At 42.5% G+C, this 57,671-nt stretch carries 54 protein-coding genes, 1 tRNA gene and 1 pseudogene (1 of these 56 running past the window's edge); 21 read left to right on the top strand and 35 right to left on the bottom strand.

Translation table 11 applies throughout. The annotated features are described in order from the left end of the window. The 10 genes from prpB to ACT3QQ_RS06435 form a co-directional block, all read left to right on the top strand. On the top strand, positions 1 to 501 hold the 3' portion of the coding sequence (prpB, locus tag ACT3QQ_RS06480; protein WP_444522532.1) for a methylisocitrate lyase. The gene continues 393 nt to the left of window position 1, outside the view; only the last 501 of its 894 coding nucleotides appear in the window; the start codon falls outside the window, past its left edge; the stop codon is at positions 499 to 501. A 98-nt stretch (positions 502 to 599) separates the two neighbouring features. Next, on the top strand, positions 600 to 1,247 hold the full coding sequence (locus ACT3QQ_RS06475) for a DUF2059 domain-containing protein (protein ID WP_444522531.1): 648 nt from the start codon (positions 600 to 602) through the stop codon (positions 1,245 to 1,247). 123 nt (positions 1,248 to 1,370) lie between these two features. Further along, positions 1,371 to 2,498, top strand: a complete 1,128-nt coding sequence (gene prpC / locus ACT3QQ_RS06470) for a bifunctional 2-methylcitrate synthase/citrate synthase (RefSeq protein ID WP_444522530.1) — start codon at positions 1,371 to 1,373, stop codon at positions 2,496 to 2,498. 273 nt (positions 2,499 to 2,771) lie between these two features. Then, complete coding sequence (gene acnD, locus ACT3QQ_RS06465; RefSeq protein ID WP_444527376.1) at positions 2,772 to 5,405, top strand: Fe/S-dependent 2-methylisocitrate dehydratase AcnD; 2,634 nt, start codon at positions 2,772 to 2,774, stop codon at positions 5,403 to 5,405. Positions 5,406 to 5,612: 207 nt separating this feature from the next. Further along, positions 5,613 to 5,918: a type II toxin-antitoxin system Phd/YefM family antitoxin gene (locus ACT3QQ_RS06460; protein WP_444527365.1), complete on the top strand. Its 306-nt coding sequence runs from the start codon at positions 5,613 to 5,615 to the stop codon at positions 5,916 to 5,918. Positions 5,919 to 5,953: 35 nt separating this feature from the next. Beyond that, positions 5,954 to 6,214: a Txe/YoeB family addiction module toxin gene (locus tag ACT3QQ_RS06455; RefSeq protein ID WP_037025847.1), complete on the top strand. Its 261-nt coding sequence runs from the start codon at positions 5,954 to 5,956 to the stop codon at positions 6,212 to 6,214. A 79-nt stretch (positions 6,215 to 6,293) separates the two neighbouring features. Then, positions 6,294 to 7,559, top strand: coding sequence for a 2-methylaconitate cis-trans isomerase PrpF (gene prpF / locus ACT3QQ_RS06450; protein WP_444527364.1), 1,266 nt, complete (start codon positions 6,294 to 6,296; stop codon positions 7,557 to 7,559). 125 nt (positions 7,560 to 7,684) lie between these two features. Next, positions 7,685 to 9,532, top strand: coding sequence for an ABC transporter ATP-binding protein (locus ACT3QQ_RS06445; protein WP_444527363.1), 1,848 nt, complete (start codon positions 7,685 to 7,687; stop codon positions 9,530 to 9,532). A 71-nt stretch (positions 9,533 to 9,603) separates the two neighbouring features. Beyond that, on the top strand, positions 9,604 to 10,230 hold the full coding sequence (locus ACT3QQ_RS06440) for a GNAT family N-acetyltransferase (protein WP_444527362.1): 627 nt from the start codon (positions 9,604 to 9,606) through the stop codon (positions 10,228 to 10,230). Positions 10,231 to 10,373: 143 nt separating this feature from the next. Continuing rightward, the gene (locus ACT3QQ_RS06435) at positions 10,374 to 11,915 is read left to right on the top strand and encodes a bifunctional 2-methylcitrate dehydratase/aconitate hydratase (RefSeq protein ID WP_444527361.1); all 1,542 of its coding nucleotides are present in this window, start codon (positions 10,374 to 10,376) and stop codon (positions 11,913 to 11,915) included. Positions 11,916 to 11,947: 32 nt separating this feature from the next. Here ACT3QQ_RS06435 and ACT3QQ_RS06430 read toward each other — a convergent pair whose 3' ends face one another. Then, on the bottom strand, positions 11,948 to 12,727 hold the full coding sequence (locus ACT3QQ_RS06430; protein WP_444527360.1) for an SDR family oxidoreductase: 780 nt from the start codon (positions 12,725 to 12,727) through the stop codon (positions 11,948 to 11,950). Between the two features lie 192 nt (positions 12,728 to 12,919). Here ACT3QQ_RS06430 and ACT3QQ_RS06425 point away from each other — a divergent pair, with 192 nt between their 5' ends. The 3 genes from ACT3QQ_RS06425 (at position 12,920) to ACT3QQ_RS06415 (ending at position 17,156) form a co-directional block, all read left to right on the top strand. Beyond that, positions 12,920 to 14,320: a DUF2868 domain-containing protein gene (locus tag ACT3QQ_RS06425; protein ID WP_444527359.1), complete on the top strand. Its 1,401-nt coding sequence runs from the start codon at positions 12,920 to 12,922 to the stop codon at positions 14,318 to 14,320. A 75-nt stretch (positions 14,321 to 14,395) separates the two neighbouring features. After that, on the top strand, positions 14,396 to 15,367 hold the full coding sequence (locus ACT3QQ_RS06420) for a sterol desaturase family protein (RefSeq protein WP_444527358.1): 972 nt from the start codon (positions 14,396 to 14,398) through the stop codon (positions 15,365 to 15,367). A 130-nt stretch (positions 15,368 to 15,497) separates the two neighbouring features. Beyond that, entirely contained in the window at positions 15,498 to 17,156 is a 1,659-nt protein-coding gene (locus ACT3QQ_RS06415; protein ID WP_444527357.1) for a DUF3482 domain-containing protein, read from the top strand. An 11-nt stretch (positions 17,157 to 17,167) separates the two neighbouring features. Here the strand turns inward: ACT3QQ_RS06415 and ACT3QQ_RS06410 are convergent, their stop codons facing one another. From ACT3QQ_RS06410 to ACT3QQ_RS06400, 3 genes are all read right to left on the bottom strand, one after another. Beyond that, entirely contained in the window at positions 17,168 to 18,178 is a 1,011-nt protein-coding gene (locus ACT3QQ_RS06410) for an ArsA family ATPase (RefSeq protein WP_444527356.1), read from the bottom strand. Between the two features lie 78 nt (positions 18,179 to 18,256). After that, positions 18,257 to 18,568: a cory-CC-star protein gene (locus ACT3QQ_RS06405; protein ID WP_444527355.1), complete on the bottom strand. Its 312-nt coding sequence runs from the start codon at positions 18,566 to 18,568 to the stop codon at positions 18,257 to 18,259. A gap of 115 nt (positions 18,569 to 18,683) precedes the next feature. Continuing rightward, positions 18,684 to 20,366 carry a carbon starvation CstA family protein gene (locus tag ACT3QQ_RS06400; protein WP_444520435.1) on the bottom strand — a complete coding sequence of 561 codons (1,683 nt, stop codon included), beginning with the start codon at positions 20,364 to 20,366 and terminating at the stop codon, positions 18,684 to 18,686. Positions 20,367 to 20,685: 319 nt separating this feature from the next. Between ACT3QQ_RS06400 and ACT3QQ_RS06395 the strand changes: the two genes are divergently transcribed. Together ACT3QQ_RS06395 and ACT3QQ_RS06390 are read left to right on the top strand one after the other, a co-directional pair. Beyond that, positions 20,686 to 21,354, top strand: coding sequence for a hypothetical protein (locus ACT3QQ_RS06395; RefSeq protein WP_444527354.1), 669 nt, complete (start codon positions 20,686 to 20,688; stop codon positions 21,352 to 21,354). A 102-nt stretch (positions 21,355 to 21,456) separates the two neighbouring features. Continuing rightward, positions 21,457 to 22,020: a hypoxanthine-guanine phosphoribosyltransferase gene (locus ACT3QQ_RS06390; RefSeq protein ID WP_444520433.1), complete on the top strand. Its 564-nt coding sequence runs from the start codon at positions 21,457 to 21,459 to the stop codon at positions 22,018 to 22,020. 105 nt (positions 22,021 to 22,125) lie between these two features. On the opposite strand, the gene recD is transcribed toward ACT3QQ_RS06390, so the two are convergent. From recD to ACT3QQ_RS06375, 3 genes are all read right to left on the bottom strand, one after another. After that, the gene (gene recD / locus ACT3QQ_RS06385; protein ID WP_444527353.1) at positions 22,126 to 24,339 is read right to left on the bottom strand and encodes an exodeoxyribonuclease V subunit alpha; all 2,214 of its coding nucleotides are present in this window, start codon (positions 24,337 to 24,339) and stop codon (positions 22,126 to 22,128) included. Positions 24,340 to 24,413: 74 nt separating this feature from the next. Beyond that, positions 24,414 to 28,940 carry a UvrD-helicase domain-containing protein gene (locus tag ACT3QQ_RS06380; protein ID WP_444527352.1) on the bottom strand — a complete coding sequence of 1,509 codons (4,527 nt, stop codon included), beginning with the start codon at positions 28,938 to 28,940 and terminating at the stop codon, positions 24,414 to 24,416. 63 nt (positions 28,941 to 29,003) lie between these two features. Then, positions 29,004 to 33,491: an exodeoxyribonuclease V subunit gamma gene (locus tag ACT3QQ_RS06375; RefSeq protein ID WP_444527351.1), complete on the bottom strand. Its 4,488-nt coding sequence runs from the start codon at positions 33,489 to 33,491 to the stop codon at positions 29,004 to 29,006. A 441-nt stretch (positions 33,492 to 33,932) separates the two neighbouring features. Between ACT3QQ_RS06375 and ACT3QQ_RS06370 the strand changes: the two genes are divergently transcribed. From ACT3QQ_RS06370 to ACT3QQ_RS06350, 5 genes are all read left to right on the top strand, one after another. Then, positions 33,933 to 34,448 carry a hypothetical protein gene (locus ACT3QQ_RS06370; protein ID WP_444527350.1) on the top strand — a complete coding sequence of 172 codons (516 nt, stop codon included), beginning with the start codon at positions 33,933 to 33,935 and terminating at the stop codon, positions 34,446 to 34,448. 63 nt (positions 34,449 to 34,511) lie between these two features. Next, positions 34,512 to 35,261: a hypothetical protein gene (locus tag ACT3QQ_RS06365; protein WP_444527349.1), complete on the top strand. Its 750-nt coding sequence runs from the start codon at positions 34,512 to 34,514 to the stop codon at positions 35,259 to 35,261. 73 nt (positions 35,262 to 35,334) lie between these two features. Further along, a tRNA-Arg gene (locus tag ACT3QQ_RS06360) sits at positions 35,335 to 35,410 on the top strand. Positions 35,411 to 35,576: 166 nt separating this feature from the next. Continuing rightward, positions 35,577 to 36,785 carry a tyrosine-type recombinase/integrase gene (locus ACT3QQ_RS06355; protein ID WP_444527348.1) on the top strand — a complete coding sequence of 403 codons (1,209 nt, stop codon included), beginning with the start codon at positions 35,577 to 35,579 and terminating at the stop codon, positions 36,783 to 36,785. 43 nt (positions 36,786 to 36,828) lie between these two features. Next, positions 36,829 to 37,020, top strand: a complete 192-nt coding sequence (locus ACT3QQ_RS06350; protein ID WP_444527347.1) for a hypothetical protein — start codon at positions 36,829 to 36,831, stop codon at positions 37,018 to 37,020. Between the two features lie 52 nt (positions 37,021 to 37,072). Here ACT3QQ_RS06350 and ACT3QQ_RS06345 read toward each other — a convergent pair whose 3' ends face one another. Continuing rightward, entirely contained in the window at positions 37,073 to 37,540 is a 468-nt protein-coding gene (locus tag ACT3QQ_RS06345) for a DUF2514 family protein (protein WP_444527346.1), read from the bottom strand. A gap of 168 nt (positions 37,541 to 37,708) precedes the next feature. Between ACT3QQ_RS06345 and ACT3QQ_RS06340 the strand changes: the two genes are divergently transcribed. After that, positions 37,709 to 38,704, top strand: a complete 996-nt coding sequence (locus tag ACT3QQ_RS06340) for a hypothetical protein (RefSeq protein WP_444527345.1) — start codon at positions 37,709 to 37,711, stop codon at positions 38,702 to 38,704. On the opposite strand, the gene ACT3QQ_RS06335 is transcribed toward ACT3QQ_RS06340, so the two are convergent. The 27 genes and pseudogenes from ACT3QQ_RS06335 to ACT3QQ_RS06205 all read right to left on the bottom strand — a co-directional run. Then, a complete protein-coding gene (locus ACT3QQ_RS06335) occupies positions 38,699 to 39,307 on the bottom strand; it encodes a lysozyme (protein WP_444527344.1) in 609 nt (202 codons plus the stop codon). The two genes, ACT3QQ_RS06340 and ACT3QQ_RS06335, sit on opposite strands and share 6 nt — an antisense overlap. A gap of 55 nt (positions 39,308 to 39,362) precedes the next feature. Then, entirely contained in the window at positions 39,363 to 39,743 is a 381-nt protein-coding gene (locus tag ACT3QQ_RS06330; protein WP_444527343.1) for a hypothetical protein, read from the bottom strand. Next, entirely contained in the window at positions 39,743 to 40,237 is a 495-nt protein-coding gene (locus tag ACT3QQ_RS06325; protein ID WP_444527342.1) for a hypothetical protein, read from the bottom strand. Before ACT3QQ_RS06325 ends, ACT3QQ_RS06330 begins: the two co-directional genes overlap by 1 nt. Next, a complete protein-coding gene (locus ACT3QQ_RS06320; RefSeq protein ID WP_444527341.1) occupies positions 40,219 to 40,968 on the bottom strand; it encodes a phage baseplate protein in 750 nt (249 codons plus the stop codon). Before ACT3QQ_RS06320 ends, ACT3QQ_RS06325 begins: the two co-directional genes overlap by 19 nt. A gap of 11 nt (positions 40,969 to 40,979) precedes the next feature. Continuing rightward, the gene (locus ACT3QQ_RS06315) at positions 40,980 to 41,606 is read right to left on the bottom strand and encodes a DUF2612 domain-containing protein (protein WP_444527340.1); all 627 of its coding nucleotides are present in this window, start codon (positions 41,604 to 41,606) and stop codon (positions 40,980 to 40,982) included. Positions 41,607 to 41,644: 38 nt separating this feature from the next. Next, a complete protein-coding gene (locus tag ACT3QQ_RS06310; protein ID WP_444527339.1) occupies positions 41,645 to 42,799 on the bottom strand; it encodes a baseplate J/gp47 family protein in 1,155 nt (384 codons plus the stop codon). Continuing rightward, positions 42,780 to 43,160 carry a hypothetical protein gene (locus tag ACT3QQ_RS06305; protein ID WP_444527338.1) on the bottom strand — a complete coding sequence of 127 codons (381 nt, stop codon included), beginning with the start codon at positions 43,158 to 43,160 and terminating at the stop codon, positions 42,780 to 42,782. Before ACT3QQ_RS06305 ends, ACT3QQ_RS06310 begins: the two co-directional genes overlap by 20 nt. Positions 43,161 to 43,223: 63 nt before the next feature. Next, positions 43,224 to 43,622 (bottom strand): hypothetical protein, encoded by a 399-nt coding sequence (locus tag ACT3QQ_RS06300; protein ID WP_444527337.1) that lies wholly within the window; start codon positions 43,620 to 43,622, stop codon positions 43,224 to 43,226. 10 nt (positions 43,623 to 43,632) lie between these two features. Next, positions 43,633 to 43,977, bottom strand: coding sequence for a hypothetical protein (locus ACT3QQ_RS06295; protein WP_444527336.1), 345 nt, complete (start codon positions 43,975 to 43,977; stop codon positions 43,633 to 43,635). A gap of 76 nt (positions 43,978 to 44,053) precedes the next feature. Beyond that, positions 44,054 to 44,875 carry a Gp138 family membrane-puncturing spike protein gene (locus ACT3QQ_RS06290; protein ID WP_444527335.1) on the bottom strand — a complete coding sequence of 274 codons (822 nt, stop codon included), beginning with the start codon at positions 44,873 to 44,875 and terminating at the stop codon, positions 44,054 to 44,056. Then, positions 44,872 to 45,678: a phage protein gene (locus ACT3QQ_RS06285; RefSeq protein ID WP_444527334.1), complete on the bottom strand. Its 807-nt coding sequence runs from the start codon at positions 45,676 to 45,678 to the stop codon at positions 44,872 to 44,874. Before ACT3QQ_RS06285 ends, ACT3QQ_RS06290 begins: the two co-directional genes overlap by 4 nt. Further along, positions 45,671 to 45,976, bottom strand: a complete 306-nt coding sequence (locus ACT3QQ_RS06280; RefSeq protein WP_444527333.1) for a phage baseplate plug family protein — start codon at positions 45,974 to 45,976, stop codon at positions 45,671 to 45,673. Before ACT3QQ_RS06280 ends, ACT3QQ_RS06285 begins: the two co-directional genes overlap by 8 nt. Continuing rightward, on the bottom strand, positions 45,973 to 46,638 hold the full coding sequence (locus tag ACT3QQ_RS06275; protein WP_444527332.1) for a phage baseplate protein: 666 nt from the start codon (positions 46,636 to 46,638) through the stop codon (positions 45,973 to 45,975). Before ACT3QQ_RS06275 ends, ACT3QQ_RS06280 begins: the two co-directional genes overlap by 4 nt. 11 nt (positions 46,639 to 46,649) lie before the next feature. Beyond that, positions 46,650 to 48,554: a tape measure protein gene (locus tag ACT3QQ_RS06270; protein ID WP_444527331.1), complete on the bottom strand. Its 1,905-nt coding sequence runs from the start codon at positions 48,552 to 48,554 to the stop codon at positions 46,650 to 46,652. 2 nt (positions 48,555 to 48,556) lie between these two features. Next, positions 48,557 to 48,706, bottom strand: coding sequence for a DUF6889 family protein (locus ACT3QQ_RS06265; protein WP_444527330.1), 150 nt, complete (start codon positions 48,704 to 48,706; stop codon positions 48,557 to 48,559). Between the two features lie 26 nt (positions 48,707 to 48,732). Further along, on the bottom strand, positions 48,733 to 49,161 hold the full coding sequence (locus ACT3QQ_RS06260; RefSeq protein ID WP_444527329.1) for a phage tail assembly chaperone: 429 nt from the start codon (positions 49,159 to 49,161) through the stop codon (positions 48,733 to 48,735). A 13-nt stretch (positions 49,162 to 49,174) separates the two neighbouring features. Further along, positions 49,175 to 49,618 (bottom strand): phage structural protein, encoded by a 444-nt coding sequence (locus ACT3QQ_RS06255; RefSeq protein WP_444527328.1) that lies wholly within the window; start codon positions 49,616 to 49,618, stop codon positions 49,175 to 49,177. Between the two features lie 16 nt (positions 49,619 to 49,634). After that, positions 49,635 to 50,471, bottom strand: a complete 837-nt coding sequence (locus ACT3QQ_RS06250; protein WP_444527327.1) for a DUF3383 family protein — start codon at positions 50,469 to 50,471, stop codon at positions 49,635 to 49,637. 64 nt (positions 50,472 to 50,535) lie between these two features. Continuing rightward, positions 50,536 to 53,541 (bottom strand): BspA family leucine-rich repeat surface protein, encoded by a 3,006-nt coding sequence (locus ACT3QQ_RS06245; RefSeq protein WP_444527326.1) that lies wholly within the window; start codon positions 53,539 to 53,541, stop codon positions 50,536 to 50,538. A 31-nt stretch (positions 53,542 to 53,572) separates the two neighbouring features. Next, entirely contained in the window at positions 53,573 to 53,857 is a 285-nt protein-coding gene (locus tag ACT3QQ_RS06240; RefSeq protein ID WP_444527325.1) for a hypothetical protein, read from the bottom strand. 67 nt (positions 53,858 to 53,924) lie between these two features. Next, a complete protein-coding gene (locus tag ACT3QQ_RS06235) occupies positions 53,925 to 54,398 on the bottom strand; it encodes a phage neck terminator protein (RefSeq protein ID WP_444527324.1) in 474 nt (157 codons plus the stop codon). Further along, positions 54,395 to 54,760: a hypothetical protein gene (locus ACT3QQ_RS06230; protein WP_444527323.1), complete on the bottom strand. Its 366-nt coding sequence runs from the start codon at positions 54,758 to 54,760 to the stop codon at positions 54,395 to 54,397. The genes ACT3QQ_RS06235 and ACT3QQ_RS06230 overlap by 4 nt, the downstream gene beginning before the upstream one ends. After that, positions 54,757 to 55,263, bottom strand: a complete 507-nt coding sequence (locus ACT3QQ_RS06225; RefSeq protein ID WP_444527322.1) for a hypothetical protein — start codon at positions 55,261 to 55,263, stop codon at positions 54,757 to 54,759. Before ACT3QQ_RS06225 ends, ACT3QQ_RS06230 begins: the two co-directional genes overlap by 4 nt. After that, positions 55,260 to 55,616 (bottom strand): DUF4054 domain-containing protein, encoded by a 357-nt coding sequence (locus tag ACT3QQ_RS06220; RefSeq protein WP_444527321.1) that lies wholly within the window; start codon positions 55,614 to 55,616, stop codon positions 55,260 to 55,262. Before ACT3QQ_RS06220 ends, ACT3QQ_RS06225 begins: the two co-directional genes overlap by 4 nt. Before the next feature lie 26 nt (positions 55,617 to 55,642). Then, positions 55,643 to 56,017 (bottom strand): hypothetical protein, encoded by a 375-nt coding sequence (locus ACT3QQ_RS06215; protein WP_444527320.1) that lies wholly within the window; start codon positions 56,015 to 56,017, stop codon positions 55,643 to 55,645. Positions 56,018 to 56,027: 10 nt separating this feature from the next. Continuing rightward, entirely contained in the window at positions 56,028 to 56,753 is a 726-nt protein-coding gene (locus ACT3QQ_RS06210) for a major capsid family protein (protein ID WP_444527319.1), read from the bottom strand. 626 nt (positions 56,754 to 57,379) lie between these two features. Beyond that, positions 57,380 to 57,671, bottom strand: a pseudogene (locus ACT3QQ_RS06205) (3-dehydroshikimate dehydratase); the annotation flags it as partial.

Raw genomic sequence — 57,671 nt, 5'->3', positions numbered from 1 at the left:
AAAGAAATCGTTAGTATCTCAGAGATGGTAGATCGTCTAAAAGCGGCATTGGACGCAAAAACTGATCCTGACTTTGTGGTAATGGCTCGTACAGATGCCCTATCAGTAGAAGGGCTGGATGCTGCTGTTGAACGTGCCGTTGCATTTCAAGAAGCTGGCGCAGACATGATCTTTGCAGAAGCGCTAACTGATATCGAGATGTATCGCAAGTTCACTGATGTATTGGATATTCCAGTATTGGCAAACATGACAGAATTTGGTCAGACAGATCTATATACCACTGACCAGTTGTATAGTGTGGGTGTCGAGATGGTGCTTTATCCACTATCAGCCTTCCGCGCTATGAATAAAGCCGCATTAAACGTCTATCAACATTTATTAGATGATGGCACGCAAGACAAAGTCGTCGATACCATGCAGACTCGCATGGAGCTCTATGATTTCTTGAACTATCATGAGTTTGAGCAGACACTAGACAAGCTGTTTGCTGATAATAAGTAGTTAATAACTAATAATTGCTAATTAGCAACGAGAAGCGATAAATACCTGTAAGTACTTTATCGTTTCAAAACCCGTCTTCATTTACTTTTAGGCTATTTATGTCATTTTTTACTGCCAATACAGTTTTTAAGTCTTCACTACTTAGTAGCACGCTTGCGGCGCTGTTATTGATGACAGGCTGTGATAAAACACCCGAAACCGTTGATGATACCACCAGTGATACAAGCGAAACGGTTGTTAGCGAAGCTGCACCATCAGAGACTGATGCTCAAGATGAATTGATCATGACCACGATTACGCTGGATACTGTAGACAGCTTATTGTTTGCACCCATCATCAATAGTGGTGCGTTTAGTGAAGAGCAAGTCAGCTGCCTCAGGTCGCGTGACAAAAATCTGGGTAAAGCTGAGGTGGATCGCTTCTATAAGAGTCAGTTTACCGATGCAGAATTGGAAGAGTTGAATGACTTTTATACATCAGACGTGGGCAAGAAGATGCTTGCTTTTGGCAATGAGCAACTGCGTGTCATGAATGGTGAAGAAATGGCAACGCCAATGGCGGAGCCTACCCCAGAAGAAATGGCAGAAATTCAGACGTTTATGGAATCTCCGCTTGGTGTCAAATATATGGAGATCAACAATGAAGAAGGTGAAGGCAGCGCAATGGAAGTTTTAAATGGCCCTATTGAAGCTGAATTTGAGCGTTGTAACGTTGATTTAGGTGGTCCAAATACTACTCAGCAATGATTAATCAGTGCTATATCAGTAATTCATCAATGCATGGATTACTGAATAAATAAATTATAAGAACTCTCTTTATAAGTAATTATTTTCTCAACTCAAAAAGCTACCAACAAAAGGAATGTAAACATGGCAGCACAGAAAGAACTCTCAGGCGCAGGCCTACGCGGACAAGTCGCTGGCAAGACCTCTCTATCTACCGTCGGAAAATCAGGCTCTGGTTTGACTTATCGTGGTTATGATGTATCAGAGCTAGCGGACAAGTGTATTTTTGAAGAAGTGGCGTATTTACTGCTGTACGGTAACTTGCCTACTCAAAGTGAGCTTGATGCCTATCAGGCCAAGCTCAAAAAACTACGTGGCCTACCACAAGCATTAAAAGATGTGCTTGAACGTATCCCAGCCGATGCGCATCCAATGGATGTGCTACGTACGGGCTGCTCTATGCTTGGAAATCTTGAGACTGAGACTGACTTTGTTGAGCAGAACGATCAAACTGACCGTATGTTGGCAACATTCCCATCAATCATTAACTACTGGTATCGTTTCAGTCATGACAACGTGCGTATTGAAACCGATACGGATGACGCTACCATTGGTGGTCATTTCTTACATCTGCTCAAAGGCGAAAAGCCAAACGAGCTGCATGAAAAAGTCATGAATGTCTCGCTTATCCTTTATGCAGAGCATGAGTTCAACGCCTCGACTTTTACCGCTCGTGTGTGTGCCTCTACGCTATCTGATATTCACTCTTGTATCACGGGTGCAATTGGTTCACTACGCGGTCCATTGCATGGTGGCGCGAATGAAGCGGCGATGGATATGATTGAAGGCTTTAGCTCACCTGATGAAGCTGAAGAAGAGATGATGGGTATGCTGGCTCGTAAAGATAAAATTATGGGCTTTGGTCATGCGATCTATAGTGAGTCAGATCCACGTAATGTCGTGATTAAAGGTTGGGCTGAAAAGCTAGCTGCTGACGTTGGTGACGAAGTACTATATCCCGTATCGGTACGCTGTGAAGAAGTCATGTGGCGTGAGAAAAAGCTGTTCTGTAATGCTGACTTCTTCCACGCATCTGCCTATCACTTTATGGGTATTCCAACCAAACTGTTCACACCAATTTTTGTCTGTTCGCGCCTGACTGGCTGGGCAGCCCATGTGTTTGAACAACGTGCTAACAATCGTATCATTCGTCCAAGTGCCGAATATACGGGTGAAGAGCTACGTCCAGTACCAGATATGAGTGCTCGTTAAGCTTTTGATTAGCATCTAACGATGTTGCTAGATGCTAGTGTTACGATAATTAAGCCTTGATCGTGTTTAGGTTTGGGCTTAATAATCATACGCTCTTTTTTATACCCATCATATAAATCTGCGCTTCTCTTTTATTGCGTTTCTTTAGCAAAGTCTACAACAGCCGATGATTTTGCTAAAGGAATAAATTTTTACCTGATATCGACGACTAACAATTTATTAAAATTAGCCAACAGCCAAAGGTGACTTATGGACAACGCCCTAGTACAACCCATGAACGAAAAGTTCAAAAAACAACTTCCCGATACTGACCTTTATTACTTTGATACCCGCGAAGCTGTCGAGAGTATCGAAGCTGGCGCGTATGACAAACTACCGTTCTGCTCAAAAGTATTGTGTGAAAACCTAGTACGCCGTTGCCCACCAGAAGAGCTAACCAATGCACTCAAACAGCATATCGACCGCAAGCAAGACCTTGATTTTCCTTGGTACCCTGCCCGCGTGGTTTGTCATGATATTTTAGGTCAGACGGCTTTTGTTGACTTGGCAGGTTTGCGTGATGCTATCGCTGAGCAAGGTGGTGACCCCTCTAAAGTAAACCCTATTGTGCCAACTCAGCTTATTGTTGACCATTCACTGGCTGTTGAGCATGCAGGCTTCGAAGATGACGCATTTGAGAAAAACCGTGCCATTGAAGAGCGCCGCAACGATGACCGTTTTCACTTTATCAACTGGTGTCAGTATGCTTTTGACAATGTAAACGTCGTGCCACCTGGTAACGGCATCATGCATCAGATTAACCTAGAAAAAATGTCGCCTGTCGTACAGGTCGTCCACAATAAATCAGGTGAAGAAGTCGCGTTTGCCGACACCTTGGTTGGTACTGACAGCCACACGCCGATGGTCGATGCGCTAGGTGTGATCTCAATCGGTGTTGGCGGTCTAGAAGCCGAAAGCGTGATGCTTGGCAATCCATCATATATGCGCCTGCCAGATTACGTAGGTGTAAAACTAACAGGTAAATTGCAAAAAGGTATTACTGGTACGGATTTAGTACTGGCGATGACTGAGTTCTTGCGTGATGCAGGTGTGGTCTCTACCTATATAGAGTTCTTTGGTGATGGTGCACGCCAGCTGACTGTTGGTGACCGCGCATCTATCTCCAATATGACACCTGAATATGGCGCAACTGCCGCGATGTTCTATATCGATGAGCAAACCACTGACTACCTACGTCTGACTGGTCGCAGTGAAGAGCAGATTAAACTGGTTGAGCAGTATGCCAAGCAAACAGGCCTATGGGCTGATGGTATGGAAAAAGCTGAGTACGCACGCGTGCTTGAGTTTGATCTGTCATCAGTAGGCCGCAATATGGCAGGCCCGTCACGTCCACATGCCCGCGTATCAACCAATGATTTGGTTGCCAAAGGTATCGCTCATGCTCCTGATGAAAAATTGCCTGAACCAAAGGACGGTTTGATGCCAGATGGTGCCGTGATTATCGCTGCTATCACCAGCTGTACGAACACTTCAAATCCACGCAATATGGTTGCCGCAGGTCTCGTCGCTCGTAACGCTAATGCCAAAGGATTGTTACGTAAGCCTTGGGTGAAGTCATCCTTAGCACCCGGATCAAAAACGGTCAAAATGTACCTAGAAGAAGCTGGTCTGATGCCTGAGCTACAAGAGATTGGCTTTGACGTGGTTGGCTTTGCCTGTACGACCTGTAACGGTATGAGCGGTGCGCTAGATCCTGATATCGAAAAAGAAATCATCGACAATGATTTATTTACCACGGCAGTACTCTCAGGTAACCGTAACTTTGATGGACGTATCCATCCTTATGCCAAACAAGCATTTTTGGCATCACCGCCACTGGTTATTGCATATGCTATCGCTGGAAACATCCGTTTTGATATCGAAAAAGACTCACTGGGCAAAGATCAAGATGGTAACGACGTCTATCTAAAAGACATCTGGTTTGATGATGATGAAGTGGATGCCATCGTCGCTGCGGCTGTTAAGCCTGAGCAGTTTGATGCGGTCTATATCCCAATGTTTGATGAAGCCAAAAAAGATACAGGTAATGCATTAAGCCCATTGTATGACTGGCGTGAAATGACCACTTACATCCGCCGTCCACCGTATTGGGAAGGCAAAATGGCTAAGAAAAATAAACTATCAGGCCTGCGTCCGCTTGCTGTACTTGGTGATAACATCACAACCGACCATATGTCACCATCAAACGCCATTCTGGGCTCATCAGCAGCTGGCGAGTACCTAGATACCATGGGCTTGCCTGCTGAAGATTACAACTCATACGCCACCCATCGCGGCGACCATTTAACTGCGCAACGTGCCACCTTTGCCAATCCTAAACTATTGAACGAAATGGTATGTGATGAAAGTGGTGAAGTTGTCCAAGGATCATTGGCGCGCGTCGAGCCAGAAGGCCAAGTCATGCGTATGTGGGAAGCGATTGAAACCTACATGAACCGTGAGCAGCCGCTTATCATCATCGCAGGTGATGGTTATGGTCAAGGCTCAAGCCGTGATTGGGCTGCCAAAGGCGTGCGTCTCGCTGGCGTAGAAGCCGTCGTTGCTGAAGACTTTGAGCGTATTCACCGTCAAAACTTAGTTGGCATGGGCGCGCTGCCTCTACAGTTCGAAGAAGGCACGACTCGCCATACACTAAGTATTGATGGTACAGAAACCTTTGATGTTACAGGTGAAGTCTCTGCTGGCGGGTTGATGACTCTAGTGATTCATCGTGCCGATGGCAGCACCACTGAAACGCCTATTATCTGCCGCTTAGATACGGCTGATGAAGTAAAAATGTACAATGCAGGTGGTATGCTACAACGCTTTGCTAAAGAGTTTATCGAAGGTACGTTAGATATTGCTTAGGTTCTATAAAATTTGAATAACATAAGAACCGATGCTTTATAGTTTATATGGCATCGGTTTTTATTTGCTTTTGCGTTCTATACACTGAGTTTTGTCACTTACTCCTAAGTATTAGATAGTAGCTAAATATTGAGTTTACTTAATCAATGGCGTAATATGTACCATATATTGTACAAGTTATGCAAAATATCATGAAAGGAGTAAGCCATGCGAGTCGTTAGTTTTTCAGAAGCCAGAAAACACCTAAAATCCGTCCTAGATACGGTAAACGATGATGCCAACGCTACTATCGTAACCCGCCGTGACGCTGATGATGCGGTTGTGATGTCGCTTGATTATTACAATAGCCTGATGGAAACCGTCTATCTATTAAAATCTCCTGCCAATGCAGCGCACTTAGCGGACTCTATTGCTCAATATAAAGCTGGCAAGACCGTTACGCGTGAGCTAATTGATATGGCAGAAGACAGTGATGATAATGAGCATACGGATAGCGATATTGAAAATGCTTGAACTCAAAGACTTTAATCAACCCAAAGGGTCTAATAATGAGTGAGCAACTAGCTTGGACAGATGCTGCGTGGAAGGACTATCTGTACTGGCAAACCCAAGACAAAAAAACACTCAAACGTATTAACAAACTCATCACCGAATGTAAGCGTAATCCGTTTGAAGGTATTGGCAAACCTGAACCTCTAAAAGAGAACCTCTCCGGATTTTGGTCAAGACGCATCGATGATGCCAATCGGTTGGTATATGCCGTCGATGATAATTATCTGACGATTATCTCTTGTCGCTATCATTATTGACGAGCGTTCTTAGTCATGTAGGTTTACTTGCTGATGGCACCATTCCAATCTTATAACGATATAAAAAGGACTTAATACAGTGGCTCAAACTAATTCTAGAATCAATTCTAAATCTAAGCCCTCTTTCGCCCCGCAACTATCAGTCCCTGCTACCTATATGCGCGGTGGCACTTCAAAAGGCACTTTCTTTAAGTTATCCGACTTACCTGAGCGTTGCCAAGTCGCTGGCGAGTCACGTGATAAGTTTTTACTACGTGTGATTGGTAGCCCAGATCCTTATGGTAAGCAAATCGATGGCTTGGGTAATGGCAGCTCTAGCACCTCAAAAACGGTTATTTTATCTCCAGCAAATGATGACAGCCACGATGTCAATTATCTATTTGGACAAGTTAATATTGCCAAGCCAATGATTGACTGGGCGGGTAACTGTGGCAACTTAACCGCAGCTGTTGGTGCTTGCGCCATTAATATGGGGCTAGTTGCTGCCGACAAGATTGCTAATAGCATCGATGACAATACTAAAATCGGCATTTGCGAAGTCCGTATTTGGCAAGAGAATATCGGTAAAACGATTATTGCCCATGTCCCCGTTTATAAAGATGCGAATGATAAAGTACAAGTTCAAGAGACGGGCGACTTTGAATTAGATGGTGTGACCTTCCCTGCTGCTGAAGTCAAAATTGAGTTCATCGATCCAGTCGATGCCACCAGCGACATGTTCCCTACCGGTAACTTGGTCGATGACTTCGATGTGACGGGCTGCGGTCTAAATACTGATAGCATCAAAGCCACCTTTATCAGCGCTGGTATCCCAACCATCTTTATGAAAGCAGAAGATTTAGGATTTACGGGTACTGAATTGCAAGGCGACATTAATAGCGACAGTGAGCTACTTACCAAGCTTGAGAAAATCCGTGCCGCAGGCGGCGTGGCAATGGGATTATTTAAAGACGTTTCTGAAGCACAAACCAGCCAACACATCCCTAAACTCGCATGGCTTGGCAACGCACAGAGCTATACCGCCTCTAGTGGTAAATCGGTCGATGCAGGCGAGATTGATTTAGTCGTACGTGCTATGAGTATGGGTCAATTACATCACGCTATGATGGGTACCGCAGCCGTTGCTATTGCTGCTGCGGCAACCACACAAGGCACATTAGTGAATGAGGCAGCAGGTGGCGACGAGCTGACAGAGGTACGTTTTGGCCATCCATCAGGTACATTGCTAGTCGGCGGAAAAACAGAACTGGTCGATGGTCGCTGGCAAGCCAAAAAAGTCTCGATGAGCCGCTCAGCAAGGCGTATTATGGTGGGTGAAGTTTTTGTGCCAGCGGATGCGTTTTAGAAAATAGACTGGGATGTCGATGCCAGCTTGCACAATGGTGATTGATTCATAAGACGCATTGCAATTTGCAAAAAATAAGAGTAAAACGGGGTGATTTAACTAAAATTATATAATACCTTAATAATATGAGTACTCCTCCACGCCGCACATCCCCGAATACTAAGCCCCCTACTAAAAAAACAGAACGGGGGGCTTTGCTGTGGTCCATCCTAAAAAGGTTAGGAGAATTTGCTAGACCTTATCGTGGTCTATTTATCTTAACCTTAATATTGACCGTATTAGGCTCATTTACCGCTCAGGTAAACGCCTTTGTCCTACAATACACCATTGATACGTTAACCGATATTATCGACTTATCTGATCCATGGGCAGAAGGCGTAAAATTACTTACACTCATCAGCATCATTTTATTGATAAAAGAGTTGCTAAACGTCCTTATCACTTTCGGTCAGAGTTATTTCGGTGAGCGTATTCGTATCAATCTATCACGCGACCTATCACAAAAAGTAGTTGACCGTATTTTATCCTACAAAATGGCATTTTATACCAGTGATGAAAATGCCAGTGGGAAACTACAAACCCGTATTGATTTAGGGGTTAGCAGTCTCACTCAATTGGTACAAAATTTCTTTATTGATATGCTGCCGCTGTTTGCTAGTGCCATCGTATCATTGATTATTATGTTTAATGCTAACTTTTGGGTCGGTATGGTTGGCTTAATCATAGTGCCAATTTACTTTCTCGTCAGTCAACGACAAGCGAACCGTTTGCAAGGATTTCGCAAGCAGATGCGCCAATACCGCGAGACCAAAAGTGGCTTGGTAATTTCGATTATTGACTCTATTACTGTTATTAAATCATTTGTGCGTGAGCCGATTGAGTCCGATAAGCATTGGAAGATTCAAAAGGACATGACTACCAACCAATTACGTATTCGCAGTATCGCGTTTATGTATAACGCTGGCAAAACCTTTATTGAGCAAATAGGTGTGGTCGTCATTATCGTTCTGACGTCGTATTTTGTGCTCAATGGACAGATGACCATTGGTGCGATTATGTTCCATATTCTATTGTTTCAAAATGTCGCCGCCCCTATCCGCGAACTACACCGTATCTATGATCAGATTAATAATGCATTGACCTATGCCGAAGGGTTTTTTGATATTTTGGATGATGACCAAGCGATCGAGCGTGAAGGCAAAACGGAATGCAAAGACTTAAAAGGACATATCGAGCTAAAAAATGTGAATTTCTCCTATCCTAATGGCAAGCAAGCGCTGCATGATGTGAGTTTTAATATTCGCCCTAACCGAATCACTGCTTTGGTTGGATTGAGTGGTGCAGGCAAAAGCACCATTATCAATTTATTGGTTAAGTTTTATGACCCTAGTAGCGGTAGTATTTGCCTAGATGGTCACGATTTGGACGCATATAGTACTCAGGGCTTACGTGAGCAAGTTGGTTTAGTGTTACAGAAAAACCATATATTTTCAGGTAGTATCGCCGACAATATTCGTTATGGGGCGATGGATGCTAAGGAATCTGAGATTATTGACGCCGCGAAACAAGCTTCTATTCATGAGCAAATATTAGGAATGCCTGAAGGCTATGATAGTGAGGCTAAATTGCTCTCTGGCGGTCAGCAGCAGCGTATTGCGCTGGCACGTATGTTCTTAAAAGACCCTCCTATTGTGTTTTTGGATGAACCAACAGCCAGTCTTGATGCCATTGCCACTCAGCAGATTAAACAAAGTCTAGATCTGATAAAAAAAGACCGTACTGTCATTATCGTTTCACACAATATTTCACAAATTATCGATGCTGACGACTTGGTGGTGATTGAAAATGGCCGCGTGATGGAGACAGGAACACATGAAGTTCTGTATGCCAATCATGGTAAGTACTATGAAATATTCAATGCCATGTCCGATAGTTTGAATTTGGACAAAATCAGTCAAACCCTAAACGGTTAGGAATGGTTAATGCCAGCCTAAATCGTTATAATGCCCCTATTTTACCGCCTATTGCCAGAAGCTAGCCCACTATGACTTGTGAATTTTCTCTAAAAACCTTTGACGAGCTGACCTCAGTTGATCTTTACCATATTTTAAAGGCGCGCTCGCAAGTGTTTGTCGTCGAACAAAACTGTGCCTATCAAGATATGGATGAAGTGGATTTTGATTGTTTACACCTAATTGCTCATCAAAACGCAGCATTGGTAGGCTATTGCCGTATCATTCCACCTGAGTTTAATAAGTTAAAATCCAACTTGTCAGTAGCTGATCCTGCCATTAAGACCAATCACACTGAGATGCCTGCCATCGGTAGAGTTCTTGTGCTATCAGAGCACAGAGGTGATGGCCTAGCACGGCAAATGATGAATCAGGCTATTGCACAGTGCCGCAAAAATTACGGTAAAAAACGCCCGATTATCATCTCGGCACAGGCTTACTTACTCAACTTTTACGAGTCGCTAGGTTTTGTAGCTGAAGGCGATCATTATCTCGAGGACAATATCGAGCATGTAAAAATGGTGCTGTACGTTACTAAGAAGAATAAAATAAGAAAAGAGAACACAGATACCGCGTCAACCACGACCAAAGTTTTAAGTTTCCTGTTGTTTATTATGGCAGCGCTATTTATTTTAGGTCTGCTGTACTTAATGATTTAAACGGTCATTAACGTCTTAATTCTTAACACAATTCAAATTGGTTGTTCCATATTGAGTATGCTACTTTTAAATGATGATTCCTTTAAAAGGATGGCTGAGATAATCAGTCAAGGAAGTAGCACACTCAGAATGAGGAACCAACCATGTCAAATACTGATTCAGATACAGCCAGTTCAAATACAAACGATGCGACGGTAGAAAGCAACGTCCGCCCAGAATATGACGATGAAATTCAAAAAATCGCTGATTACGTTCTTAATTACTCAATAGACGAGCAATCACCAAACCCTACTGATGCATGGAATACCGCACGCCACTGTCTAATGGACACGCTTGGCTGTGGTTTGCTGGCATTACGCTTCCCTGAATGTACTAAGCACTTAGGGCCTAATTGCCCCGATCAAATCACGCCACACGGTGCTCGCGTCCTTGGCACCTCCTATAGACTAGACCCTATCAAGGCCGCTTTTGATATTGGTTGTATGGTGCGCTGGCTTGATTATAACGATACGTGGCTTGCTGCCGAATGGGGTCATCCTTCTGATAATCTGGGTGGTATCTTGGCGGTTGCCGACTATATCAGTCAGAAAAATATCAGCCAAGGACAAACGCCATTGACCATGCGAGCAGTACTTGAAGCCATGATAATGGCCCATGAGATTCAAGGCGTACTGGCACTTGAGAACTCATTCAACCGTGTGGGTCTTGATCATGTATTTCTGGTCAAATTAGCATCGACAGCAGTTGTTGCCAAGCTTTATCAGATGCCACGTGAGCGTATCATGGCAGCTATCTCACAAGCCATTGTCGATGGTCAGGCGCTTCGTACTTATCGTCATGCACCCAATGCTGGTAGCCGTAAATCATGGGCGGCAGGCGATGCGACCAGTCGTGCAGTACGTCTAGTAGATATAACAGCGCGCGGTGAAATGGGTATCCCTGGCGCATTGACTGCACCGCAGTGGGGATTCTATGATGTGCTGTTCAGCCACACCAATAAGGATTTGGCCACTAAGCCTAACGATGAGCGCCGTTTTACATTCCAGCGTGATTTTGGTAGTTACGTGATGGAAAATATTCTATTTAAAATAAGCTTTCCCGCTGAGTTTCATGCACAGACTGCCTGTGAAGCCGCGGTCATTTTACATCCGCATGTGAAAGGAAGAATTGATGATATCGAAAAAATTATCCTGACTACGCACGACTCAGCCATTCGCATCATCTCAAAAGAAGGTGCGCTTGCCAATCCAGCGGATCGAGATCATTGTTTGCAGTATATGGTAGCTGTGCCACTGTTGACAGGCGATCTGATGGCAGAGAATTATGAAGACGACTATCACGAACAGCATTTGTCAATCGATGAGCTACGCAGCAAAATGGTAGTGGTAGAAAACGCGCAGTATTCAAGAGATTACCATGACCCCAGTAAGCGCTCTATTGCCAATGCCATTCAAGTTTTCTTTGACGATGGCAGCAGTACGGAAAAAGTGGCTGTTGAATATCCCATCGGGCACAAACGCCGACGTGCTGAGGGCATTCCTGTTTTAGAGGCAAAGTTCCATGCCAGTTTGGCAACTCGCTTTATCGACAGTCGTTGTCAGCAAATCATTGCGCTATGTGACGATCAAGAAAGGCTAGAACAGACGCCGGTTAATGATTTTATGTCGCTGTTTGCAGCGTATTAGACTTATGGCTCACTATGCTGTCAAAATAACGACTACCAAGGTATCGACTCTCCTGCCCAATCGACAAAACTGCCGGACTGGGAAGCAGTCATACCAGATAATACTTCCAATAAGCATTCTGAGCTATACGCTGGCGAGAACAGATGTCCTTCAGCGACATTGCCTTGAAACGGTGCGGACAGCTGAGTGTCAACAGTGCCTGGTTGCATAACGACCACGCACACATCTTTGAGCGATCGACCCCATTCGATACTTAGATTTTTCATACCCATATTGAGCGCAGCCTTGCTCATTCTGTAGCTATACCAGCCGCCTAGCTGGTTGTCAGTGATGCTACCGACGCGAGCTGATACGGTCGCAAAAATAGCAGGTTGATTGGTGCTGCGATTAGCTTTGGCGAGCAACGGTTTGATGTACTTTGCTATCAGCAAACTGGCTAACGCATTGATTTGCATACTTTGTAAAAAGAACTCCGTTTCCATCTGACGCAATGCCTTTTCTGGATGTGCCGTATCTGTATGCAATAACCCCACGCAATTGATTACCCAGTCCACATGACCGACCGCCTGCTTGATGGTATCGGCAGCTTTTTTGATGCTGTCCTCATCACTGACGTCCATCGGTAGCCAATGCAGGTTTTCCGCTTCAATATTCGGCTCATCGCGATGATAAGTAGCAAATATTTGTGTGCGATGGCTTTGATCAGATTGATTATCCGTTTGATTCACAGGCGTTTCTTGTATTAATTGCTGCACCATGGCCTGACCGATACCACCTGTTCCGCCAATGATAAGATAAGTTTTATTACTCATATATCACTTCCTTTTTTGATATGCTTTTTGACATGATTTGGTTTTATGTATTCATTTTGGCTGATTTTTTGAGCGTTTACTATGATAAAAATAATACAGGTCATCTTTATTATATATACGCTACAATAATCTATAAAAATTAAAACACCTGTTTTTCTTATATCGACGCTTTCATACGGATGTTATCGCATTATGCTATCACCCCAAGACCAACTGACCGAGCTGGTACGTGCCTTAGAGACAGATCAGCACGTCTTTGCCACTGACCCGTTATTAATCACGGAAAAACTTCAGATCGAGGACGGCACACCTATTCAAAAGCTGCATAGACGGGCATCACGTATAGACAGCAACGGGGCGCTTGCGCGTGTGCTGAGCAAGATTGACAGCCGTATAAAGGGCATCATGATCGTTATGAGTGTGGTGTGGTGTATCTCGGGCTTTTTGGGATTGTTTACTCTATTGCAGTCTAATGTTGTGAACTTCTTTTACGTATTGGTTTGTTTACTTGGTTTTCATACCATTATGCTTGTTGGCTGGCTAGCCATGACCTTTGTCAGTCGAGATCAGCAATCGCCCAGTTGGTTTGCAAGCTTTGTCAGTCCGAGTTATCTCATACGCGGTAAGGATGATGTGACCAAGGCTGCCGTCGATCTGTATGAGCGCCAGTTGCAGCACAGCGGTATGCGTTGGTATTTGGGGCGGTTTAGCCATCAGTTGTGGCTTGCGACATTGACCGGTATGTTGCTGGCGATTATATTTTTACTAGTGGTACGTCAGTATAGCTTTAGCTGGGAGTCAACCCTACTCTCCGATCAGGCCCTGGTGAGCTTGACTCAGATACTAGGCTGGCTACCGAGTATGGTGGGATTTGGAGTGCCAGACAGTGAGGCTATCGCACAAAGTCGATTGGTGACAGATGCCATGCCACTATCTGTTGCGCGACAATGGGCGGGACTATTGATAGGTAGCTTACTGATGTACGGCATTGTACCGCGAGCGATAGCGTGGGCATTCTGTGCATTGATGTTCCGCCGCAAAAAGATGCGTTTGGACATTAAACAACCGTATTATCAAAAAATCCTAAACTTCTGGCAGAGACAAGTAGTTGATGCTGATGACTTTACTGAGGCGCCAGCTCCTATCGCCCCAAAGGCTACGGTCAGTGCTGGCAAGAAGTTAGTTGCCCTGCTTGAATACCCTTCAGATCAGGACAAATGGTGGCAGTCAGGTTTAGATAACAGCAATCATGGTTTTGAAAATTCAAGCGAAATTGAGAATTTTGGTGTCGTCGACGACCGTGATGATATGGCACGGCTTAAAAATTACTTAGATGCGCATCCTGTGCAAGTCTTGCTCGGCATTCATAGTAACGCACTGCCCGACCGCGGTACGCTACGCAAACTCGATCAAATTGCTACTCATGCAAAAGATGGTCTTATCGTACAACTGCTTGGTGACAACAGTGCTTCAGGATTATTTGACGTACATACTAATGACGAGCCACTGGACAAACAAGCGGTTCGATATCAGCAGTGGCAAACAGCGCTGTCTGCAAGAAAAATCGGTTTGGTTGACTCAAGCGCTCAATAAATTCTAATGCTTAATATGGCATTACCCTCTAAGCTTATTATGACAAGGATGTTTTATAGTGGCTAGGAGCCCAAGATGGCAGCAGACAACTCCCTTATGACCCTAGGTCAATATGGTCAACTATTGGATAATTACCGAGAGGCATTAAACCAAAGTATCTTAATGGCTGCGCCAGAGTCGTGGCAGCCAATGCTGGCGAGTATTCTACCCGCATATTGGCAAGAGTGGCTACTACCACTGGCGGGTGGTCCATTTTTCTTATTATTTTTAGTAGAATGGTTCTATCAGTCTAAGCGTGGCAATGGTAATCGCTTTAGCTGGCGCCGTGCGATGACCAATTTTAGTTTGGGTGGCTCTTATTTAGGGTTTGAGTTGATTGTTCAAGCGCTTATTGTCATACCTATCTGCTTATGGTTATATCAATATCGCTTATTTACTATTGAAGTAACATGGCTCACAGCCATACCTATCTTCGTAGCTGTTGAGTTTAGCTACTATTGGTTTCATCGCGCGTCACACCGTATGAATTGGTTTTGGTCAGCGCATGTCGTGCATCATTCAGATGATAAAATGAATCTATCCACCGCCATGCGTCAAAGCCTGCTGTACTCAGTGACGGGTTGGTGGTTATTTTTTGTTCCGCTGATGCTGCTGGGCGTACATCCTGTCTGGGTATTCTTTTTTTATGCACTAGATTTGATTTATCAATTCTTTATCCATACTGAAGCCGTAGGAAAATTTCCCAAATGGGTTGAGTATGTCTTTGACACGCCATCCAATCACCGTGCCCATCATGGAACCAACGACGAATACATTGATCAAAATTACGGTGGCGTTCTCATTATTTTCGACCGTTGGTTTGGCACTTATGTAGAAGAAGATACCGTCAACAACCCTATCAAATATGGTGCTGTTGGTGAAACCAGTCATGATAATATTGTTGAGCTGATATTTGGTGTCTTTTACCGGATGTGGCAGCGGTTTTTTCGTGCCAAAGGATTAAAGAAAAAGCTAAAGGTACTGCTGCGGCCACCTAGTGCAGTCTAATATAGTATGAATGTGTAGATTACGGTCTATGATATGGACAATACGCATTCATAACCGCTACTTAATCAGATTTGTTTTACAATAAATGGCTACTATGTGTTTTTGCCATCAAGAAATATAAGACGTTACTATGAATAATGACAATAAAAATAATCATGAGAATAATAAGCCTGCAGGTCTCTTTGCGGACAAGGCCTATGATCCAACCCCTGATGTCTCAAATCATCCTTCAGACACCACTTTAAAATCTACTCAAGACAATCAACCTGTATCAACAGAAGAGTTATCAACAACAGAAGAACCAGCATCAAGAACGACAAAGAAAACCATCACCAGTGGTGAACCGCTAAAATTAGCGGTCGTCGGTCATACCAATACGGGAAAAACTTCTATATTGCGCACGTTATTGCGTGACGTATATTTTGGTGAAGTCAAAAACGAAGCGGCGACCACACGTCACGTCGAACAAGCACAACTGACAGACAGTCGTACTGGAGAGGTGCTAGTGGCATTATACGACACGCCTGGTTTGGAAGATGCTTCAGGACTTATGGATTGGCTAGAGGATAATACTGCCAGTCGCCGTGATGGTATTGAGCGCTTGCAACAGTTTTTGGCAGCGGATGTCGCTCAAGGTTCGGATAGCTATGACCTGCCCTATGATTATAGTCAAGAAGCCAAAGTCATCCGTCAGCTGCTGACCAGTGATATGGCCATCTACGTGGTAGATGCTCGTGAGCCGGTATTGGGTAAATATAAAGATGAGCTGGCTATTTTATCTTGGGCTGCGATTCCTGTGATGCCTGTTTTTAATTTTACCGACAGTCAGGATGCCAATATCGACGACTGGCAGACGATGCTGGCAAGACGCAATCTGCATATTTCAACGCGTTTTGATTCGGTCGCGTTTGAGTTTGAAGATGAGATGCGGCTATGGAAAAACCTAGCAACAATGCTTACTCACTCTGAAATGCTTGAGCAGCTGATGCAACGGCGGACTGAGGATTGGGCCCAGCTTTATGATGAGGCCAATATCATCATCGCTGACTTTCTATTGAATGTCGCCGCCTTTGTACACGAGATCAATGACGATGATGACCCACTGCCTGTGTTACATCAGATGCAAGAAGCGGTAAGGCAAAGCGAGCGTGCGATGCAGCACAACCTACTCAATCTTTATAAGTTTTATGATAACGCGGTCGCTGCGACACCGCTTGAACTACAAGCCTATCAACAAGACCCATTTGATCCTGAACTTCTCAAGAGCTACGGTATTCGTACCACTTCTGGTGCAGCAGCTGGTGCGCTTTTAGGACTAGGTATCGATGCAGCAGCATTAGGTACGACACTGGGATTGGGTGCCGCAATAGGTGGTATTGCAGGCGGGTTGCTATCAAACACTAGCAGTATTGCCGATAGGATTACTGGGGTGAAACGCCTATATATCGATCCTGCTACGTTGACGCTATTAGCAACGCGAGCATTAGACTTACTTACGGCCTTACGTCATCGTGGTCATGCTGCTACAGACGCCACTCAGTTATTATATAAAGGCGAAAATAGCAGTCTTGGTACTTCACCAACTGACGATAGTGATAATACAGATGAGGATAACAATCCAATAACTGTATGGCCAGCTCATAAATTACCAAGTGAGCTAAAAAAAGCCCGTGGTAAACCGCAATGGTCATCGCTCAGCAGTGGCAAGTCCGAACAAGCTCAGTTATTACGCACAGACATGGCGTGGTCGCTATCAGGTAAATTACAGTCATATAAGCATGAATCATAGATTGCTATTGACTATGCACTTAACAATGCGCTTAATGCATCTGTGCCACGTATATCTGTCTGCTGTAGATAGATTGGATACAGCGGGTATTTAGAAAAGTTTTGTTCGATCTCCTGCAGCAAAAGCTGCTGACGCTCGGCGCGGTGGTGCCAAAACTCATCCGACTGCGTGGTTGATATCAACTGATTAATAACGATTGCTGCTGGCATGAGCTTACTATCTTCCAATTGCTCGATAGCGCGCTTGGTCTCAGCCAATGGTAAAACATCAGCGGTCATCACCAACACAATCGCTGTTTGTGTACGGTCATGTAATAGTAGCCCTGCTTGACGAAATAACTGCTTGCGTTTCTCTAATACAGAGACGGCTTGTTCCCAGCGATCTGATTTTTTGGCTGCGAACGGATTGGATACGTCGTTTTTATCATTTTTTTGATTGTGACTGTCCAAATGGGTCGCCACTGAGCGCAGTTTGGCCTGTCGTCGCTGCTGTGCAAGTAGCCCATCCGTCCACGCACCCATCATTTCTGGTAATACCAATAACCTTAAGGTGTGACCTGTTGGTGCGGTATCAAAAATTATATGTTCATACCCAGCATCTGCCGCCTCGACTAAATGGTGACACATAGATTCGAGCATCGCAGCTTCTTGGGCGCCGGGCGCTGACTTAGATAGCCTTAGATGTTCATGAATTTTGGGCATCATATCTGGATTGGCGTAAGCTTTAATCGTCCGTTCAACTTGGGTAAAATGCTCATCGACAATTACATCAGGGTTTAACTCAATGGCATCCAAATAAGGGGATACTACTGTTTTGTCGTTATTGAGCCGCACATTTAGTACATCGCCCAAACTATGTGCCGGATCGGTTGAGACTATTAAGGTCTTTTGCTGCTGACTTGCATAATAACTGGCTAGTGCAGCAGCAGTAGTGGTCTTCCCTACGCCGCCTTTGCCACCGATAAATATAATCGGTTGTTTCTCTAACTGCTCTACCAATCCATATAAAGGGTGTAATGCCATAGCTTTATCTCGTCTCTTGTCTTCTGATGCAATCAATGCTTAGATTATTTTTATAGCTACTGTTCTATCACTGCGATTTTAGCAACAGCCTACGTGGTCGAACGGACATCTATCCATCCCCATACGTGTGTGCCATTCGTGAAAGTTCTCTAAAAATAATGGCTGTAATTCTAACGTGTAAAAGCTGGCAGGATTATCAATCCCTAAGCTCTCGGCAAACATGAGTAACATAAAAAAATCTTCTTCATCACGTGCTGCGCGTGCCATCGTCTGACGATAAGGTGCATGATAAAACTCATTTAACCCATGCTTAAATCGTTGCCACCATGGTGGGGTGCTTTCTAACGGTTGAATGTTTTCTATCTCATTCGATTTGTTTTCATTTTCCATAATGTACTCGTATTCTATTTAACTCTTATTATCTATCATGCCTATATGATACAAAAAACGCCAGCAATTGCTGCTAGCGTTTTTGATTAAAAAGGCATTTAATATAATTTAATATTTAAACGTCACTGCTTTTACCTTTATGCAATGACCATTCTTTACGTAGCACAGACAGACTCTCAAAAGTCACTAAAATAGTAGCGATCAAGATGATAATGTCCATAATGATAAGCAGCCAATTTCCATCCGTGAAAAAAGTTTTAAGCTGAATCAATAGTGCAAATACGGTCATCACTAATAGGAACGACAACGGTGCTAATGTAAACCAGACAGGCTTGCCTTTACGTAACAAGATAACCGTTACAATCATCAAGGTTAATGCAGCCATTAGCTGATTGGTCGTACCAAATAGTGGCCAAATAATCATACCACCAGCCCCATCAATACCACCAGCACCAAACGCTAGTAGTAAACAAGTACCAACGGCTAGTAATGTTGCGACAACACTCTTACTTAATATCGGTAAGTTATAAAACTCGCCAAATTCTTGGAAAATATAACGTTGTAAACGTACACCTGTATCCATCGTAGTACCAGCAAATAGCGCTGCCATTACCGTAAGCATGGTCTGTGATAGCACCATGTCGATACCAACACCTGCATTCAATATGGTCGCACCGCCGTCGATGAATGCACCGATAGAGCCATCACCGAATTTTTGATAGACCGCTTGCCAATCACCAAGAGTTGCAAAACCTGCGGTAGCCGCAAGGATTGCTCCAAGCGCCAGCATACCCTCGCCCAATGCGCCGAAGTAACCAACAAAACGAACGTCTTCTTCTTTATCAATTTGCTTAGAGGTTGTTCCCGTTGCGACCAAACCATGGAAACCGGATATGGCACCACAAGCAATCGTCACAAACAACAATGGCAGCAATGAAGGTGTATCCATTGGCAGTGATGTGTTAACAGCCGGTGCTACAATATCAGGGGTACCAATAAAAATAGCCGTATATAACAAAATCAAACCGACAAATAACTGTAAGCCATTAATGTAATCGCGAGGTTGAAGCAGCATCCATACGGGCAACAACGACGCAATAGCCGCATAGCTAAATAAAATCAAGATCCATACCGCATTATCAGGTAAACCCATAATGGTTTCAGGTAACACAATAGGGAACATAGGGCCAAGATAGATCAACCCATACAAAGCACTGACCCCGATAATTGATACCCAGATCAAATTCATATTGTAGCGATAGATACACTGACCAATGATAAAGGCAACCACTAAGGCACCCCAAACTGGCAATACAGCAGATGGCGTCTTAATCATCATGTTAGCGATAGCCACGCCGAACACAGCATTGACCATCAGTAGTAATAAGAAGATAACAACCATCATCAAGCTACGGACACGGGTACCCATGACATTACCCGCAATAGAACCAATCGACTGGCCTCTATTGCGCATACTTGCCCAAATAGCTGACATATCATGTACACCAGCCATAAAAATAGTACCGAAAACCACCCAAAGGACGGCAGGTACCCAGCCCCAAATTACTGCAATTGCGGGGCCGATAATTGGCGCAGCCCCTGCCACCGATGTAAAATGATGCCCCCATAGTACATATTTATTAGTAGGAACATAGTCGATCCCATCTTTCATAGTATGTGCTGGGGTAGGACGACTGCTGTCCAATGCTAAGATTTTGGTGGCAATAAATTTTGAATAAAACACGTAACCGCAGAGCATGGCGGCAACGCCGAATAGTAGTACAATAGCACTATTCATCTTATCTCTCCCTAGACAAGTAGTCGGTAGCCTTATAAGTTCAAGCTTTTTGGATTAAAATATGGAAAATATGCTAAATTAGTGTGCGATGAGTGACTCAGCTCACCTGTCATTTGGGTAAATTTTAGCAATTCGCTAAATGTTACCAATCAACAAAGTCATGTATTTTATAACTAAGGCATTTCACTAACTAGCGTCTGATGTGATGAGTCTTTGATTGTCATTTAGTATAAGATTGTCACTTTGTGCAAATAATAACCGATTTAACGATAAATGTAACGTCAGTAAAACATAAAAAACAACAAATAAAGGAAGTACAATGGCACATTATTTTGGATTCGTACCCTCGGACAAACTAAAAGGTTTAATTAGCGAGGCCGAACAAGTCGTTGCTTCAAATGAAAATATAGAGTACTACCCTTATCGCGATGCCCTTACTCATCAGACAGCACGTGACCTTACCGACAACCTATTGATTGGTTTGGTAGAAATTATTCCAAATCCTGAGCGTCAAGCTTCTATGCGTAAAATCGTTAGTACAATTGAACGTGCAACAGACACTCTACTTAATATCTTACTAGGTAAAGAAAATAATAAAGACGTATTGCCAAGTTTTAACTTTTTAAGAGATCATGCAACTTTTACAGACAATAAAGGTGTTAAACGTGTTGGCTTCAAGCTGTCAGAAACAGATGCCAAAACTATCGTTGAAGGCTTTGCTGCTATCACACCTGAACATGTAGATAGAACCAAGTTTAAAACAGCACTCGAAACCATGAACGAAGAAACATTGACCCATTTTGTTAGTCGCTATGCTGAGACTTTAAAACTCGGTATGATCAAGCGTAAATCAGTGCCAGTTGCCAAATCGGCAATTGATAAAGGCATGAGCATGGCACTGAATAAGCTATTACCAGACTTGCCTGACAGCTCATTAAATCGTTTGGCTAATTATTACCGTCCATTTATTATAGAAAAACCAGAATAATCCTAAAACTTGAAATAATTTTGTCTCAACAGTCATATGCTATTGGGAAATTTTTTTAAAATTTGCTAAAATAAGCGGCACTTTTTACCAAAGGCGCACCCGATGACCCAAATCAGTAACCAAGAAATTGAAAAAACATTACGCAACTCAGAGTGCCTTATCAGCAGTATCGAAGTAGCTGCTGCTTATGAGCGTTTGGCCGCTCAGCTAAATCTACACTATGCTGGTCTAAACCCAATCGTTATGGTCGTTATGAACGGCGGATTGATCCCAGCTGGTCAACTATTGACACACCTTACGTTCTATCATCGCATGCACTATATCCATGCAACCCGTTATCGTGATAACGAAGGTACTAACGATCTTGATTGGAAATTTAAGCCTGATGTTAGTATCGAAGGTGAACACGTATTGCTAATCGATGACATTTTTGACGAAGGCGTTACCTTGAAAGCAGTTGTTGAAGAACTAAGTAAAGAAAAGCCTCTGTCACTTGAGTCTTGCGTCTTGCTTAATAAGCAACACGATCGCAAAGTTACAGATTTCAACGTAGACTTTGTGGGTATTGATGTTGCAGATCGCTATGTTTATGGTTGTGGTATGGATTTTCATGGTTACTTGCGTCACCTTCCAGGTATCTATGCAATCAAAGAAGATAAAGTTTAAGTATTAGACTTAATTTATTGAATCGTTAAGTCCTAAAAAAGCATCCAATTTGGATGCTTTTTTATTGGTCTGACTTATTGCGCCAACAACAACCTGAACGAATTATTAGAATTGTAATGCCAAACCAGTATGGCGCTCAGTCGGTGTTTGAACTGCTTTTTCTAGGGCATGTTTTGTACTATATATTGTTACCTGCTTCTTAGCACGAGTCACTGCCGTATAGACGAGCTCTTTACTCAGCAATCTTGCATGACTATTATCAAAAGTGATGGCAACATGATCAAACTCAGATCCTTGCGACTTATGAATGGTCATTGCATACGCTGTAGCTATCACCTCCTCATTTAACAAATTAACAGCTATCCCTTGTGTTTTATTTTCAAAGAAAACTTCTAATTGGTTTCGCTCATCTGATGTTTGTAAACAGAAACCAATATCACCATTAAATAATCCAAGCTCATAATTATTTTGTAGCACCATAACAGGTCGACCATGGAACCATGTATTTTGACCTAATGGTAACTCTAACTCTGTCAGATGCCATTGAGTGAGATAGTTATTAATATAATGATCGCCCCACTCACCACTATGACCAGCAGTTAATATTCTAAATTGATTAAATACGTCCATTAGCGAAGAAATAGTATTTTTAACTGACTCTGGCATGGATTTTTCTACTAGACTTTCTAGTAAATACTTAATTTTATTTATGTATGATTGGTAATTATTTGAGACTTTTAAGATAATTTTTTCCTTACTTAGGCTATTTTTTAGCTGGTTATTTAATATAGATTCCGCTTGTAACGTATTAACGTATTGGAAATTTAAGGCATCGTCTTGTCTTAATAACTGCCAAATAGCTTGAAGGTTTGTCTCTGCTTTATTGATTTGAGTAGCAAGCTTACCGATACCTGACTCGGCGCTAAATCTGCGGCTCTCGGTTAGTTCTGCATGAATGGGTTGCAGTAGCGGAATGTGACAGAGATCAGCTAATACTGCTCCTGCATCGACGGCTGCCAACTGATTCGCATCTCCTAATAATATCAGCCTAGCACCTGGCTTTACTGCGCTCACAAGATAGTTGGCCAACTCAACTCCGAGCATAGATGCTTCATCAACGATGATAATATTCTCACCTAGTGGGTTTTTGGCATCGTAACGTGGTCTACCTGTTCGACCAATACCTAGTAGACGATGGATGGTTTTTGCTTCTTGTAATTGCAGATCTACATTTGCGTCGTCTAAAGCTGCCTGCAGAGACTCTTGCATACGCTGGGCCGCCTTACCCGTTGGCGCTGCTAATGCTAGGCTAGCACTGTCCGTACTAAACTTAATATGTTCAGACTCATCTCCCCTACTTTCTGTTGCTTGTTGCAACGCGATGACTAACTGAGCAACGGTGTAGGTTTTACCTGTTCCTGGGCCACCAGTAATGATACTAAATGCATTATTGTTTGCCACATTGATAGCGGCTATCTGCTGGTCATTTAAGTTCTCAGGCACAACGATGTCTAGAGGCACTATCTGCTGACTCAAAATATGATTGATATGCTGTGCTAAATTGAATTCTGCTTGCCATGTGCGATGTAGCCAAAACGTGATTATTGATTTCTTGGCTTTTTCACTTTCAGTTATGCTATAAACAATTGGTTGATTATTTTTACTTAGGCTATTCTTATAGTTGTTATCATCATTATTCGTATTAATATTGGCAAATAAAGTATGCTCATGGATCAAGTGAACGAAAGTACTTAAGTCGCTATTTTTCAAGCGCTGATATAATAGAGTAATCGCATCAAAACGTTTGATCAACGTCTCTTTCTCATGGTTACTAAGTACTAGCTGCGCCCACAGGTACTCTCGCTGAGCAAATAGAGTATCTAGTAATACAAATAGCGATACCTCCATTGTCGTATCATCGTCTGTTTGCGTATCTATTTGCGTTTTTATCTGGGTATCAATCAGTGCAAAAATTGGTGTTGCTAATATCTCTAATAATTGCTGCTGCCATGCATATAATGTGACTTCTTCTCCATTAATTTGACCTTGCATAGGAGCTTCATGATCGGCTGCATCAATGGTTAATACAGTATGCCCTTCTTCCAAATGAGCCGCTAAAATAACAAATAGAGCAGTAAATAAATCACTGCCTTCTGACTTACCGACTTTTTTGCTTTCATCATTTGTCTTTGCATCTGCCGCGTCATACGCTACATGCGTCTGTTGGCGGCGTAGCAAAATATAATCACTCAGATTACTTGCCCAGCTCTCTTGTAGGCTAATGGCTGACTTGCTCTTACTGTTGTTATTATTACTCATCGTATATTTGTCTCTTTTTAATCTGATTAACTGCTGTAATAATTTCTGGCTACGTGATTGTTATATGAGATTTATTAATTAGGTAGGCCAAACAATGCATCTAAACCTTTGATAAAAGCGATGGGAATATCCCAAGTAACCAGTCCATAACAACTACTATCGCTCAAGTTATTGTGATTAGATTGAACCTCATCTTGTGATATAGGCGTAGTAGCTACCTGAGCGCTTGGATCACATACACCGCGTAAAAATACGTACTCTACAGCACCTAGATATTTATCTTCGTTACCTACATAATCACTGATTCTCATCGCAAGGAAACGATGTAATGCTACTTGATAGATTGCTGCTTGTAACCAGTACCCTGCTTTGGACATTGTCTGCTTGAGTGTATTCTCATTATAATCGCTTAGGCTATTTCCTAAAAAGTTACTTTTATAATCAACCACATAATACTTGCCAGCATGCTCATACACTAAGTCAATCTCACCTCTTAGATAGCGATATAGATATGCTTTGTTTTGTGGCACTAGAGTGACGTGCTTATCTATCTCATCAGGTAAATACTGTTGGAAAAGATTACTGATATCCTGTGCTTTAAAATTCTCTGACAGCCCCATATTGAACTCTAACTCGGCAAATCGCTTACCTTTGTCAAGAGCAATCAAGGGTTGATTAGAAGCTAATAGCGGTGCATGAAGCACTTCTTCGATCCAATTGATCAATGCCTCATGTTTTGTTGTGTCTATTGACTCAAAGTTGGATCCATCGCGATTTTTTGGTATCTTACTTTGTGATCTACGATCCTGTTGTTCCGCACTACTATATATGAGCGGCAACTGATAACTATTAATCGCTCTATCAATTACCTGAGACCACTGTGCTTTGTTGGCGAAATCTATCTGTTCAAATATCTCATGCAAAAACGTACCGGCATTGGCACCTTTTACAAAAGTAAAGCGGATATCATCTTCTGGCTTGAGACTGAATTCATCACCTTGTTCGAGAGATTCGTCGTTATTAAGTGAAGTGAGATCTGAAACTGAAGACGCTGTCATATCAATGTCTATCGCATCATCAATACGCTCATCCACTATCGCCATTGCTTGTGTAGATTCATCTAGCTGACGCGCCAAAGCGGTAAAGCTGGTCTTGGCCCAACCATAAAAATAATTGGTTTTCATAACCTCTGCAAATGGCGCGTACTCAATAGCCTCTGTCGTAGGCTTATGAGCATCTGATTTGGCGGCGGTTAGCTGAACATTGTCATTTACACCTGCTGAGTTAGCACCATTGCTTGCGTAGTTATTGTCATAGAACTCATTAACTTTATGACCTCTGAGCATACCTACGATACCTTTGAGCCTATCAGGTAGTTCAAACTTTGCCTCTGCAGATTCAAACCAATAAAATACTGGCTTTAGCTCAAACCCTGTCTTGTTACTCGGATCTCGCAGCACAACATAAAGCTGCTCACTGGCCCGAGTAAATGCTACATAACCAAGCCGCCTGATCTCATCAAAACCTTCTTGTGTCTCGATATCAGTATAATAGCCCTCATCCGTAGCAGAGCCTTGCAGTGGTGAGAAGCGGCGCTGATTTCCTGTTGATTGATTATCTATCGACTGCTGTACTAACGCTGAAGGTGCTTGATCTGCGTTATATAAATACAGCCCATAGTCTTCTTTATTACCAGACTTCCTACTGGCGTCACCCATTCCCAATACATAGACAATGGGAAACTCAAGCCCTTTTGACTTATGAATGGTCATTAGCTGCACGCCAGACTCTGTCGGCAGTGGATACTGCTTAGCCCAATCACTATTGGGCGCTGTATCTATCTGCTGCCTAAACCAAGCCAGCAACTCATACTCGCCCATACCTAAACCGTATTGTGCCAAGATGTCCATCACATGACGCAAGTCCATAATATGACGGTCACCTTCTGGATGCGCAGCTAAGGCCTGCCAAACGCCTTGCGGCTGTACGGGGCTTTTATCTAATAAATAATGCAGCGCCGACAATATGCCAAAATGTTGCCAACGCTGTGCACCTTCTTTTAGATAGGTAATAAAGTCTTGATAGCTCTTTTTATTGTCAATAGCGTCATTAGCTGAGAGGCCTTTCGAGTTAGAACTGTTTGAATGAGAGCTTGGCGTACTACTACCCTCAGTAACTCCTGACTCATGGTCTGTCATCATGGCTTTGATGTTTTTGATACTCAGTCCGTATAGATGACTGGTCAACACCCGATTAATCATGTCATGACGATACGGGTATAACATAGCACTCAGCAATGCTGCCACATCTTCTGCCATAATAGTCTCAAAGATGCTAACATCACTGGTGGTCAAGGTCGGTACATTAAGTTTTACCAGCTCATCTTCAACTCGTTTTAAATCCTTTTTGGCACGTGCCAGCACCCCGATATCACTGGGCTGAATAGGCCTGCCTTTAAGTGTCTGACCACTAGCAAGCAAAGTAGCTATATGGCGAGCTGTTATTTCATGCTCATCATAATCAAACTCTTTGTCCTTGTCATAAGGCAGGTGCAATAAGCTCACTGGCTGAGCAGAAAGCACCTCTGTCACCAGTAAATCATCTAAACTATTTGACACATTAAACCAAGACAGCTCATATTCCGGTTTTGCTGCTGTGATATGTTGGTAATGAATCCCAGTACCTAGCTGCGACAGCTTGTTCTCAGCAGTTGTGGCATTAGCCATACCAAACCAGCAATTCAATGCGTTAATCACACCCGCATTAGAACGGCGATTGATATCAAGCGTCCAAAGCGCGCTCTTATCAAACTGGGCTTTCATGTAGTTATAATTAGCCACATCGCCACCACGAAACCCATAAATGGCCTGCTTAGGATCACCAACCAATAGTAGAAACTCATGACTAGCTTTCTTAGTAATTACCTGCTTATCACCATCCGACTGTTTGCGTTTGTTCTTTGGCAAATAAATGCTTTCAATCATAATGGCTTGCTCACCATTGATATCTTGCGACTCATCAATCAATGCCACAGGGTAATGATAGCGAATATAACGAGCCAGCTTATCTCCTTGACGACCAGTTAATGCTTGGTTTAAACGTACCATTTGCAAACTAAATGTTGTCTCGCCACGCTCTTCTAAAATGACTGGCAGCCTATTACGCACAGCCAGCACAATATGACGGTTCAAATTGGCTAATACAAACAAAATATGCTGATTTAAACTGTCAAGCATGTCCAAGATGGCCATTAATTTACTAATAGTTTCTAGCTCAAAAAGTGTCTGATGTTCCTTTTCTTTATTCTTATTAAAGTTCTTAATTTTGCCATCTTCATTGGGGTATCTGGCATCCTGCAATGATGTCAAAATCTTGTTTTCGTTCTCATTTAAATAGCTATTAAAGGTCAACTGATACTGCGATATTTTTTGATGTACTTCAATAATGGCATTAAACTGTTTGGTTAGATTAGAGCCACCGCGGAATCCTTGAGACTTTCTATAATCAGGATTCAAATAAGGCTGGATATCTGCTAAATCTAACTGAGAAAACTCATTGATTAGCTTTTCGTATGCACCAAAATCAAAGCTTTGCTCAAGCCTTATCTCATCAATCGGTGCAGAAATAAAGTTAAGCGAGCGCGTCACATATTTCTGATGATCGCCCACTGCAGACAGCTTACCTTGCTGATCCATTAGCGCGTAAAGTTTAGGCTGCTCATAGTATAAGCGGCTTTGAAACTGACGTAGCTCATCATGGATAATGCTATCGGTGACCTGTTCAATACTGCTGTCTTCAATAATGCCCATACCTTGCTGGTGACCAGTCTCGCTACTGTATTCCGTCAACCATTTTTGCGCCAAGCTATCGAGTGTACCTACAAATAGATTATCTAGGGTAGTTAGTACCAGTGCCGTACGCCTGATAGCTTCAGACATGGGGTAACTGTACACGTGATCTAGCAAATAACCGACGAGATGCAAGTTAATAGGATCTTGCATCATGCTATCTAAGCGTACATATTTGGCCTGATTAACCAGCCAGTCCTCACGGTCTTTTTTTGCTTGTTTACGTTTTTCAGCCGCCACTTGCCTATCAGTAGCAAGATCTTGATTTAACTCATCAATGCCCGTTTCAACGTTTGCGTTTGCGTCTGAACCACTGTCTGTTTGTATATCCTCAGCATCATTTTCAGGCATGACTTGCAGTACGTTGGGGTACAGTCTTTCTTTATTGTTAGTGTCAGCACTCAGGCTATTGACCCATTGTAGTAACTGATAAAAATCTACCAAGCGGTCGTGGATACGCTGACGCATTTCGGCAGCAGCCGCTCGAGTAAAGGTTGTGGCGATGATTTGCTCTGGCGCACGTCGCGCTTCAATCAGTAGGCGCAGTACAATACCCGTCAGCGTCCAAGTCTTACCAGTACCAGCTGAGGCTTCAATCAGGTGCTTACCCGTTAGATCGACGTCAACTGCCGGTATGACATCAGCTTTATGTTTAGGCTCAGCAGACACAGGCAGCTCATCTGAATATTCATCAAATAAATTCGGTTGTGTAGACAAGTCAATGGTATTGGTTGAGTCGATAGGGTCTGTCATATGGGCGTATACTTTTAATTATTATCTATTAGAGCAAGAAAGCAAAAATACTACTCTGAATTATTAGCCATCTAAGTTAGCTAACGCATCAAACATCGGCTCATACAGTGGCGGGGCTAATGTAGTCAACGCCGCTGATAATGCCTTAAACGCATCTTGGTCACGTAGCACATATTGCCAAATGGCATGCTGCGAGCAAGTATCGTATACCGTGTCTGAGTTATAGTTAGGTCTTAACCAGTCCGAGAAGTCGGTACGTTTTGGCCAGTAGCGATTGCCATCACCTTCCTCAGCTGCTAGGTACTTATCAAGGTAATTCAGTGCATATTCTGGCAGTAACGTGATAGGAACTTGACTCGTTAACTTGCCAAAAATAGCCCATTTTATCAGCTCAATTACTGCGTCTTCATAAACGACTGGGCTTAGTTTAAATGCGATTACATCTTTATAGTTACCAACTTGCGAGCTAGCCTCATTAAAGCGCCAAATACTCATACCGTCATTTGATGCCACTTGTTCGGCAGTTGTATGCCTGGCCACTTGCCAATACAAATGTGACAACCAAAACTTAAGTAAATGCCTAGGACTGGCAGAATTGGGCAAGATATTTAACCACTGCTTAGGTGATTGCTTAGCATAAGGCACACCCGCCTGAATAACTGATATGGGTGCTAATATTGGTACTGAGCCTTTTATTTTAATGACTTTTGGCAATAGCTTGAGCAGTACTTCTATATCTATTTGGTCTTTTGAATCGCTATTAGTGCTATTTAGTATGTTTTTTAGTTCTATTTGAACAGGGTGCTCGGCAGTTGGTGTCAATAGCCGTAAGGCTGTAACGCTATCTGCTTCACTCTCGTCAAGAATATTACTTTCATCAAAGCCATTAGCAATTAATTGTTCTTTAAACTCTACGCATTGCTGTTGCAGTTTCTGTTGTTGATTGGGTAATGTGGTTTGGCGAGCGACCCCAGCTGGCATAATTTTTTGATACATCAAAATTGGAGTGACGGTTTCAGCCGCTGTATTGTTATTTTCACCTTCATCAGTAACCAACTGTTTAATCAAATGATCTTTGATTTGATAGGTGGTTAGGTTATCTAAGAATAGCGGCTCTTGGTGTGACAATGCTTCTTCACCTTGCACTACATGCACCTTTTGAGACCGTAAGAACGCTTTAGTAGGATGGCGCACTTGGTAAGCCAATGCCCCTTCAATATCTATTTCCCCAATATCAAATACACTATCAGATAATGCTTGGATGAGCGCTTCTATCATGCTATTGACATCGCTAGCATCAACAGTCGTATCTAGTGCCAACAGATCAACCAGTGTAGACAAAGTGTGAATATCTACTCGGCCTAACTGTCCCAAGCCTTGACCAAGCACCTGCGCGATTGACTCATACTGTGCTTTTGTGGGCAGGCCAACCAGCTCCTTATACTCACTAGACACTCTACCTTTCAATGTATCAAAAACTGCTTGCCAAATCGGTGCAGGCGGAAACTGCTTTTTCTGAGCCAGCTTAGTTTTACGCATGGCCATATTTAACAAAGCGTCTAACTCATCAATCATATCGACTGGGTCGGTATCCTGAGCACTAATATCAACGTTATCATTGTTATTAAGAGACGCTTGCTCAGAAACATCACCGCTTTCAATTTCTGCCTCAAACAGACTCTCATGAAAAGGCAACGCAGGATGCTCAGTCACTAGCCACTGCTTAATTAATTTAGGCAGATAGCGCTTGAGACTCTCGGTGGTTGGATCAATACTCTCGGGCAATGCTGCTAACTCTTCAAGCGAGTTCACCTGCCATTGCACCTCTCCTTGCAGGAACTGCAATAGCTCACTCACTGGGTTGGCGGGCAGATGCTCATGAGTGTCCGTCAAGCTTTGGCCGTTATAAAACATCCAGCAAGCACTACGCGCGCACAGCAGCGCATCTAAAAATGCGCCATTGTCATCATCTTCACTCACTCTATCGCCGCGTCGGGCATTGGTCGCTTTCATCAAATCATAGCGGTTATCACGATCACGCGCAGGGAACTCGGAGAGATCCATATTGAGCATCACTACCAACTCAAACGGCACATTTCTTAATGCACCGAATCGACCAAAGGTGATTACTCCAGTGGGCTCGGCACTGACCTGCTGACTCTCAAGCTCCGCTTCAATGCTGTCTAGCATAAAGCTCAATTTGAGCGGTAGTTGCTCTACACCTGCCAACCTCTGCTCTACTTCTCTATTGTCGATAGCACCGCTAGAATACTGTCTATAATGACGATTGGCTCGTAGGCTTGATTTAAAACCATTCATCGCATTGTAGATAGCGCGCATGGTACGCGTCTGATCTACATCGCCAAAATAGCGATGGATAACTTGTGTCTCAATTTGATCGAGCCAATCTTCCGCCTTCATTTTTTGTGTATGGTCATCACGACTTGCAACCAAACCGGTATAAATGCGGCAAAGCGCTTCCACAATTAGCGCATCATTTAGGCTAACTTGTGGCAATGGCAAGGTCATTTCTGGTAATGCCGTACTTGGCCATTCATCGTCATTTAGAGCATATAAGCAGTTGCTTAGTTCAGCCTCTGGCATGATCAAACCTAGGGTTAATCTGTCTAATGCCTGTGCAAAGCTAAAACGATAGTCGTAATCATTACTGTCCAACGTTTGCTTGAGATGCAGCTCGTCAAAACCACGGACAAAACCTGCCTCTACCAACAAATCACAACCACGGCTCATTTGCTCATGAGTCAGCCCAAAGCTTTCAAATAAAGGCGGTAGCATCAACCAGTCTAATACTTCAGCCGCTTCAAAACGAGCGTTATGGCTACCCAATAGTTTGTAAAAACCAATAATCGCTTCCCATAACTGGCGAATGTCCGCATCGACAACACCCGTCACCTTGGCAGGCAAAGTCAAACCATCCTGACCTTTACCATTGACAAAGATAGAGCCAATCAGAGCATGATGACGCTCAACATCCGGTAGCAATACCACAATATCAGAGATATGGCGCTTTTTTTCACCTGCTTTGACAGGTTCATTTAGCCAACGGCCAATCATGATACGCAGCACTTCAAGCTGACGCTGCAAGCTATGACATGAATGAATGCTTAGGCTATTATCTTGTGAGGAGATTGCCCAAAAACGGTCTTTCTCAAAGCGCTTATTCTCTAACGCTTCATCTTCATACCAAGCCGTTTCTTGCTTCTCTTCATCAAAGCTTAGCTCTACTTGTTGACTTACCGCTTGTGAGACTGTAGCAGCCGTTGCTTGCTGGGTAGATTGCTCATCAAGCATCAACACATCATTTTGCAAACGCCTTAATAAGCTTGGACTATTTTGAGTGTTGCTATCATCAATATATTCAGCAGAAAATTCATCATCAAAACCAACGCTCAGCGTATCATCAAAATTATCTTGCCATTCAACCAGCGAATCATCGTACTGCTCATTACCTGATAAGTTGGCAAGCATCGCAAACGCATCACGCGACTGCTTACCCAGACGTGACAACAAACTGTGACCATAATCACGTAAAAACACACTCTCCGGATTGATAATCTGCTGGCGCTGTAGCCAAGATTTATCAACGATATCTGCCCAAAACAGCTTTGATGGGTTGTAATGCAATAGCGTGATATCCATGTATTTTGACAAGCTTTGCAAAAAATCAAGCTCAGTCTGTGGCAGCTGTTGAATGGTAAATATACGCAGTACTTTGGGTAACTGGTCACGCTCATTGGCCTTGTTATCTTTTAGAGCCGACCAAAACGCACGCTCCAGTGCTACACGATGTAGATGAACATCAGCAAATAAATGCGACCATAAAAATCGTTGGGCACCTTCTAACTCAACATAATGCTCAACCAACCACTCAGGCGTGCCGCGCGCATATTTATCAAAGCGCAGGGACAAGGCATCTTTATCCGCTATCAACTCACCTACATTCAGCGGCTTGTTGTGCGACCATAATGCTAGCCAATCCTCACGGTGAGTCAAGTAACGGTTAAACACTCTCGCCAAATCACTTGCCAGCTGCCAAATACGAGCATCTTGTTGCGCCTTATCCTGTCGCACACTGTCCTGTTGTAAGCTGTCTTGCTGAGCACTTTCCTGCGGGTCATCAATCAAAGACGCAAGTAGTGGATGAACTGGATGCTTTTCATCTGCAACAATCAACTCTTGGTAGTACGTTAAATACCCAAACAACCGCCACTGCATCACTGTTGGTGACAACACCGCCACTTCAGGCACATTTAGGGTTGTCGCCTGAGGGTTTTGCGCCAGTAAATGTGCATTATGACGGGTCAATACATCTTGCATCAATGTCCATTGATACTGACCCCAAAATTTAGTACGCACCAAGGTACTAATACCAGCACGGCTAGCAATGGTTTTATCCAACCAATCGCCCAATACCATTGACGGTACAATGACAATAAAAGGCTCAAAAACAGGCTGATCCTTGGACTGATATTGTACAAGCAATTGATCAACGAGGTTTTCGGTACGGTGCGACTGAATAATAGTGAACATAGACAATAATCTGATTGGAATAAGGGTGAGACACTAGGACTGATAAAAAAAGGCTTCACTTATAGATGGGATGTCTGTATCCAATGTCAAAAACACTATAAAACGTCCAGACAAAACAAAAATCGATACTCATCAATCCATGTTTGGTGGTCGTTACGATGATGCATTTCTGCTAGCATGAACGCCATAAATAAAAACAACCATAGTAGCAAATTCTACATACCCACTGATAATGTTGACATCCGAATTTGCTATCAGTGTGCCATTGATGGTTATCGTTTACTAGTGTAGATACCGATATTATAATAAGCTTGCGACATTTAGTGTCGTTTTATATTATCACTCACATATACTATGAAATAAGTTTCATTACGGCTTTTGAATTGACCTTTACAACCTGTATCTAAATAACACTTTCTATCGACGAGATTACTTAATACTATGCCATTGCGTCCCATTGATGCCATTTTTGTTCATCCGAGACAACGTTTATACGTCGTGTATTATCGCGGTGAGTTGTGGCAACTGCCACGTATGAAGATCGATGACAGGTCATGGCAGAATAGACGACCATATAAGGACGACAGTAGCTCACTTTATTTGAGCATCCATCAAGCTATTAGCGATCCTGTACTTGCGCAGAAACTGAGAACGCTAGATTTACCTGTAGCAGTACGTGGTAGCACGCTGCCACGTTTTGAATCATGGTGGGAAGCGCATGGGTTTAAATGGTTAAAAGACAGACTATTAGCAGGTGAATCGCCGTTAGCAGCGCAACAAACTACTACGCCTGCTAAGGTATTGAATGACCAACCTGACTCTGTAATAGATCGCCAATCCGATAACCATGCTGAGAAAAATAATGAAGAACAAGCATCGACCCCTTCTGCAGACACAGATATCTTTGCTGATATGCTGGCTGAATTAACCGATGAAGTACTAGAACAAAAGCTTTGAAAAATAAATAACACCCTGTATATAAACTTTTCCATGAACCAATTAATAAAAGAGCAGTAATATATGAAAGACTACAAACTACTGCTAGCTGGGCTAGTCTTGCTGCTGCTCACAATCTTTATCGCGGTCTGCATTTGGTTATGGACCAATAATCGCAAAAACACAGACCCATTGCCCATCATGGCAAATGGAAGTGAACCAAATTCTAATACGAAGGGTGATAAACCAAGAGAGATTGCTGATAGTGTGCTATATATTCGAGCAGAGGAGAAATTACAGATACCTTTGGATGATGTCATTGTGAGCTTTGAGGCTCGTTATCCGCATGTGCAGGTTTTAGCTAGCTATGTACCTTCTAACGACATTCTCACAGTATCAATCGGTAACCATAACGAAGACAAAAACTCTAATTTTGTTTTTAATACAGATTTGATTATTACCAATGACGATAGCCTGTCTACAGAGCGGATATCACTCCTACAGTCAGAATTGCAACAGGCTCAAAATAGAAGCAGTCAGAGTCAGAAAAACAATGAAGATAAAGAGATACAGACTCTAAACCCCTTCAAATATGCTCTAAAAAATGAACAAGCTCTTGAAGGTGTCATTTTGACAGACAATACGACTGCCATTAACTTCCGTAGTTTTTTACTGTCGAGTACAGGTCAAGATATATTAAAAAAATATGATTATGAAAATATCAGTGGTTATCATAACAGTGTAAATGACTTATTTAAACCAACCTCCCAGACAAAAAATGCGTCAGGTGATCATGCTGTAGATGTCACTGACGCGCTTAGCAATGGTGAGTAAGAATAAATTGTCTTTATTTATCTTTTGTTGATTGCTTTTATGACTGCTTTTTCCTACAATGTCACTCCATAATGCGCCTATAGCTCAACAGGATAGAGCAGTTGCCTCCTAAGCGATCGATCCGAGTTCGAGTCTTGGTGGGCGCACCACATAATATACCCATACAACCCCGTATCGCCCCATACATAAGGCTTTGCGGGGTTTTTTGTTGCCCATACATACCCATACATACCCATAACGTATCTTTGTTTGCCGCTATTATTACAGTATAATAGACAGTACTACCCCAAAAGAACAATAAAGGATACTGTAAAAATGGCAAAAATCGTAAAGCCCCTCAATAACACGCAAGTCAGCTCAGCCAAGCCAGCTGACAAACCTTACACTCTAACTGATGGCGGCGGCTTATATCTGCATGTCAGCACCGCTGGCTCGAAATCATGGCGGCAAGACTTTACTGTGCCCGTCACCAAAAAGCGTGTGACAATGACACTAGGCCAATATCCAGAAATTACACTGGCAGCCGCAAGACAAATGAGAGCTGATATTAAGTATCATCTAGCCAATGGCGATGATCCCCGCAATGTTAAAAAAGCTGAGAAGCGCCAACAAGTATTAGAATCTAATAATACTTTCGAAATGGTGGCTGAGGAGTATATATCCAGACAAACGCATTTATCCCCTGCTACCCACAAGAATAATAGACGGTATGCTGCCTATCTTAGTGAGCATATTGGAGCCATGCCCATTAACCATATAGAGCCTATTGACGTGCTTGATGCGTGTAGGGCCATAGAGGAAAAGGGCTACCTTGAGACGGCCCTAAAAATGAAATCGCTGGCTGGTCAGGTATTTAGGTATGGCGTCCAAACCGCAAAATGTAAGCGTGATGTTACTCAGGATCTAAAAGGCGCCTTAAAGCAGCCACCAGTTAAGCATTACCCTGCTATCACTGACCCAGATGAGTTCGGCCAGATGCTACGTGCTATTGATGATTACAATGGCTCATTTGAAGTTAAATGCGCTATAAAATTAATGCCAATTCTATTTGTCAGAGCTGGCGAGATGCGCTATGCTAAATGGTCTGAGATAGATTTTGAAAGAGCTACATGGACATTCACGCCTCGCAAGACAAAACGCAAGACTGGAGTATCACTGGTAGTACCCCTGCCAGCACAAGCGTTAGAGATATTCACTGAGCTGTCTAAGCATCAAAGAAGTGAGTTCGTATTCCCAGCCATTCACACCACCGTCCAACCAATGAGCGAAAACACCATGAACCAAGCGCTAAAGCGACTTGGTATCAGTGGTGATACCCATACAATACATGGGTTCCGCGCCAGCGCCCGCACAATGATTGCAGAGCAGCTTAAATATGATGATAAGTACATTGAGATGCAGTTAGGCCACAGAGTCAGAGACTTACACGGCCGCGCCTATAACCGTACTCAGTATTTAGATGAGCGCAAAGAAATGCTGCAAGAATGGGCTGATTATCTCGATACGTTGAAGGCATCTGAATAATTGTTATGTTATAACATTAATGAAAAATAAAAAGGACAAGGCTATGATTACTATACTGCTTAACTTGGCTGGCAAGGAAATAACTACTGATGTATTGCGTGATAACGGCGTATGTCATGAATCTTGCTTAGATGGATATGTTGAATTATGGAGCTATGAAGGACGTAATTTCACGGTATTTGACAATGTTGTGACAGAGGGTGATGCTGATTTTTATGAATTTAAAGCTCAGTAACCAGGCACAAAAAAAGGCCCCGCCCTCAAAAATGAGAGCGGGGCCTTTTTATTTATCTTCTTGATTGTTGTAAGAGTCTGATGTCGTTGACGTGTCCATCAGCCGCTTTTGCCAGTTCTGTAATTGATCCGCTACATTCTTTGAGTAGCTGACCTGTGGTAGCGGCGTACTCAATTCGATATTCGGCATCGGTTTGGGCGTTGCTGGCAAGTTTGTCGATTGTGTCTGACAGGCTGTTAACAGCAGCACGGGCATCAGCATTATCAGCAACAATAACCTGTTCACGTATTTTTGCCTCGTTAATCGCATTAATAGTTTTTTCATAGTTTTCGCTCTCAATTTGACGGGCCTTTGCCTCGTAATTGGCCCTCAACTCAGTGGCTTCTTGCTTATGGCTTAACTTAATGAGATCAATCTTATTTGACTGCCTATCATGGATAACGAGCGATAAGCAGAGTAAACCTGCCAGCAGCAAAATCAAAAATTCACGCCAAAATCTAACAAGTAGTGATATGGTCATATATTTTTACTCATATATTATATTGCCTAATAATTATATTAATTACCAAACAAAACAAGCATATAGGTGATATTGATAATTTGTTTTGGTATAATTAAGAGACAAACAAAAACCCCATTTGCGCTAACAAATGAGGTTTTCTAATCAAGTCGATACTGGGAGTATCTAATGACTGTAAATAATTATACTGGCACAAAAAAACAAAATCAAGGTAGAGGTAACGATAAATCACTCAATGAAATATTCGTTGATAAAGTAATACAAAAGAACCATGCCAGGCACCTAGATGAAAATGGCGGCTTAAAATACGATTACAGTAAGATGGAGTATAAGAATAACCACTCCTATGTCACAGTCATATGCGATGAGCATGGTGAATTTGAAATAATACCATCTAATCATTTGAAGGGCGGTGCTTGTCCCTCATGCGCTAGTACAGGTAGAAGTAATACAGGTGATTTTGTAGATAAAGCTAATAAAGTGCATAATAATTATTATAGCTACAGTAAAACCTGCTATAAAAACTCAAGAAGTAAAGTGATCATTACTTGCCCTAAGCACGGTGATTTCAGTCAAATATCAAGATCTCATTTAAGGGGTTCAGGTTGTAGTGATTGTGCTGGTAACTCAACCTTAACTACCGATCAGTTTATTGATAAGTCTAAAAAAGCGCATGGCGATTATTATAATTACGATAAAACAGAATACATAAGTAATATCAATAAAGTAACAATTACTTGTCAACATCATGGCGACTTCAAGCAATTGCCTGACAGCCACATAAGGGGCAAAGGTTGTCGTTTATGCGGTAGAATAAATGTAGGCTGGACAAAAACAAAATTTAAGCGAGCCTGCGATAAGAATAGCAAAGGACTTGCTACTCTTTATGTTATAAAATGCTTTAATAACAAAGAGTCTTTTTATAAAGTAGGTATAACCTCTAAATGTATCAAGACAAGATTTAGTGGTACAAAGACAATGCCTTATGATTATGAGGTTATTCATGACATCAAAGCAAAACCAAACCTAGCTTGGAACATAGAATCAAAAATATTAAAAGAAAAATACAATGATAGATATGAGCCAAGACTAGGATTTGGTGGCGATAAGGAGTGCTTTTCTAGCATAGATGATATCGATTTATATCTAAAAGACTTACTATGATAGAAATAAAGCTTCCTCTTTAGCCCTACGTATAACCAAACCTTTTTGTACAACCCCATTGTCATATTTCCAACGCTTAAATTGAGATGCCGCCTCATTATACTTACCTTGATTTAAGCGTTTTAGCAAAGTCGATGTGCTGACCTGTGTTGCACCCAGATTGTAAATGAATGAGCATAGGGCATCGAATTGACCTTGCGTGAGCGGTACTTTTACCAAGTCATCAATGACGGGATAAGTCATACGAGCCAAATCGTCTCTTAGGAGCTGCTCAGCTTGTGCGCGTGTAATTGTTAGCCCAGGATAAACTTTCATGCCACCAGCCGCGCTAGTATGACCGTAACCAATAGTCCATACGCCGCCTGTGTCTTGATAGGCTTTCAATCGCAAACCCTCGCTGTCTTTAAGTAATTCAATACCTTTATCGGACATCACTCGGTTGCTTTTCACTAGCCAACCATTGATTTTCGATAGTGCATCTTGCACGGCTTGCGGCGTCATTGTTAAAAGCAACGCATTAATACCATCGACTTGAGATTGTACTAGATAGCCTTTGCCTTGATTGCCACGCGCCCATACAAATAAATCATCTTTACTTATCATATTACCACCCATAAAAAAGCCCGCTCAATGGCGGGCGTGTTATGATTAATTTTGTTTAAAGGCCAATAATTTTTTTGGCCTTGTTGAATAGCGCCGTAACCAATTCAAGCGTTGACTTGCCAGCCAGCTCAATGAGGCTATGCATCAGTTCTGGCAGCGCTAATCTCAAGGCATCTAGCAGTCTCATGCCAGACATGCCAACAATACCGCCAAGCAGTAAGTGACCTAATAGCGAATAATTACCCCAGGTGACAGACATGTACTCAGATGACACACCAACCATCGCCAAGGTGATGATAGCGGTAAGAATAGTAAGTCTTAGTCCGTATAGCTGTATGTCAGAGCTTATATTGGTACCAACAATACCCCCCATCATTGCAACGAAAATTTGAGGCGTGATTGCCGCCAAAAAAGCTGCTGTATATGTATCTATCATCAGCTATCCTTATTTTTTTTACACTCGCATAAATTCTCTTTATTAGCGTTTATTAGTTTATGACCGCCAGCAGCGCAAATAAATGCCAGCAAGCTGTATATTGGCAAGGCAGTTGAAATTGGCGGGTAATCAAGGCCAAAAGTGACTGCAAAGACAAACCAAACAATAGCTGATATTTGCAATACAATACCGCTGGCTTGATTCGATCGCACTGAGGATCTAAGCATGGCAATCATTTGCAAGATACCTAAAGACAAAACTGCTAGCCAGAAAAACTCGCTTGAGGCATAAGTGAATTTTCGATAGGGGTATTGATAAACTAGCTCATCAAGACCTATCAACATGAAAAATGAAAAACCTATCAATGACGTTGTATTGATAAATTCTGCTAATCTAGTAGCAAGCTCAAATAACCAGTCATTTCCTTTACTGGCCGCTCGCTTAACCTTGTTAATTGGCATAATTATCTCCTTGATCATGCTGTCCTCACCCACATTGCCACTACTATAGACGGCTGCACGTTATTATGCGCGGCTCCAAGCCAGCCCGTTGAGGTGCTTGAGATAGGGGTAAATGTCTGCTGAGTACTACCACTGGCATAACCAGTACCACCAGGGCCGTGCTCACGCGCTCCATGCCCGCCAGCCTCACGCATCAAGAAGCCCTCAGCTGGTAATTCATTGACTTCTAGTTTGTGATTATAAGTACCAGTTGTTGTGTTGATTGTTTTTGTCCATGAAGGAAATCCGCCATCTCCAGCGACTTGACCAACAAGCACTCGCCCTTCACCATACCGAACCCATTCCCCATACCCATGTTGCGCGGCAATTGACGCTGAGCCAGTATGGTTTTTAGTAGTGATATAAATATCGCCAACGGCATAAGTCTCAGTGATATCGTTCTCAATAGCGGTCATTCGACCTTTTATTTCGCCCAAATTAAAATCGTTGCTCTGGGTATAGGTACTGAACTCACCAGCCATAGCGTCCAACTCATTAGCCATCAGATCAATAAAATCAGACAAATTGGTAGCATTGGTGGCTGACTCGATCACCACGGTATTAAGGGCAATGATAACCTCATTAGTCTTGGCAGTCATTGAGTGCAGTAATGAGTTGAACCATTGGCGGGCGGGTTTCTCATTTCTAGGAAACCCCGTTTCAAGAATTAACCCCTCATCAGACCGCTCACCATCTTTTGCAAATTCAAAAATATTTTCAATCATTTGTTTTTCCTTTAATAGTCTTCATAGCTGATTTCGTTCCATATTTCAGCCTCAGTCAAATTAAAACTATCATACTGACCATTGAGGGTGATAAATGATACGCCAGCTGGTATTGGCAGTACTGATTTCAGAAATTCTCTTTGCGCTCTCAACACTGGCTCTTTAGGGGCTATAACAATAAGCATTGTCCGCTCAATGTATTTGAATGCAACAGCCTCTCCTAGGATAATCTGGGCCACTCTTATAATCTCATCAGGGGTGCAGTTGCTACTGTTCTTAGCAATTTGAGCGTTTACTGAGGTTCGATAATCATCAGCTTGTAAAATCCAGTCAGTATTAGATACCTGGCCCATCTCTCTCCAGTGACCGCCTGCATCTGGATCATCAAGCTCACCAAAGCCCTCACTCATTTCTTGATTGTCATAGCCAAAAAACGGCTGAGGTATTGCCTCTAGTATTACCGCTGGTGCACCAACGATACGGCCAATAAGATCGAGCTTGTAACCTTTAGCATTATCTACATCGATATCCAGCATTCGCAAAAGAACCGATTGCAATTCAACAATCGGCTCCAGGGTAATTTCAATGAATTTTTTGAATTTCTCGCTATCAGCATACTGATGTCCAATTCTGCTCATAGCTGTCTTTAAGATCGGGTATTTCTCAATTTTATCTGTCATGACTGCACAATCTCTATATTGTTGATATCAACAATTACACTTTCAGAAAATCCAATATCGATTGTCTCCTCAGCGTATTGAAAACCCTTTCTAGCCAGAAAAATCTTGTTGATAGAAAAACCACCAATAATCATAAGAGGCGTAAATAGCGTTCCTGGCACCAGACTCTCACCAATTCTATTTTCAGAATTGATAAATTCAAAAATAGCATTTCTTATTTGAATTGCGGTCTTATGCGACCAGCCAGCACGGGGGGTGATATTAACCTTAACTCTGACCTCAACGATACTAGGCCGCGTGAATTTGATATCTTGTATATTTCCAGCTAAGTCTGTGATACTAGCAACTGCACTTCCAACGACCTCAGTACCACCAGTCTTACTTGTCCATATCGTTCTGGCTATCTGCTTGTCATCACCGCCCTTAACTACAGCTTGAATACTATGCGGCGGCATACCGATATTGTTATTAACATTGGTGTTATTCTCAATGACCGCTACATCAGCCACGCCATCTAAGTCAGATAATGCAGCCCATAATGCCTCAATCATATTGCGGTTGCCTTTATTTACTGAGTCACGGCGCCGCAATCTTAATTGTTGATCAGTCTCTCTATTCTTACCCATGCTGGCAGGATTGACATTAGTTACTGAGTCCCAGCCATATATAGGTGTTCTTATTGAAGTTAAGGTATCGGCGGGGGCTGATACTGGCCCCATATTCTCAGGGATTGCATTAATAGTGGCTGTACCAGTCAATCCTATTTTTACATCATCTACAGTAAAGAATTTAAGGCTGCCATTCTCATTAGTAACCACAGAGCCTTGAGGGATTAATGCTTGCGGCTTGCCAGTCAATGTTAACTCAGCAATGGAATAAGAACCTTGACTCCTCTCAATGCCACTTATTTTGGCAATTCTTGATAGGCTTGCACCGCTGGCAAGGTCAGGGTCAAAGGACTGCCATACTAATTCAGCCAGCTCATCAAGGTCACCGATCGCCTCAGAAAATATTCCTAGGTGCTGCCCGTCCATTGTATCGCTAGATAAGTCAATATCTTGACCAAATACCGCCCGCGCTTTTGATTGTATTTCTGCCAATCTATCAACGAGGCGCGTTCGCTCAAATCCATTATTTGTTAATTGCGTCATTAGCTATCAGCTCCAGTACGTTCAGTGATTGTCTTAGATCTACCAATCCAAAATCAGTGTTTATTTTGATGAAGATATAGGCATACCGATTTTCAATGTCGATATCAATACTCTCTATACTAGATACGCCTTTAAGTCTTGATATTGTCTTTCTAATTAGGCTTGCCAGCGCATTGACGTTTGTTTTGTTTGATAGGATATCACCCCAGGCAACGCCATCACGATAATTAAGGAACCATTCTCCTTTTATTTGCATCAATGTGGTCTTACATTTTTGAAGCAGCTCATTTTTGCCGCTGATAATATCCAGCTGACCATTACCAAAGCTGTAATCATTGTTAATTAATCGTCTCACTGTCATGGCATAGCCTTATTTTGGGTGTAAAAAAACCACCCATATAGGGTGGTGTAAAATTGACTTATTTTAAATGCCGTCTAAATACTTGATAGGTTGTATCGGCCTATTAAAGGTGCTATGCCAATCAAGCTCATGCATTCTTTCTCTTATAAATTCATCAAGAAGCTTAATCAGTATAAATGTGTAGATAGATTTTGACGGTTCTATATACCAATCAGGGCTAAATCTATTACCACCCAAGTCCCAGCGATTGAAGTCATCGATAAGGTCATCAAAAACTATTACAGCTTTATTATTAACTATCGCCTTGTCAAAGACCCTAATATCAATACCTTTGCCAAGTAGATCATTAGGCATACTGACTGACTTATCATTGAGCGAATCCATCATTGCTTGACTGATAATCACGCATTTTATTGACCTGTCAGCACCAATAGCCGCATCTATCTCACCGATAAAGCTCATTATGCAACCCCTATTGCAGCGTATAAGACTTAAGCTTGCGTCTTATATCGTTGTCATCATAAGCGTATTCACGCTCATATAGAATATCAACAGCCTCAAACTCCATGCCATCATCAATAGTAATGTCAAAGCCCTCAAACTTAATAGGCGTCTTAAACGGGTTGTTATTCATAACCGATTGAGGCGGTATAAAGCTTGATTGGATTTTCATTGCCGTCTTACGGCTCATTTTGATAGATACCAGCTTACTAGCATGATACTTAACAATTCTAAGGGCTGTTAGCAGCGAGGTTTGTGATACCAATTTAAGTTTTAATTCTTGCGTCTTAGACTCAATAGGGGCTGGCATGCTCATACTTTACCTCTCATTTTGTTATGATATAACATAACCATTTTGGCATAATATAACATAACATAATTGCAAGTGTTTTCTAACCTCTTTTTGGTTTCATTGTGTCACCAGCACCGACCTCAACGCCGCTATGCGTATGCTCATTAACGTCAATCTCATCAGTGATAATATTAGGACATCTAATGGGCATATTGGTATTTAAACCGTCCTTGCTTAGGGATAATATTGCGCCATTTATATCAGCACTTATACTGTCCTGAGCAACGGTAAATTTACTGGCACCCGCTTTGGTATTTAGCGATAGGTCAATAAAATCCTCAGTGATAGCGATATGGTTACTGTCGTTTACAGTTATTGATATATCACCATCAGTGATATTGATATGGTTACTACCATTGACGGTTATTGATACATCATCATCAGTTATTGCAATCTTATTGGTTGCACTGCCAATATTCATGCCAGCGTTATCAGTAGGAGTAGCTTTAGCGAGGCTTTTAAGCCCTACAATAGCGATAGCGTCCGATAGGTCATGCTGCCTATAATCGGCTGGCACGTTAGGCTCACCGCTAACAAACCATGAATCAATGCAGCGCTCAGAGAATATCAATAGGCACTCATCACCCTCATTAATAGGAAACGTAATTTCATAGCTACCGCCGCCAGGGAATATTACTGGCACATCAACGCATGGCGGTAAGTTCATAGGCCCGCTGATACCCTCACCATCACTAAATACCCGCTGGATAGCTGGTTGTGCCGTTATGGTTCTGGTATTGGCGTCATAACTCATTATGATGGCTGGCATGGACGTATGTACATCCATAAGAGCGCTGCTAATTTGAGCTTGTCTATCACTAAACTCACTGGCTGCTATCTCACGCGCTTTATTGTTGATCATACACTCAGCCCCTCTAATTCACTGACCCATTCTGAGTCATGCGTATCGCCTTTATGGTTGATTGACTCAATGCGAACCCCGCCGCTGAATACAAGGCTCTCAATCTTAGCTACACCGCCAATAATAAATGCAGGGTTAAGCAATGTTCTCACTTTTAATCCTACTGTGGTAGGCTCAGGGCTGCCAAGCATGCCTGTTTCTTGGCTTATTAGCCATACCGCATTGGGCCTGACATTATCGCCTTTTAGCAGCAGCATTTGGCCGTCTTGAATTGACCATTGAGCGTCTTCATTTCTGGCTTGCTGATCGAGTATATCACTTGCCCGCCCGCTCAGAACCTTGCCCCGCGCATACGTGGCATTGAGCGTATCAGCATGAGTTGTGCCAATATCAAACATCGATTTCTTACATTCAGAGACAATATCATCAGCAGTTGCACCAGCCTTTAGGGTTTTATTAATAAAGCCGCGCATTATCTCTCTATCGCCATCACCAGCCTCAATAGTAACGATACGGTCAGTGCCATCAACAACTGGCAGTGCAGTTCTAATTTGACCTTGAAATATAAGCCTTTCCTCACCTGTATAGCCCGCCATCAACTTAATATCGCTCCATTCTTGGATAATCTGGCTTTGGTGCTCAGGGCTTAGATTGTACACTTCAATGTGAGCAGTATTGGCCTCACCATCGCTGGTCTTTTTTACGTCAAACTTAATTCTTAGGTCCTTAACCTCAATACCAGAACCATCTTTACCGACAATGAGACGGCATACCCGTTTAAATTGCTTAATATCATCAGCCATTGCCATCGTCCCATACCAAGCCATAGTTGCCAAAGTTCTTGGCCGTTGGATCTAATCCAGTTCCAGAATAGTCAACAAGAAACAATCTACCAGTGGTGAACCGCTCGTTATTGAGTAAGTCAGCACCCATAACCAAAGGTAATCCTAGGATAATAGGTATGTCTTCACTGGTATTGACATCAAGTGTCCAGATACCGCCTCTTACATTTAACTGTATTCTAAATAAGTATTTAACCTTATTTAATTCACAAACAAATTCTTGAGACGGTTTATCAGTAGTTGGCAGCTCATAAATCATAAGATACCTCCAAAGCCTATATCTGATATCTTCTTAAGGATAGTTCGATTATCGACCGCCTCAATCTTGGCAGCTTGTGCTTTGGCAGCGGCATTTTTAGCTAGCTCATCACTGCTAGTGTTACTATCAGCAGTATAGTTACGGCGGGCCTCATCAGCAGACTCACGGGATCGTTTAGATACCTCACCGCGCTTTTCAGTACTGCTAGTCTTGCCAGCTGTACGTTCATCGGCTGGCAAGGGCTGATATGTAGTCTTTTTGGTGCCAGTGATAATCACTTCCTCCATTTCCAATTCGAAAATTATGGAATGGGGGTTATTAACATCAGTAGTCCAACCGATTGCTGATAACAAGCAATTTTCATACTCACCGCCATTGATAGTATTAACGGTTAAAAAAACACTCTCATCTTGCAGCTTGTATAACTTCTCACGGGCCTGAGCAATCCTATCATTACCAGAAAATGATGAATTGCTTGCCAGCGGTGTATTTGTCACGCCAAAACTTACAGATAAAGTCCTGGCTTTGACGTAAGAGTGGTCAGTAATTGGTGACCCAAATTCAATTGGGTTTTTAACCACTTCCACCTCACGTCTATGCCGCTCCTCAACCCATACATCAGCGGTCAAATCTTGCAGCTGTGGTATATTACCTTGCAGCATATATAAACCCCTTATTGATATCCATTGGATTGCTGGCGGGCGCCCTGAGCAGTTCTGTTAGCTATGATTGCGGCCTCATTAGCGCTGTTCACATTAATGGTCTGAGTAACCGTTGATGATGCCTGGTTGTTTTTCACAGAGTATTGACTGTAATCGATAGCGCTCTTACCCGTGGGGTTTCTTGCTGGTGATGCAGACTCTTTTTCAACAAAACCCTTAACAAAGGTTGATACCACTGCTTTAGGTTCATCATCTATGCCAGCCTTTTTATTTTCCTTGTACTCATCACTATGAAGTCTCAATGCCTGTTTGCCGCCATCCCAAACAGAGCTAGCGGCAATCTTAATCCCTTCAACAATCTCACCATCAGCTATTGATTTAACAGCTGATGCCAGACCGCCTATAATGGTCATTAATCCAGATATCTTGTTAGTAATGATGTCAAAAAAACCATCAAACAAATAGGTCAAAGTCAACCATAGCCCTTTCCAGGCCATTGTTATACCTTTAACAACCCAGGTGAATACCTTTGCTAAAACACCAACAGCAACCGTAATAATCTTAATTGCTACAAGTGCCACTTCTAAAAACGTCTTAAATGCGCCTGGTATCATGCTTATCAGTAAATCCAGCAATGGCTCAAATGCCATTATTAGGCCGCCAATGGCGTTGAAAAGTTCCTTTAATGCGCTTTCATTTTCGGTAAAAATAGCAGATACGGCATCGACAATTTTCATTATCAAGTCAATGACATCGTTGATTATTGGATAGTCCTTTATAAGGCCTCCAATCATGCTATCCTTGCCGTTCACGAACCCATAGATATCCTCAATAATCAAGAATACAGCGAGTAATCCAGCTCCTATCAGTGCAAGCGGGCTGAATAACAGCATAAAACCACGCGCCAGCGAGATTACATTCGTTATCACCTTAGTTGCTATCAATCCAGCTATATTTGCTGCAATTAAAGCCAATACGCCAGCTAAAATAGCCCCGCCTTTCTCTGTTATACCAAATTGGTTGTTAAGCTCATTAAATGAATCCCTAGCCCATAAAGCGCCGTCCCATACTTGCCATAGGGCGTCTTCTAGCCAGTCAAATGCAGTAACAAGGCCATCACCAATCCTATCAGCAAAAGCGTCAACAGCAGCCCTATTTTTCTCTATAAAACTAGATACATCGCCAAGGCTAGACTTCAACCTATCAAATATACCTCTTTCACTGACCCGCTTTTTAAATGCTGTCCAGGTATCACCCATTTTGGCAATCTGGCCTTCCCATGTCTTTGACATTGCGTCCATACCGCCCGCAAACTTCTCATCAAAGATTTCTTGCAGGGCTGCTTGAATTGCAACAGCGTCATTTTCAACGGTCTTTGTTAGGGACTCACCATTTAAGGTATAAGAATAAGTCATCTCATTCTTATTTTTACTGCCAACAATACCAAATTCTTTTAGACGCTCACTCTCACCACGGACGGCATCAGCCATCATCTCAATAGATTGATCCAGTGACTTACCCATTGCAGACGCTGTATTGCCTAGGCTTGTCAGCAAACCATCATTAGCAGGGTCTAGGCCATAAGATTTTAGTTTGACAAAGGCATCAGTCACGCCAGCAATATCATAAGGGGTTTTCTCAGCAAACTCAGAAATCCAATCAAGCGATCTCTTTGCTTTCTCAGAGCTACCCTCAATCGTTGTTAATTGCGTCTCAAACTTCTCAAATTCACTTGCGGTATCAATAATTGACTTGCCTAAAAAACCCGCTGCAACTGATGTCACAGCGGTCATTACGCTACCAACCTTACCGATTGTACCTAATACGTTATTAAGGCTTGCATCAAATCTGTTAGCGCCAGTAGGATCGGCGTCAAAACCCAGATTGATTAATAGCTCATCAATTACAGTTGCCATAATTATCCTTTATTTGCTGCCTCATATCGTTTACGGTACTCAGCCATCTCATCAAGCGTTTCATGCATATCAGCAAGGTCATTGATAGTGTAAGTCCCATCGCATAGTTGATGATAGCTGGCAAGCGGGGGTTCGCTTGTGCAAACCCTCATTAGATACCAGTCAATATTGGCACTCTCTATTTCTTTAATGCCGTCATCGTTGCTGCTTGAGGAAAACGTGAGAGGACGGCGTGAATAAAACCCTCAAAAGTTTCCTTCAAGAAATACCAAAGCACTTCATACATATCAAACAATGTATCAGCATCAAAATGCTCATTCTCATTAAATGGCTTGCCCTCAACCAGGATAAATGGTCTGCACTTATCGATAAGAGCATCAAGCTCACCATCACTTAGGCGCGGCAAGATATTAGCCACGCCTTTAAGGCCAGCTAGGATTTGATCGCCTTGAGTCTGCTTATTGCTGACTTGTTGGCCCAGCGCATCAGCAAGCGGCTCAGCAATTATGGCCACAAGCATAGTCTGGATATGACGGGCATCACGGGCTGGTACACGTTTTAAGGTGATACTTTTACCGCCAATGGTAGTATTTTTTAAATCTTGCATTTTTTATCCCTTATTAATTAGAACGGCGGTTGGTTGCGCGTTGGATATCGATTTTAGGCACGATAATTGACCATTCACGGTCTTGAGCTTTAGCGCCTTTTGACTCATTGGCAAGCTTAGGGATATAACCTGTAGTAGCTACTTGCCCGCGCCCAGTGAACGAATCAAAGATTGATACTGAGATACCGCCAATTGAGCCATTCTTAAACTTGAAATACAAATCCTCCAAGTAGTCATTATCCTCAGAGCCAGATAATAACTTAAGATTGATTGTTGCTGACTCATTGGCAGAAACGCTGGCTTGCATGCGGCCATCAGCACCAACAGTGTCAGTGATACCGTCTTCACGGTATTCAGCGGTTACTACATCATCGCCCTCACCAAAGCCTTCCAGTGTGCGACCGTTTACCGTAATAACCTGATTAATAAACGAGTAAATATTTAATTGACCAGCCATAATTTTTTCCTTTTAGTTAAGCTTGTGGTACTAGGGTGATATCAGCACCGTGAATTGAACCCGCGCCTTTTGCAATCACAGTAAATTGTGTGGCCAAACGATTGTCTCTATCGACCTGAGATTGTTCATCAATAGGATCGTGGTACACGTAATACCCATTAGGTAGATAGTCATAGGTCTGCACTTCACCAACTGGAATACCATTCCATTGACCAGGCGCAATCAAGCCAGCTCTTACCGCCTGCTCTAAGCCCATAACAATGTCATTTTTGGTCATCATCATGCCGCGTGAAGTTTGAGGGGTTGTGCGTCTAATACGTTGGCCGTTGAATACACTGACCTCAATAGTATTTCTCAGCCAGTCAATACCCATTACAAAATCAAGGTATCGATTATCAGATAGCTTGCCGCCATAAATAGCTGATACAGAGCTTTCTGAGTTGCCAAAGCCGCTATAGAATGTCACGCCAGCCGCAATCATCTCATTAGCTTGAGTTTGAGTAATATCAGACGGGTCTAAGCCACGAATAGCTTTGAGATGCACTGTCTTAACGCCATCAGTACGGCCGTATTGCTGGTCTAGTGCCACGCCAGCAAACCCGCCAGTAGCACCAGTGTAGTCATGGCTGTACATGACATGCGTATGACCAATATTGGCTGCTTCCAGTGCATTCTTAGTTACGACCGCCTCATCAATATCGGTTGATGTATGCAGAAAAATACGGTCATTGTCATCAGCCCATTGAGCCACTTCTTGTACATCACTAGCAGCGATTTCATCAGCAAAGCAAAATGCGTAAAAACCTAGGTTCTGCTCAGCAACTTCTTTAATTGCGTCTAAAGGTGTAGCCATTTTTTTTACTCCATAAGTAAAGCCAGCTTATTAGGCTGGCTTGTGGTACTGCATTATTTAGGGTTTAAACTGATGAGCTGTCCAATCTAAAGGTAAAGACGCCCGTATCAGGGTTATAGTTGCCGTCACCATCGACATAACCATCACTGGTTCTGGGCTGGCTAGGATTAGGCGTTAATCTTACTACCATAGGTAAGCCTTGGTAAGTAGGGGTTATGGTGATATTGCCAGTAACTTCATCTATGCTAAACCCGATCTGGTTAGGCTGATGCTCATGCATATTATGCGTAAAGAACGTGTTATACGGCCCATTAACAACATCGCCGTCTTCCTCAAAATAAATCTCAACCATATATTTACTGGTCAAAGACTTAACTGACTCGATATTATTAATGGTAACACTAGGGTATGCCACGCCAGCGGGCGGCAAATCCCATACCGTATCGCTAGGGCTGCTGCTAGTAAAATCATCAGCAGGGTAAGGGTCACCGCCTCCATCACCATAAGGATCAGCGATAAACAGATTAAAGGCAAACTGGCCCGTGTCTGCTTGATAGATACCATCACCTAATAAGAACTCATGCGACAAATATTTCTGTTCATCACTAGCAGTAATCTTAACAGTGATAAGATCATCATAAAAATCAGTGGTGAACTCAATACCACTTGTACCGTTATCAGTAACAACAACCCCAGGAATTACCATATCAGTAAGGTTCTGGCTATAATCAGCATTGACCGTATCAAGCCATACGCCATTTCCAAACTTGATATCAATTTTGAACTTAGATGATAAAATACCGCCTATCATGCCAGTATTGATAACTACTTTCTCAAACTTGAGATTGCTATCAGGGTTAGGGATAGTATTCTTGCCAGGAATAGTAATAACCCCAGGGCAAGTACCCCATATAGGAGCGGCCTCTGGTATTTGATTGCCGTTATCACCAAATAGCGGCTCATAATTGGTATTCTTAACAAACTCAGCACCTTGAGCGGGGCTAATATGCTGAACACACCAGCTGTTAAGGTTTTGCCTAAACGCATAGCAGCCATACAGCATTTGAGACATTTCAACGACATTGCTTACGTCCCATCGGCCCAGCGGCTGATTAAACGAGGAGCAGCCAGCAAAGGTTCGGTTCATGTACTTGACGTTGCTTGTGTCCCATAGGCTGATATCCTGATTAAATTCAGGCACCCACGAAAACATCTCGCTAATGTCAAATATATGAGCTGGCAAGTTATCTGGCACAATCAACTTAGTGGTTGACGCCGATCTATGCATTGAGAACTCATAATGAGATATAGCAGGGCAGAAATTATCAATATCTATCCAGCTCTCTGACCCGCCAGAACTACCAGCGCCCTTATTCTCAATAAATACATCTAAATTCTCAGCACTATCGCTAAACTTAAGCTCATAATTATTAAGGGTTTTATCACCTTTGCCAACAAATATAGCTAAGTCATAATAGGTGCTAAATATGCCCGTTGCGCCAGATTCACCGCTTTCAATCAAATGTTCAGAATCCAGCACTACCCTTACATCATCAACCTTAAATCCGTCTGAGTCAGCAATAATCTCACCGCCCCTCTCCAGCCGCCAAGCGGGCATAGGGAATTTAGTCCCACTATCACTATAGTAAGAGCCATTGAGGTAAAGCCCTAGTGGTAGCTCTTTGTATGTCGTTAAGTCTTCATCATAGCCGCCGTCATCAGGGGCGCCATTAAAGGTAGAAAACTTGAATACATTAGTCATCGCCTCAACTGGCTTGTTATAATCAAAAACAAAACAGCTATTCAGCAAGAAATCTTTTGCTCTATTAAACATTGACAACATATTAATCGCCTTAGTACCGCCGCTGTTCTTGCCAGCAAGTTCACCAGCAGTTAAATCTTTAAATGTGATAACCGTTGGCTCCAATCTAAACGCGCTGGCTTGCCCGCCTATATACTCAATCGTATCTTTGAGGTCATCTTTATTGGTATCATCAATACCAGATAAACGCTTGCCATAATCAAACGAGCTGGCTAGCAGATTGGTATGGGTTGCCAGATAATCACCCGCTATAGGATAAGACTTTGACAATTCATACATCATACTAGCAAACAGCATATTGGCCGTTAAACCCGCGCCATTCTCATCGATAAAACCAGTGAATACATCACTAGCCATTGATGACCAGCCTACTCGATACTCAATACCATTGACCACCGCAATAGTCCAAAATGACAATTCACTAGCACCGCCGATCAAACTTAAATCAGCAACATTGAAATTGGCATAGCTGGCACGGCATACTGGTAATTCTGGTTCTGGTTCAGGTTCAGGCTCAACATACTCAACAGACTCAACCAGGGTAAAATCAGTAACGCTTAACTTCTCATTGGTCATGATAATACCGATAAAAGTACCATCATCCCAGTAAGTCATTGTGGCAGTAGCTATGCCATCTTCAATATCAAAGGTCTTTTTATTTTCACCTTCACCGTAAACCACGTTAGTGACAACATAGCCATCACCTTTAACGGTCAGTACATCACCGATAACAAACTCATCACCTATGCTGGCAAGTAAGCCATTGATATACAAATTAACATTGGCAGCATTAAATAATGCATACTCAGTGGCATTATATATGTGACTATAATTTATTATCTCAGGCGGCAAAGGATAAACAGGGCTAGGATCTAGTGGCTCATAGCCAATAGAAATGTACTCGCTTTCAAAATCCTCATCATCAGGTTCTTCTGGCTCAGGGTCAGGTATAGGCTCAATCTTTATAGGCCTGATAATTGACGCATACTCAGCAGTAGTGATAAGAATCTCACCAGTCTCAACTTGTGAGAAAAACTTTTTGGCTTGTAAGTACTCGCCCGCCTCAACGCCATAATCAGCAGCCACAGCAGCTAAATTGGTATAAATGCCAAAGGGTGTACCACGGCCATTATCGCTCTTACCGATGATACATAAGCGCCCAAACTTCTTATTATCTAAGAGGCTATCAGGGTTGCTTATTGCGGCATTAATAAGCAATGGCAATGGCAGTGCTTTAAACTTTGACATTTTGCGTCCTATTTATTATCTGTTATGGCAGTTAAACTGGATATTCGATATCAGCAACCGTTGCAATTGTCACGCTTTTAGGTCGCGGCACTTGCGAAAATAGACGGGCTGCAATCTCATACTCACTGGTATCATCACCATAATGCTCACTCACGCCAGCTAGTGATGAGTAAGTACCGTAATTAGTACCACGGGTATTATCGCTATCGCCTACAATACATAAGCGATTAATAACGTCTCTATCTAGTAGAACGGGTTGATAGTCTACTGAGACATTGATTGGCATTTTCATTGGCAGGTTTGTATTAGCAACCATTTGTTTGCTCTCCGATTGTTTAAAGGGCGCTCATTTTATTGAGCAATTGTAAACATTTATGAACAGTTTATTGTTCAGCTATCAGGTTAATATTGACATTCTCAATAGTTCCATAGGCATCATCAACGATTTTTGGGCGCTCATATTTGAACTTGTAGGACAATTCTAATTTGACCTGGTATCGAGATTTACGTTCAAATTCAATCATCGATAGGTTACGGGCGCCGCTACACTTAATGAATCCCATACTAAGGCTCATAAGGGCATTAGCGGCATAGAACGACTGCATAGCAATGGCTAGATTGCGAGAATAAACAGCAGCCCCTTCACCTATAAAATCGATAGTAATTGTGGCCACACCTAATTGTTCAGCGTCTAAGGAGCTACCCGCCCATCCAGTAGGCATCATCTCAGATACTTCAAATATGGCATAATTATCACCCTCAGTAGGCTGATTATCAGGCGGCCTTACACTACCCGCTGGCATGCCTAATAGGTCACGGATAAGCTCTCTTAAGTCAGCTTGTAAGTCTTCATTCATTTTTCTTTGTCCAGTAGTTGAACGGCTATTGCTTGCCAATACCCATATTCAGACCAATCCCTTACGCTGACAATTCTAAAATCAGCACAATGCCAGCCTAGTATGTCGCCTAATTGAGGCACACGGCTATCCACCGCTGATAGGTACTCACAAGACCAAATCTTGATTGCATGCCTATATCTATCGCCCTCAGTAAGATATTGAGTCTCTTTACTGGGGGCTGGCTGGATAACGCCGCTCTTATTATGACAAGTCACTTTTTCAACGAATTTACCGTTAGCAAGCCTATCCCCGCCAGCAATCTTGAGCACAAAATCAGTGACAAAATCAGGGTCGTTAAGCAACTCAGTCATGTCATTCATTTTTTATCAACCTTATAATCGATAGCGTCCATCATTTGAAACGTATGGAATAGCGGGGCCGCATGACCTTTTTTCTTGATTTGTTGCGGTGATAGCGGCACGAAATTACCGTCCTTGATAAAGTGCTTCATATCAAGAACCATTTTCTTACCTACTTTGTCATACATGGTTTTCTTGCGCTTCAAGCCGATCGTGACCTTTGGTAAGTCTTTGGCAATCATTTGAGCGTACTCACCTCTGTGCTTTCGTACGCTTGGCCCCATAAATGGGCGGGCTGGTACACGGTTACCGCCAATAGGGTGCCTTTCAACCCCAAACTCATTAATCGCTGCAACCTCTGCAATGGTAAGGCCAGAACTTTTACCTGTATCTCTGTCTATATGCATAGCATCAGCATCAACAACGCCGACCGATAGTTTTTCAGCTCTTAACTTAGCCGCATTGTTAATCAAATCTTTGATTGCATTTGGATTTTTTCTTGATAAGAATTTTTTTATACTCATACGACAAACCCCGCAAAAACAGTAGGCTGACTATCCATCAAGAACAGTAGTTTTTGGCCGTAACTGGTTAAATTAAGCCAGGCTCTCTTATCATCGCCTTGAGCGTAAGTAAATGAGACCTCACCAACACGCTTAGAAGTCTTAGATTGAATACCATTGCCATTCTTGCCAGCCATCTTATCGATAGCCAGTAAATGAGCAGTCAGCATTGCAATTGCATCGTTATGCAAATCACCAAAACTTCCCATATTGTTAATCAGCAAATTAGCCAGTCTTAAATTTGAGCCAATTTGCTCATCAATGTAGGACTGACTAAAATCAGGATATAAAACTTTAAAATCATCAACTGTCATAATCAGCCCTTCATAATGAGAAAAACCTACTTTTCAGTAGGCTTTTTATCTAAATCAGTACCAGTGTTATCACCAGTGTTATCACCAGTACCAGTATTGTCATCTTGGTCTTCATCGTCTGCACCAGATAATAGGTCAATCAAGTCTTTGACCTTTTCTTTGCCAGTCAATTCATAACCGTGCTGGCGGGCAAGTTTAGCCAACTCATCTTTATCCAATGAGTCTAAGCCCGTAAATTCAATCTGCTTTGACTTAATCAATCTCTTGATAAAGCCACGCGCTTTAAGCTCTTTGACTTGCTCACCAGTCAATAAGACGGGGGTATCAGGTAGAAGACGGTAAGAACCGCCTCCTACACTGATAGTCATAGCGGCATTACTGCCTTTATAACTAACTAGCATAAGTTTCTCCTTAGATGCCATCAAGATAAGTAACGGCGGTTTTAGACTTGATCCACAAGCCAGCGTATAGATACCAGCCATAAGTCACGATATCCAAACCCTCAGCTTGAGGCGCTAAGAACGTCAAATCTTGTGGCAAGATCAACTCCAAAGCACTTGGATCACGGCGGTAAACAACAATACGGCGGCCGCCATCGGCTCCCAGCTTATCTAGCAAGCTCAGCTTTTCAAAACGAACGTTAGGCACACCACTTTCAGTCAGCAAGTTATTTTCTTTAATAAATGATAACAGCGTTCTATCAGAGTTGGCGCCAATTCGAATTGAGTTAAGCTTGGTCATGATAGATGCTGGCAGCAAGATGGTGTTAGGCATCTGACTTAAATCGCCAGACTCGTTAGCATCGTTATATGCAACAGCAATAGCGCTTGCCAAATCATTCATGATTGCGTCAATATCGCCAGCGTCCCAGCTGTCAGTAGCAGAAACAACCTCTGGAATATCATGGTTCAGCAAACCTTTAATGCCAGTCTTAGTCTCACCAATCATAGCCAGCTTATTCATGTGGTGCTCATAACCACGGCGGGCCGCTGCAACCGTATCGCTTTGCAGTGGTACGTTGTTAGCAGATGCGGCTTGTAGCTCAGGTACGCTATACTTATAGTTAAGATCGCCAACGCCAACCGTAATAGATTGCTGAGTGTACTTAACACCAACGGTATTTGAATCTCGGCCCATACCACTTGACGCGCTACCCTCACCATAACTATCGGTAAACTTTCTAACCAGCGCCGTGCCAACCGCCGCTTTAGTGGTAGTGTCAACAGGTACTAATGTTGCATATCGTCTATTAGCAATAACACCAGCGTCAATATACGACTCAGACTCAACACGCGCTAATGATCCCTGCCGTCAAATCCGTATAATTAAACTTGGGAGGTTTTAGTCACGTAATCTGATGATAATAATCATTCAAAACATGCATATTAGTATCCGATGTTTTCGATCTAAATTGATGCAAAATATTAAAAGCCTTTCAAGCATGATTATGGATAACTAGAATGTTCTTACTTGACACTAGAAGCTTTTGATTTTATTTTAATATTATTCACTATATTACGTACAACAGTTAATAATATTCATGTTATTAAAAAATATATTGTAAGCCAAAGATTTTTATTTCAAAGTACTTAGAATCTCGATACCTCCTCAAGATATAAAAATAATCCACCATCCTAAAAATACAAAAAAGCCTTTCAAGCTTTATAACTGATATCTTGAAAGGTTTTGAAAACCGTGAATTTTACCTAGGTGAGAGCTTTCAAATCAAAGCTTATAATGGTTTCTAAGTAAAAAATACGACATTAAGGAACAACTACAGCAGGACTAAGTTCGGAAGTTGCACCTAGGTGATTAGTTAATGTAGCTGTCACTGTTGCTACGCCAGTTATAGGCTTCCAAGACACCTTTGCTTTTCCTCTAGCATTAGTTACTACCATTTTTGATCCAAGATACTGTTCGGCCTCTTGAAAACCTACTCGACTATTAGCAAAAAATTCTAGCTGATAACGCTGGTTTGGTTGTGCCTTAATCTCTGCCACAATCTCCCCTTTACTTACACTTAAGTTCGGTGTTTGAATTGCTTGATTGGGAATA

It is taken from the genome of Psychrobacter sp. AOP7-A1-24 (genome assembly GCF_052376235.1).
GTDB lineage: Bacteria > Pseudomonadota > Gammaproteobacteria > Pseudomonadales > Moraxellaceae > Psychrobacter.
Note: the sequence above shows the minus strand (reverse complement) of the source record. Positions and strands in the feature narration are given on the sequence as shown.

Excerpts from the sequence above, each read along its gene's own strand:
- ACT3QQ_RS06225 (WP_444527322.1), bottom strand. The coding sequence starts at position 55,263 with ATGAGTATAAAAAAATTCTTATCAAGAAAAAATCCAAATGCAATCAAA.
- ACT3QQ_RS06425 (WP_444527359.1), top strand. The coding sequence starts at position 12,920 with ATGCTATCACCCCAAGACCAACTGACCGAGCTGGTACGTGCCTTAGAG.
- ACT3QQ_RS06460 (WP_444527365.1), top strand. The coding sequence starts at position 5,613 with ATGCGAGTCGTTAGTTTTTCAGAAGCCAGAAAACACCTAAAATCCGTC.
- ACT3QQ_RS06435 (WP_444527361.1), top strand. The coding sequence starts at position 10,374 with ATGTCAAATACTGATTCAGATACAGCCAGTTCAAATACAAACGATGCG.
- ACT3QQ_RS06230 (WP_444527323.1), bottom strand. The coding sequence starts at position 54,760 with ATGAATGACATGACTGAGTTGCTTAACGACCCTGATTTTGTCACTGAT.
- ACT3QQ_RS06440 (WP_444527362.1), top strand. The coding sequence starts at position 9,604 with ATGACTTGTGAATTTTCTCTAAAAACCTTTGACGAGCTGACCTCAGTT.
- ACT3QQ_RS06410 (WP_444527356.1), bottom strand. The coding sequence starts at position 18,178 with ATGGCATTACACCCTTTATATGGATTGGTAGAGCAGTTAGAGAAACAA.
- ACT3QQ_RS06255 (WP_444527328.1), bottom strand. The coding sequence starts at position 49,618 with ATGGCTGGTCAATTAAATATTTACTCGTTTATTAATCAGGTTATTACG.
- ACT3QQ_RS06335 (WP_444527344.1), bottom strand. The coding sequence starts at position 39,307 with ATGATAAGTAAAGATGATTTATTTGTATGGGCGCGTGGCAATCAAGGC.
- ACT3QQ_RS06220 (WP_444527321.1), bottom strand. The coding sequence starts at position 55,616 with ATGACAGTTGATGATTTTAAAGTTTTATATCCTGATTTTAGTCAGTCC.
- ACT3QQ_RS06400 (WP_444520435.1), bottom strand. The coding sequence starts at position 20,366 with ATGAATAGTGCTATTGTACTACTATTCGGCGTTGCCGCCATGCTCTGC.
- ACT3QQ_RS06375 (WP_444527351.1), bottom strand. The coding sequence starts at position 33,491 with ATGTTCACTATTATTCAGTCGCACCGTACCGAAAACCTCGTTGATCAA.
- ACT3QQ_RS06270 (WP_444527331.1), bottom strand. The coding sequence starts at position 48,554 with ATGGCAACTGTAATTGATGAGCTATTAATCAATCTGGGTTTTGACGCC.
- ACT3QQ_RS06350 (WP_444527347.1), top strand. The coding sequence starts at position 36,829 with ATGATTACTATACTGCTTAACTTGGCTGGCAAGGAAATAACTACTGAT.
- ACT3QQ_RS06240 (WP_444527325.1), bottom strand. The coding sequence starts at position 53,857 with ATGGTTGCTAATACAAACCTGCCAATGAAAATGCCAATCAATGTCTCA.
- ACT3QQ_RS06285 (WP_444527334.1), bottom strand. The coding sequence starts at position 45,678 with ATGGCTGATGATATTAAGCAATTTAAACGGGTATGCCGTCTCATTGTC.
- ACT3QQ_RS06235 (WP_444527324.1), bottom strand. The coding sequence starts at position 54,398 with ATGAATGAAGACTTACAAGCTGACTTAAGAGAGCTTATCCGTGACCTA.
- ACT3QQ_RS06475 (WP_444522531.1), top strand. The coding sequence starts at position 600 with ATGTCATTTTTTACTGCCAATACAGTTTTTAAGTCTTCACTACTTAGT.
- ACT3QQ_RS06280 (WP_444527333.1), bottom strand. The coding sequence starts at position 45,976 with ATGATTTATGAGCTGCCAACTACTGATAAACCGTCTCAAGAATTTGTT.
- ACT3QQ_RS06340 (WP_444527345.1), top strand. The coding sequence starts at position 37,709 with ATGACTGTAAATAATTATACTGGCACAAAAAAACAAAATCAAGGTAGA.
- ACT3QQ_RS06315 (WP_444527340.1), bottom strand. The coding sequence starts at position 41,606 with ATGAGCAGAATTGGACATCAGTATGCTGATAGCGAGAAATTCAAAAAA.
- ACT3QQ_RS06265 (WP_444527330.1), bottom strand. The coding sequence starts at position 48,706 with ATGAGGGTTTGCACAAGCGAACCCCCGCTTGCCAGCTATCATCAACTA.
- ACT3QQ_RS06380 (WP_444527352.1), bottom strand. The coding sequence starts at position 28,940 with ATGACAGACCCTATCGACTCAACCAATACCATTGACTTGTCTACACAA.
- ACT3QQ_RS06245 (WP_444527326.1), bottom strand. The coding sequence starts at position 53,541 with ATGTCAAAGTTTAAAGCACTGCCATTGCCATTGCTTATTAATGCCGCA.
- ACT3QQ_RS06455 (WP_037025847.1), top strand. The coding sequence starts at position 5,954 with ATGAGTGAGCAACTAGCTTGGACAGATGCTGCGTGGAAGGACTATCTG.
- ACT3QQ_RS06345 (WP_444527346.1), bottom strand. The coding sequence starts at position 37,540 with ATGACCATATCACTACTTGTTAGATTTTGGCGTGAATTTTTGATTTTG.
- ACT3QQ_RS06445 (WP_444527363.1), top strand. The coding sequence starts at position 7,685 with ATGAGTACTCCTCCACGCCGCACATCCCCGAATACTAAGCCCCCTACT.
- ACT3QQ_RS06405 (WP_444527355.1), bottom strand. The coding sequence starts at position 18,568 with ATGGAAAATGAAAACAAATCGAATGAGATAGAAAACATTCAACCGTTA.
- ACT3QQ_RS06355 (WP_444527348.1), top strand. The coding sequence starts at position 35,577 with ATGGCAAAAATCGTAAAGCCCCTCAATAACACGCAAGTCAGCTCAGCC.
- ACT3QQ_RS06390 (WP_444520433.1), top strand. The coding sequence starts at position 21,457 with ATGACCCAAATCAGTAACCAAGAAATTGAAAAAACATTACGCAACTCA.
- ACT3QQ_RS06370 (WP_444527350.1), top strand. The coding sequence starts at position 33,933 with ATGCCATTGCGTCCCATTGATGCCATTTTTGTTCATCCGAGACAACGT.
- ACT3QQ_RS06430 (WP_444527360.1), bottom strand. The coding sequence starts at position 12,727 with ATGAGTAATAAAACTTATCTTATCATTGGCGGAACAGGTGGTATCGGT.
- ACT3QQ_RS06260 (WP_444527329.1), bottom strand. The coding sequence starts at position 49,161 with ATGCAAGATTTAAAAAATACTACCATTGGCGGTAAAAGTATCACCTTA.
- ACT3QQ_RS06415 (WP_444527357.1), top strand. The coding sequence starts at position 15,498 with ATGAATAATGACAATAAAAATAATCATGAGAATAATAAGCCTGCAGGT.
- ACT3QQ_RS06305 (WP_444527338.1), bottom strand. The coding sequence starts at position 43,160 with ATGACAGTGAGACGATTAATTAACAATGATTACAGCTTTGGTAATGGT.
- ACT3QQ_RS06310 (WP_444527339.1), bottom strand. The coding sequence starts at position 42,799 with ATGACGCAATTAACAAATAATGGATTTGAGCGAACGCGCCTCGTTGAT.
- ACT3QQ_RS06420 (WP_444527358.1), top strand. The coding sequence starts at position 14,396 with ATGGCAGCAGACAACTCCCTTATGACCCTAGGTCAATATGGTCAACTA.
- ACT3QQ_RS06295 (WP_444527336.1), bottom strand. The coding sequence starts at position 43,977 with ATGAGCATGCCAGCCCCTATTGAGTCTAAGACGCAAGAATTAAAACTT.
- ACT3QQ_RS06320 (WP_444527341.1), bottom strand. The coding sequence starts at position 40,968 with ATGATTGAAAATATTTTTGAATTTGCAAAAGATGGTGAGCGGTCTGAT.
- acnD (WP_444527376.1), top strand. The coding sequence starts at position 2,772 with ATGAACGAAAAGTTCAAAAAACAACTTCCCGATACTGACCTTTATTAC.
- ACT3QQ_RS06290 (WP_444527335.1), bottom strand. The coding sequence starts at position 44,875 with ATGATCAACAATAAAGCGCGTGAGATAGCAGCCAGTGAGTTTAGTGAT.
- ACT3QQ_RS06275 (WP_444527332.1), bottom strand. The coding sequence starts at position 46,638 with ATGCTGCAAGGTAATATACCACAGCTGCAAGATTTGACCGCTGATGTA.
- prpC (WP_444522530.1), top strand. The coding sequence starts at position 1,371 with ATGGCAGCACAGAAAGAACTCTCAGGCGCAGGCCTACGCGGACAAGTC.
- ACT3QQ_RS06330 (WP_444527343.1), bottom strand. The coding sequence starts at position 39,743 with ATGATAGATACATATACAGCAGCTTTTTTGGCGGCAATCACGCCTCAA.
- ACT3QQ_RS06210 (WP_444527319.1), bottom strand. The coding sequence starts at position 56,753 with ATGGGCCGAGATTCAAATACCGTTGGTGTTAAGTACACTCAGCAATCT.
- ACT3QQ_RS06395 (WP_444527354.1), top strand. The coding sequence starts at position 20,686 with ATGGCACATTATTTTGGATTCGTACCCTCGGACAAACTAAAAGGTTTA.
- ACT3QQ_RS06365 (WP_444527349.1), top strand. The coding sequence starts at position 34,512 with ATGAAAGACTACAAACTACTGCTAGCTGGGCTAGTCTTGCTGCTGCTC.
- ACT3QQ_RS06300 (WP_444527337.1), bottom strand. The coding sequence starts at position 43,622 with ATGAGCTTTATCGGTGAGATAGATGCGGCTATTGGTGCTGACAGGTCA.
- ACT3QQ_RS06250 (WP_444527327.1), bottom strand. The coding sequence starts at position 50,471 with ATGGCTACACCTTTAGACGCAATTAAAGAAGTTGCTGAGCAGAACCTA.
- ACT3QQ_RS06215 (WP_444527320.1), bottom strand. The coding sequence starts at position 56,017 with ATGCTAGTTAGTTATAAAGGCAGTAATGCCGCTATGACTATCAGTGTA.
- recD (WP_444527353.1), bottom strand. The coding sequence starts at position 24,339 with ATGAGTAATAATAACAACAGTAAGAGCAAGTCAGCCATTAGCCTACAA.